Origin of the sequence: Bacterioplanoides sp., assembly GCF_965219715.1 — a bacterium.
GTDB lineage: Bacteria > Pseudomonadota > Gammaproteobacteria > Pseudomonadales > Oceanobacteraceae > Bacterioplanoides.
Genome location: NZ_OZ244785.1, coordinates 1 through 57671, shown reverse-complemented (window position 1 = coordinate 57671; position 57671 = coordinate 1). Strand labels below are relative to the sequence as shown.

General features: G+C 47.8%; 53 protein-coding genes (1 of these 53 running past the window's edge). 22 read left to right on the top strand and 31 right to left on the bottom strand.

From position 1 onward, the window contains the following. The 5 genes from ACOQOZ_RS00795 to ACOQOZ_RS00775 all read right to left on the bottom strand — a co-directional run. Nucleotides 1-700, bottom strand: the 5' portion of a protein-coding gene (locus ACOQOZ_RS00795; protein WP_420590385.1) for a hypothetical protein. Its footprint begins 11 nt before the window's first position; the window shows 700 of its 711 coding nt (coding positions 1-700); the start codon lies at nt 698-700; its stop codon lies off the left edge, out of view. 11 nt (nt 701-711) lie between these two features. Beyond that, on the bottom strand, nt 712-963 hold the full coding sequence (locus tag ACOQOZ_RS00790; protein ID WP_420590384.1) for a glutaredoxin family protein: 252 nt from the start codon (nt 961-963) through the stop codon (nt 712-714). A 74-nt stretch (nt 964-1037) separates the two neighbouring features. After that, the gene (locus tag ACOQOZ_RS00785) at nt 1038-2090 is read right to left on the bottom strand and encodes a DUF5610 domain-containing protein (RefSeq protein WP_420590383.1); all 1053 of its coding nucleotides are present in this window, start codon (nt 2088-2090) and stop codon (nt 1038-1040) included. Between the two features lie 113 nt (nt 2091-2203). Beyond that, nucleotides 2204-2488: a hypothetical protein gene (locus ACOQOZ_RS00780; protein WP_420590382.1), complete on the bottom strand. Its 285-nt coding sequence runs from the start codon at nt 2486-2488 to the stop codon at nt 2204-2206. Between the two features lie 121 nt (nt 2489-2609). After that, nucleotides 2610-3707, bottom strand: a complete 1098-nt coding sequence (locus tag ACOQOZ_RS00775) for an AraC family transcriptional regulator (protein WP_420590381.1) — start codon at nt 3705-3707, stop codon at nt 2610-2612. Nucleotides 3708-3806: 99 nt separating this feature from the next. On the opposite strand from ACOQOZ_RS00775, the gene ACOQOZ_RS00770 reads away from it, so the two are divergent. Beyond that, nucleotides 3807-4679 carry a MaoC family dehydratase gene (locus ACOQOZ_RS00770; protein ID WP_420590380.1) on the top strand — a complete coding sequence of 291 codons (873 nt, stop codon included), beginning with the start codon at nt 3807-3809 and terminating at the stop codon, nt 4677-4679. A gap of 66 nt (nt 4680-4745) precedes the next feature. Here the strand turns inward: ACOQOZ_RS00770 and ACOQOZ_RS00765 are convergent, their stop codons facing one another. After that, entirely contained in the window at nt 4746-5150 is a 405-nt protein-coding gene (locus ACOQOZ_RS00765; protein ID WP_420590379.1) for a hypothetical protein, read from the bottom strand. A gap of 209 nt (nt 5151-5359) precedes the next feature. Here ACOQOZ_RS00765 and ACOQOZ_RS00760 point away from each other — a divergent pair, with 209 nt between their 5' ends. Further along, nucleotides 5360-6115: an outer membrane beta-barrel protein gene (locus ACOQOZ_RS00760; RefSeq protein WP_420590378.1), complete on the top strand. Its 756-nt coding sequence runs from the start codon at nt 5360-5362 to the stop codon at nt 6113-6115. A 388-nt stretch (nt 6116-6503) separates the two neighbouring features. After that, nucleotides 6504-7547, top strand: a complete 1044-nt coding sequence (locus ACOQOZ_RS00755; RefSeq protein WP_420590377.1) for an AraC family transcriptional regulator ligand-binding domain-containing protein — start codon at nt 6504-6506, stop codon at nt 7545-7547. A 16-nt stretch (nt 7548-7563) separates the two neighbouring features. On the opposite strand, the gene ACOQOZ_RS00750 is transcribed toward ACOQOZ_RS00755, so the two are convergent. The 7 genes from ACOQOZ_RS00750 to lepB form a co-directional block, all read right to left on the bottom strand. Beyond that, a complete protein-coding gene (locus ACOQOZ_RS00750; RefSeq protein WP_420590376.1) occupies nt 7564-8109 on the bottom strand; it encodes an NUDIX domain-containing protein in 546 nt (181 codons plus the stop codon). Further along, nucleotides 8096-8704: a rhombosortase gene (gene rrtA / locus ACOQOZ_RS00745; protein ID WP_420590375.1), complete on the bottom strand. Its 609-nt coding sequence runs from the start codon at nt 8702-8704 to the stop codon at nt 8096-8098. The genes ACOQOZ_RS00750 and rrtA overlap by 14 nt, the downstream gene beginning before the upstream one ends. 32 nt (nt 8705-8736) lie before the next feature. Beyond that, entirely contained in the window at nt 8737-10899 is a 2163-nt protein-coding gene (locus ACOQOZ_RS00740; RefSeq protein ID WP_420590374.1) for a M6 family metalloprotease domain-containing protein, read from the bottom strand. 134 nt (nt 10900-11033) lie between these two features. Then, nucleotides 11034-12062, bottom strand: a complete 1029-nt coding sequence (locus tag ACOQOZ_RS00735; protein WP_420590373.1) for a YheT family hydrolase — start codon at nt 12060-12062, stop codon at nt 11034-11036. Between the two features lie 96 nt (nt 12063-12158). Then, nucleotides 12159-12515 carry a glutaredoxin family protein gene (locus ACOQOZ_RS00730; protein ID WP_420590372.1) on the bottom strand — a complete coding sequence of 119 codons (357 nt, stop codon included), beginning with the start codon at nt 12513-12515 and terminating at the stop codon, nt 12159-12161. Between the two features lie 107 nt (nt 12516-12622). Beyond that, on the bottom strand, nt 12623-12775 hold the full coding sequence (locus ACOQOZ_RS00725) for a hypothetical protein (protein ID WP_420590371.1): 153 nt from the start codon (nt 12773-12775) through the stop codon (nt 12623-12625). Nucleotides 12776-12807: 32 nt separating this feature from the next. Then, nucleotides 12808-13638, bottom strand: a complete 831-nt coding sequence (gene lepB / locus ACOQOZ_RS00720; protein ID WP_420590370.1) for a signal peptidase I — start codon at nt 13636-13638, stop codon at nt 12808-12810. Nucleotides 13639-13746: 108 nt separating this feature from the next. On the opposite strand from lepB, the gene ACOQOZ_RS00715 reads away from it, so the two are divergent. Then, nucleotides 13747-14730 (top strand): alpha/beta fold hydrolase, encoded by a 984-nt coding sequence (locus tag ACOQOZ_RS00715; RefSeq protein ID WP_420590369.1) that lies wholly within the window; start codon nt 13747-13749, stop codon nt 14728-14730. On the opposite strand, the gene ACOQOZ_RS00710 is transcribed toward ACOQOZ_RS00715, so the two are convergent. The 5 genes from ACOQOZ_RS00710 to ACOQOZ_RS00690 form a co-directional block, all read right to left on the bottom strand. Next, nucleotides 14718-16052 carry a deoxyguanosinetriphosphate triphosphohydrolase gene (locus ACOQOZ_RS00710; RefSeq protein WP_420590368.1) on the bottom strand — a complete coding sequence of 445 codons (1335 nt, stop codon included), beginning with the start codon at nt 16050-16052 and terminating at the stop codon, nt 14718-14720. The two genes, ACOQOZ_RS00715 and ACOQOZ_RS00710, sit on opposite strands and share 13 nt — an antisense overlap. Before the next feature lie 85 nt (nt 16053-16137). Further along, a complete protein-coding gene (locus tag ACOQOZ_RS00705; protein ID WP_420590367.1) occupies nt 16138-16647 on the bottom strand; it encodes a type II secretion system protein in 510 nt (169 codons plus the stop codon). 72 nt (nt 16648-16719) lie between these two features. Then, complete coding sequence (locus ACOQOZ_RS00700; RefSeq protein WP_420590366.1) at nt 16720-17757, bottom strand: aldo/keto reductase; 1038 nt, start codon at nt 17755-17757, stop codon at nt 16720-16722. Between the two features lie 88 nt (nt 17758-17845). Then, entirely contained in the window at nt 17846-18331 is a 486-nt protein-coding gene (locus ACOQOZ_RS00695; RefSeq protein ID WP_420590365.1) for a PaaI family thioesterase, read from the bottom strand. Continuing rightward, a complete protein-coding gene (locus ACOQOZ_RS00690) occupies nt 18328-18813 on the bottom strand; it encodes a PaaI family thioesterase (RefSeq protein WP_420590364.1) in 486 nt (161 codons plus the stop codon). The genes ACOQOZ_RS00695 and ACOQOZ_RS00690 overlap by 4 nt, the downstream gene beginning before the upstream one ends. Before the next feature lie 186 nt (nt 18814-18999). Between ACOQOZ_RS00690 and ACOQOZ_RS00685 the strand changes: the two genes are divergently transcribed. Continuing rightward, nucleotides 19000-19815, top strand: coding sequence for an acyl-CoA thioesterase (locus ACOQOZ_RS00685; RefSeq protein WP_420590363.1), 816 nt, complete (start codon nt 19000-19002; stop codon nt 19813-19815). A gap of 11 nt (nt 19816-19826) precedes the next feature. Here ACOQOZ_RS00685 and ACOQOZ_RS00680 read toward each other — a convergent pair whose 3' ends face one another. Beyond that, nucleotides 19827-20201 (bottom strand): hypothetical protein, encoded by a 375-nt coding sequence (locus ACOQOZ_RS00680; protein ID WP_420590362.1) that lies wholly within the window; start codon nt 20199-20201, stop codon nt 19827-19829. Nucleotides 20202-20318: 117 nt separating this feature from the next. Between ACOQOZ_RS00680 and ACOQOZ_RS00675 the strand changes: the two genes are divergently transcribed. The 5 genes from ACOQOZ_RS00675 (at nt 20319) to ACOQOZ_RS00655 (ending at nt 25068) form a co-directional block, all read left to right on the top strand. Next, nucleotides 20319-20696: a response regulator gene (locus ACOQOZ_RS00675; protein WP_420590361.1), complete on the top strand. Its 378-nt coding sequence runs from the start codon at nt 20319-20321 to the stop codon at nt 20694-20696. A gap of 1 nt (nt 20697) precedes the next feature. Then, nucleotides 20698-21306, top strand: coding sequence for a histidine kinase (locus ACOQOZ_RS00670; RefSeq protein ID WP_420590360.1), 609 nt, complete (start codon nt 20698-20700; stop codon nt 21304-21306). Between the two features lie 2 nt (nt 21307-21308). Next, nucleotides 21309-22280 carry a diguanylate cyclase gene (locus ACOQOZ_RS00665; protein ID WP_420590359.1) on the top strand — a complete coding sequence of 324 codons (972 nt, stop codon included), beginning with the start codon at nt 21309-21311 and terminating at the stop codon, nt 22278-22280. A gap of 81 nt (nt 22281-22361) precedes the next feature. Continuing rightward, the gene (locus tag ACOQOZ_RS00660) at nt 22362-23387 is read left to right on the top strand and encodes an AraC family transcriptional regulator (RefSeq protein WP_420590358.1); all 1026 of its coding nucleotides are present in this window, start codon (nt 22362-22364) and stop codon (nt 23385-23387) included. A gap of 49 nt (nt 23388-23436) precedes the next feature. After that, the gene (locus ACOQOZ_RS00655; RefSeq protein WP_420590357.1) at nt 23437-25068 is read left to right on the top strand and encodes an alpha-amylase family glycosyl hydrolase; all 1632 of its coding nucleotides are present in this window, start codon (nt 23437-23439) and stop codon (nt 25066-25068) included. 30 nt (nt 25069-25098) lie between these two features. On the opposite strand, the gene ACOQOZ_RS00650 is transcribed toward ACOQOZ_RS00655, so the two are convergent. Beyond that, nucleotides 25099-25974, bottom strand: a complete 876-nt coding sequence (locus ACOQOZ_RS00650; RefSeq protein WP_420590356.1) for a prephenate dehydratase — start codon at nt 25972-25974, stop codon at nt 25099-25101. Between the two features lie 275 nt (nt 25975-26249). Between ACOQOZ_RS00650 and ACOQOZ_RS00645 the strand changes: the two genes are divergently transcribed. The 3 genes from ACOQOZ_RS00645 (at nt 26250) to ACOQOZ_RS00635 (ending at nt 29348) form a co-directional block, all read left to right on the top strand. Continuing rightward, a complete protein-coding gene (locus ACOQOZ_RS00645; protein ID WP_420590355.1) occupies nt 26250-27239 on the top strand; it encodes a hypothetical protein in 990 nt (329 codons plus the stop codon). Then, nucleotides 27236-28075 carry an HAD-IIB family hydrolase gene (locus tag ACOQOZ_RS00640; RefSeq protein ID WP_420590354.1) on the top strand — a complete coding sequence of 280 codons (840 nt, stop codon included), beginning with the start codon at nt 27236-27238 and terminating at the stop codon, nt 28073-28075. The genes ACOQOZ_RS00645 and ACOQOZ_RS00640 overlap by 4 nt, the downstream gene beginning before the upstream one ends. 61 nt (nt 28076-28136) lie before the next feature. Further along, a complete protein-coding gene (locus ACOQOZ_RS00635) occupies nt 28137-29348 on the top strand; it encodes a glycosyl transferase (protein ID WP_420590353.1) in 1212 nt (403 codons plus the stop codon). 98 nt (nt 29349-29446) lie between these two features. Here the strand turns inward: ACOQOZ_RS00635 and ACOQOZ_RS00630 are convergent, their stop codons facing one another. Together ACOQOZ_RS00630 and ACOQOZ_RS00625 are read right to left on the bottom strand one after the other, a co-directional pair. Continuing rightward, nucleotides 29447-29935, bottom strand: coding sequence for a hypothetical protein (locus tag ACOQOZ_RS00630; protein ID WP_420590352.1), 489 nt, complete (start codon nt 29933-29935; stop codon nt 29447-29449). Between the two features lie 76 nt (nt 29936-30011). Beyond that, nucleotides 30012-31568: a hypothetical protein gene (locus tag ACOQOZ_RS00625; RefSeq protein ID WP_420590351.1), complete on the bottom strand. Its 1557-nt coding sequence runs from the start codon at nt 31566-31568 to the stop codon at nt 30012-30014. 384 nt (nt 31569-31952) lie between these two features. Here ACOQOZ_RS00625 and ACOQOZ_RS00620 point away from each other — a divergent pair, with 384 nt between their 5' ends. From ACOQOZ_RS00620 to ACOQOZ_RS00610, 3 genes are all read left to right on the top strand, one after another. Beyond that, nucleotides 31953-33101 carry a helix-turn-helix transcriptional regulator gene (locus tag ACOQOZ_RS00620; RefSeq protein WP_420590350.1) on the top strand — a complete coding sequence of 383 codons (1149 nt, stop codon included), beginning with the start codon at nt 31953-31955 and terminating at the stop codon, nt 33099-33101. 305 nt (nt 33102-33406) lie between these two features. Next, entirely contained in the window at nt 33407-34375 is a 969-nt protein-coding gene (locus ACOQOZ_RS00615) for a GlxA family transcriptional regulator (protein ID WP_420590349.1), read from the top strand. Between the two features lie 235 nt (nt 34376-34610). Continuing rightward, nucleotides 34611-35747: a helix-turn-helix transcriptional regulator gene (locus ACOQOZ_RS00610; RefSeq protein WP_420590348.1), complete on the top strand. Its 1137-nt coding sequence runs from the start codon at nt 34611-34613 to the stop codon at nt 35745-35747. Nucleotides 35748-35849: 102 nt separating this feature from the next. On the opposite strand, the gene ACOQOZ_RS00605 is transcribed toward ACOQOZ_RS00610, so the two are convergent. The 6 genes from ACOQOZ_RS00605 to ACOQOZ_RS00580 form a co-directional block, all read right to left on the bottom strand. Then, complete coding sequence (locus ACOQOZ_RS00605; RefSeq protein ID WP_420590347.1) at nt 35850-38657, bottom strand: hypothetical protein; 2808 nt, start codon at nt 38655-38657, stop codon at nt 35850-35852. Between the two features lie 233 nt (nt 38658-38890). Then, nucleotides 38891-42814 (bottom strand): hypothetical protein, encoded by a 3924-nt coding sequence (locus ACOQOZ_RS00600; protein WP_420590346.1) that lies wholly within the window; start codon nt 42812-42814, stop codon nt 38891-38893. Nucleotides 42815-42979: 165 nt separating this feature from the next. Next, nucleotides 42980-43594 (bottom strand): hypothetical protein, encoded by a 615-nt coding sequence (locus ACOQOZ_RS00595; protein ID WP_420590345.1) that lies wholly within the window; start codon nt 43592-43594, stop codon nt 42980-42982. A 155-nt stretch (nt 43595-43749) separates the two neighbouring features. Then, a complete protein-coding gene (locus ACOQOZ_RS00590) occupies nt 43750-44415 on the bottom strand; it encodes a hypothetical protein (RefSeq protein ID WP_420590344.1) in 666 nt (221 codons plus the stop codon). A 155-nt stretch (nt 44416-44570) separates the two neighbouring features. Further along, entirely contained in the window at nt 44571-47585 is a 3015-nt protein-coding gene (locus ACOQOZ_RS00585; RefSeq protein ID WP_420590343.1) for an Ig-like domain-containing protein, read from the bottom strand. 106 nt (nt 47586-47691) lie between these two features. Further along, nucleotides 47692-48729 (bottom strand): helix-turn-helix domain-containing protein, encoded by a 1038-nt coding sequence (locus ACOQOZ_RS00580; protein WP_420590342.1) that lies wholly within the window; start codon nt 48727-48729, stop codon nt 47692-47694. Nucleotides 48730-49021: 292 nt separating this feature from the next. Here ACOQOZ_RS00580 and ACOQOZ_RS00575 point away from each other — a divergent pair, with 292 nt between their 5' ends. Continuing rightward, nucleotides 49022-49984 carry a helix-turn-helix transcriptional regulator gene (locus ACOQOZ_RS00575; protein WP_420590341.1) on the top strand — a complete coding sequence of 321 codons (963 nt, stop codon included), beginning with the start codon at nt 49022-49024 and terminating at the stop codon, nt 49982-49984. A gap of 25 nt (nt 49985-50009) precedes the next feature. Next, nucleotides 50010-51116 carry a helix-turn-helix transcriptional regulator gene (locus ACOQOZ_RS00570; protein WP_420590340.1) on the top strand — a complete coding sequence of 369 codons (1107 nt, stop codon included), beginning with the start codon at nt 50010-50012 and terminating at the stop codon, nt 51114-51116. A 71-nt stretch (nt 51117-51187) separates the two neighbouring features. On the opposite strand, the gene ACOQOZ_RS00565 is transcribed toward ACOQOZ_RS00570, so the two are convergent. Next, nucleotides 51188-51478: a DUF6482 family protein gene (locus ACOQOZ_RS00565; protein ID WP_420590339.1), complete on the bottom strand. Its 291-nt coding sequence runs from the start codon at nt 51476-51478 to the stop codon at nt 51188-51190. Between the two features lie 108 nt (nt 51479-51586). Between ACOQOZ_RS00565 and ACOQOZ_RS00560 the strand changes: the two genes are divergently transcribed. The 3 genes from ACOQOZ_RS00560 to ACOQOZ_RS00550 all read left to right on the top strand — a co-directional run bounded on the left by ACOQOZ_RS00560 (nt 51587) and on the right by ACOQOZ_RS00550 (nt 55076). After that, the gene (locus tag ACOQOZ_RS00560; protein ID WP_420590338.1) at nt 51587-52276 is read left to right on the top strand and encodes a DNA-J related domain-containing protein; all 690 of its coding nucleotides are present in this window, start codon (nt 51587-51589) and stop codon (nt 52274-52276) included. 88 nt (nt 52277-52364) lie between these two features. Beyond that, nucleotides 52365-53438 carry a polysaccharide deacetylase family protein gene (locus ACOQOZ_RS00555; RefSeq protein ID WP_420590337.1) on the top strand — a complete coding sequence of 358 codons (1074 nt, stop codon included), beginning with the start codon at nt 52365-52367 and terminating at the stop codon, nt 53436-53438. Nucleotides 53439-53534: 96 nt separating this feature from the next. After that, nucleotides 53535-55076: an aldehyde dehydrogenase family protein gene (locus ACOQOZ_RS00550; protein WP_420590336.1), complete on the top strand. Its 1542-nt coding sequence runs from the start codon at nt 53535-53537 to the stop codon at nt 55074-55076. Here ACOQOZ_RS00550 and ACOQOZ_RS00545 read toward each other — a convergent pair. Both ACOQOZ_RS00545 and ACOQOZ_RS00540 read right to left on the bottom strand, forming a co-directional pair. Next, nucleotides 55048-56133 carry a cell envelope integrity protein TolA gene (locus ACOQOZ_RS00545; protein WP_420590335.1) on the bottom strand — a complete coding sequence of 362 codons (1086 nt, stop codon included), beginning with the start codon at nt 56131-56133 and terminating at the stop codon, nt 55048-55050. The two genes, ACOQOZ_RS00550 and ACOQOZ_RS00545, sit on opposite strands and share 29 nt — an antisense overlap. A gap of 153 nt (nt 56134-56286) precedes the next feature. Continuing rightward, nucleotides 56287-56991 carry a M48 family metallopeptidase gene (locus ACOQOZ_RS00540; protein ID WP_420590334.1) on the bottom strand — a complete coding sequence of 235 codons (705 nt, stop codon included), beginning with the start codon at nt 56989-56991 and terminating at the stop codon, nt 56287-56289. Nucleotides 56992-57029: 38 nt separating this feature from the next. On the opposite strand from ACOQOZ_RS00540, the gene ACOQOZ_RS00535 reads away from it, so the two are divergent. Further along, on the top strand, nt 57030-57605 hold the full coding sequence (locus ACOQOZ_RS00535) for a YecA family protein (RefSeq protein WP_420590333.1): 576 nt from the start codon (nt 57030-57032) through the stop codon (nt 57603-57605). Nucleotides 57606-57671 lie beyond the last annotated feature (66 nt).

The following is a 57671-nucleotide window of genomic DNA, read 5'->3' as shown; positions in this document are numbered from 1 at the left end:
TCAGGCAGTTCCCCCACTCACAACGAGCAAGAATATAACTGCCATCCGGGCAGCGGCCATCATACACCTCATGTGGCCAGTCATTTTTCAGCAGCTGAACCTGAGCCCCCGGACAACCATGTCGCTTCGCCAGTTTTTCTACAACATAGAATGAACGTCCATAAACCGTTTTGGTTCTTTTCTCGACTGACGCGCGCTTCATCGCCAGATCTTTGCCCTGACTCTGTGACCGACGCTGAAGTTTCACTAAGCCCTGATATAACTCTTCGTTGCCACGAAGATCCATTTCACCTTCGTTATAGCGTTCGAGTATTCGCAAACATAAATCTTCTTTATCCGAAGCGCCGGTCATTAATTCATTAACTTCCTGCTCAGCTGTTTCGACCACTTGCCAGGTTAACGCCATAGCCATTCTTGCGCCGGTTTCAGCACGGTCGTCAGTGACTTTAATAATGTCATACGCCAAACCAAAATCCGCACTTTCAACAAATGCTCCGTTACGCTTCCACCAGTTTCTCTGAGTGCGCAAAGCCTGCTGCTTGGTTTCACTGCTGACATCGTAACAAGCATCAACCCAGCTGCGCAGACTGGTATCAGTCTGCAACGCGTAATAAACAGCCTCGCCTGTTGGAGAAAGCGGGTTGGAAGAACAGCCGACCAGCCCGAGGCTGAGCAGCAACATTGAAATAACAGAACGCATGGGAATTCCCCTTAAGATAGTGTTTCCTTGTGATTTAACCAGACAAACAATTCATCGTGATTAAAAGGCCAATCTAGTTCACGGCCGGATTGTTCGTCCTTGAGAACGGGGATGCGAGTACCAAGGCTGGCAACCAGCTGTTCAGATTCTGCGATATCCTCAACATAAACCTCAATCGGGATATGAGCAGCTACCTCAACAATAACCTGCTGTGCTAATTCACACAGATGGCAGGCTTCAGTGCCATACAACACATACGCCATGAAAGTCCTCCGTTATCAACACTTTTATTATAGCGTTGATAACCAGAGACACTGAACAGAATACAGAAAGGAAATTAACTTTCATTACCTGAAAGCAGTCCGGATAACTTGCCTGCAGCTTCGAGACCCTGGTGGAACTGATTCCAAATAGGTAAACGCTCTTCTTCTGGCAACAGACTGTTCACCAGATCCTGAAGAGTCTTTTCAGGTTTTGCCAGAGCATCCGCTTGTTCAATTGCGCGAGTGTAGGCGTCAATATAAGAGGCAAGTGGCGCCTTCAGCGTTTCAAGCTGTTCCGTCGGCAGTTGCGGCTGAACCTGAGAGTAGGCCTTAGTGCTGGTAGCAACCGTTTGCTGGGTAAGGTTCAGACTCAGCGATGCCAGTTCGTTACCGTCGAATCCCAACGACATAGCCTGCTCCAATGCACCGCCCAGATCTCCCGAAAAGAAGCGTTCACTGAGATCCTGAACGGAGTTAAACAGGTTACCAAGAGCTTCCCGTTCAGCTTCATCGAGATTACCTTCCACCTCAAATTGCCAGGCCGAACTGCTGCTTGAACTCCCCTGGAAATAACCAGGGCCAGACTGTGAGCTGCGTTGCTCTGCCTGAGAAAAAGATACGGTAACGGTATCGCCATCACGCGTCACAACATCTAAGGTCAACGAATTAGCGACTTTGAGTGCGGAAGAAGAAGCAACAGCATTCAGCTGACCCGCACCAGTCGTATTTTGCTCGCCACGCTCAAGTTGATTGATTCCTTCCTCGACCAACTCACGCCCAGCCGCGATTTCCTGTCGGAGTTCGTCTGTCATTAACCCCCGTGCTTCAAGAATCTCTTCAGCCTCAGCATAACCACGCGCAACGCCTTCGCGTGCAGCAGCAATTCTGTCGGCGACACGCTGCTCACTGGCACCAGAAGCACGCAAACTTTCAACACCCCGACCAATAAAATCGAGCATGTTATCTGCAGTACGCTGAGGGGATTGCCGATCGGTTTTTAACAATTCCTGGGCAACCGGTTCCGTAGCTGCTTTATTGGTTGCAGGGGGTTGGCCAGATATTGCACCATCCGGCCTGCTTTGTGGTTGTAGAAAGCCGAATTGGCTTGGGTTAACGGTAATCGACATGAGAGGCCACCAAACAAACAGATCTGTATTGAAGGTTATCGGCCGGACAGGCTGACAATGAAGGGAAAAAGGAAAACTTTACAATTCGTCGAGCCCGCCCATCGAGAATCTGACTAGTAGCAAATAGCGCCTTGCTGGAAATCCTCAGAGAATTCGATATTCCAGGTAATCCGGTGCTGTTCCAGCTCCATCACGACCTCTTCAACCGATGACGACAGCAGCTGCATCATTTTCATGGCTTTAAATGCCGCACGGCAAGCCGTTTCATCCAGGCCCATCGTCTCTTCCAGAGACATAACCCCCTGCTCTGCCAGAGCGACGCGCCAGCTGTTAATGTCACCATTATTCAGCAGGTGATCGACGAGAGGTTTGATCAGGGAATGTTTTTCTGTAGCCATACGCCACCTCATTGTTTAATGAACTGAGAGTCAGTCGAACAATAAAGATGGCCCGTGATTGATCAGAAATCCAGTGCAAAAAATGAACAGTGCTATGACTCTAATTCATGAATGATAAAAATCAGGCTTGTTTACGCTGGTTTCGATACTCGACAGGTGTCTGATTTGTCCAGCGCTTGAATGCGCGGTAGAAAGTGCTGGGCTCGGAAAACCCGGTCAGGTAGACAATCTCATCAATGCTTTCGTCGGTGCCTGACAGCAGTCGCTTGGCCAGATTACAGCGGTAGTCGGCCAACAACTGATTAAAGTTGGTTCCGGCTTCCGTCAAACGAGTCCGCAACGTTCTTGGCTTGATATCCAGTCGTGCTGCCACATCATCCAGATTAACCTGGCCTGTTTCTAACACTTCACCAAAAACTTTATATACCTTGGAAACAACATCCTGACGCTCTAGTTTCGCGACGTGTTCGCTGGCCAGCTTTTCATGCAGCTGCAGCAACTCAGGCTCCGCATGAGACGAGGGCAAATCCAGGATTTTAACGTCAAAGTAAATACGAACTTCAGATTCTGAGAATTGCACAGGACATTGATAAATTCTCTCATGCTCACTGCTGTTTTCAGGAGCGGCATGGGAAAAATGAATACACGAAGGCTTAAACGCGCCATCGGTCACGTATTGAAAAAACTGAATCAGACCGAGCGCCATACACTCGGACAAGTGCCGCAATGCTGAGACTTTCTGACTGCTGCTATCAACACAAATGTAAGCCTGGCCGTTGTCCATACCAACACTGGCTTGTGATGCATCACTTAACAGTCGCTGGTAATTTAAGACCCGGTTTAGCCCTTCACCAAAGGTCGGGCTGGAAAGAAACAGGTACTGCAGCACCTGACCTTTAAACAAGGGCATTTTCTCGCCGAGGTGAAGGCCAATATTGCTGTCACCACTGATTTCTTCGAGAACATTCCAGAATACAACCTGTGCATCATGAGGCGTGCGTAAATGCCGGTCTTCGAGCAATTCCGGTGTAATTCCCAGGCGCGCGCACACAGCTTCGACGTCCAGGCCCATCTTAACCATAGCTTGGTACGCCAGTTGAATCATAATGCCTGAGTCGCGCAGTTCTGCCATTCCGCCGGACATAAGTGCTTGAATTTCCTCATGAGTGTGGGTGAATTTTGCCAGATATAACGCTTGCTGCAAGTCCTTATTGGCCAATCTGACGGCAAGCCTGCCATAACTTGCCAATGGGAGGATTCATAGCGCCCTCTACACTCGCGCTTTTGTAATGCGTTCTCCCCGTTCAAGGTTTTCAACATGACTCAAGCGACACGTCTGCAATTCAGCGAAACTCCTGGCACTCTGAGCCAATATGCCCGCGCTCTGATGGCCAAAGGCAGCAAACAAAAAGATCCTCAGCTGCCAGAGCTGGAGGCGATCCAGACTGGTGTTAAAGCCGATAAAAGCAAAGTAGCGGCTTATGCTGATGTTTGCGGTTTTAATAAAAACAGTTCTGTTCTGCCACTGACTTATCCTCATATCCTGGCTTTCCCATTACATATGGAACTGATGCTGCACAAGTCGTTCCCACTGGCATTAATGGGCCTGGTTCATATCCGCAACACCATTACCCAATTTCGCAGCATTAACGTTGATGAAAAGCTGGATGTTCGTTGCTTTATTTCTGGCAGCGAGCGCACTGATAAAGGTCTCGAGTTCGACATCAAGGCAGAAATTTCAGTGGCTGGTGAACTGGTTTGGGAATCGGTGAGCACCAATCTGGCACGTATCGGTGGCGGTGTGAAAAAGGCTAAGGAAAATAAAGCGCGTCCGGCATTACCAAGCTATGCAATGGCTGAGCGCTGGACACTGGCGAGTGACCTGGGTCGCCGCTATGCGCGAGTTTCCGGTGACTCCAACCCGATTCACCTGTACGCCATGTCAGCCAAACTGTTTGGTTTCAAAAGCCATATTGCCCACGGCATGTGGAGCAAGGCTCGCACGGCTGCTGCATTGCAGAAAAAGCTGGGAGTTGAAGCCTGCACAATCGTCACTGAGTTTAAGCTGCCAGTTCATTTACCAACAACGGTTGAACTGGATTACACCCAGGAAAACGGTGCAGTGGAATTTGACCTGCGCGATGTCAAAGGTGAAAAAGTGCATATGAAAGGTTCGATTAAAGCAATCTGATCATTAACAGGAATCTGCTGCGTCGCGGTAGATTCCTCCTTTCCGCCGACCTTCAATCCATTCAAACTAAATAACTTCCGAACTCTGCTGTCTTCCGGACAGCCACTCACAAGCGTCGCTCTGATTTTTAAACAACGCGACCGGATAATCCGGAGCATGATAACTGACAAAAACTGAAACGAAGTGTTTGAGCATAAAAGATTGCCCAACAATCGCCAGTGCGGTTGTCAGAAATTGCGTATCAGGCCGGGAGGCAAACAACTGCACTTCAAAATCGATCGTCAGTAAATCTTTCGCCAACAATAGCAGTGGCAGCTTTTCTTTACTGGCAAGACGGCGACGCTCACGATAAACAAACTGCACCAATTCCAGGCTCAAATGGCGAATACCGCGCAGATCTGCGTATACAATTTTGTCTTCACCCAGCCACACATCAGGCTTGGGAGGAAGGTCAACACCGCGAACTGTCATATTTCTTTCAGTTATAAGAATAAAGTTTTAGAAACAATATCAGAATTTTCATTAAAGAACAGTGACAAAGTATGCAGCGATGCACTGAATCAAACACCTCAGCGGTTAATGACGACAAAGCTCGCAGGGCTTAAGCGTGTACTCCGCTTGGCACAACATTTACACTCATCTCAACAACCCCACTTTAACTTCATCGCGGCGCTGGTATTATGTGGGGCAGAACCGTTCTGACGAACAAAAAACAACAAAAACGGACTCACCTAACTATGCGCTTTTCGTTAAGCCCTGCTTCCGCAATTTTTTCTCTTCTGGCTGCGATCATGTCGATCTCCGCACATGCTGAAGGTGGATTTGTCAGCATGCAGGCTGGTATCACAGACTCCCAGGACATGGATAAATTTGGCACCGCCTACAAAATCCACTTTGGCCCGAACATTCTCGACAACTTTGCACTGGAGTTTGGTCTGCTGGATATGGGAGAGGCCCGCTACAACGACCCTACTCCGACCTATGATGATGTCAGCGATACCCAACCACCCAGCTTCCGTAACAGCCGCCATGGCAACGTATCGCGAAGCAACGCCAGTGGCGATGAGCCATCCAAAGCCACCTTTTCCGGCTTATCGGCCGCTCACCCCCGCAGCTTTCTGATTGCATTCCGTTATAGCTTTGACCTTTCAGATTCTTTGCGTTTTTTCGTAAAAACCGGTGCCAATATTTGGCAGGCGGACCTGGAAGAAATTGAACTGATTGCAACCCAGAATAAAGGGCCGGTTCAACGTCGTGTTGTGAGTTCGAATAAAAAGGCATCGGCCGTCGATCAGATCTCCGGTGGCGGTTTCTTGTGGCAACCAATCAAAAACCTGGCATTACGTGCTGAGCTAGAGACCACGGCTCTCGACAGCCAACACTTCAATCGAGTTCGTTTTCAGATGATTACGCTCGGTGCTCAATACGAGTTTTGATGCATCAAACCGATCAGCACAGCAATCTGACCAAAGATTGTTGTGCTCCTCTACTTCTTTCCCCCCGTTTTTCCAACAAGCTCAAAATCATTCGCAGCCATCGCCTCTACTGTGCCGTTTATCCGTTTCTGCGACCTACAGCCTCAAGCTAATTGACAGATAACTTACAAAAGCCAGATACTCTGAACTGTCGTTTCCCAGTGAATGAGACCTGCATCACAGCTGCGGGTAGAAGCGTGTCACACCCATGTTACGGAAAGTAACAGTGAACAAATTTTGTCACATGGGTTTACGATAAAACCTGCCATTTTAGCAATTTGACCAATGGCATAACGATTGCTAAAGGGTAGAGTCTAACAATAAGAAATAATCGAGTGGGCACTCAATAATGGAACAAGGCTATCTTTCGACCGCGCTAATTAGACCACTTCTGGAATCTGCAGGTTCTGCTTTCTTCAATGAAATTCAGTCACAACCTGATGCCGTGCAACGAATCCTGAAGCAACTAAAAGACCCGGACAGCCGAGTTAGTGCCAACGATGCCGATCAGCTGGTGAACGAACTCATCAGTAGTACGCACGACGAGTCCTTGTGTGTTCAGCCTGCTCACAAATTTAATGCACACAGCAGCTGTCAGTTGCAGCATTTATTTTTATGCTGCAACACATTGCGCGAAGCTTTGTATTATCTGGAAAAATTCTCGCCATTGTTGGGCGATCAACTTGAAGTCCAGGTCACCCGTACCCGCGACAACATTATTAAAGTCAAACTGCCGGTTAACGAAAACTTTATTGTGGCAGCAGAAAGACGCCGCAGTGAAATGGTGATCAGCACACTGCTAAGCTGGCTGCGTCAGCTATGTGGACCCGAACTCCAAATTACCTCCGTACAACTGCCATTTCCGGCAACTCAATACAGCAGCCAATACCAGCGCGCCTGGAAAACTGAAACTGAATTTAATTGCGAAGAATGTAATATCCAGTTCCATAGCAAGTGGCTGGATGAAGGCTTACATAACACCAATCCACACATCCTGAAAATGATGAAACGCGAGGTTGAAGAACAATACCGCAAACTCGCCCGTTCAGGATCTCTTGCCGAAAGAATTCGCAAAGCACTAACACAAAATAAAGTTCGTCTGAATGCCAACCAGCAAGAAGTGGCCGACTACTTTCATATCAGCGCGCGCACCCTGAACCGTCATTTGCACAAAGAAGAAACGTCGCTCAAACAAATTGTCACGGACGTGCGCATCGAAACTGCAAAACGTTTACTCGTTACCAGTGACGACAGCATCGAGCAAATTGCTCTGCATATCGGGCTTTCAGGCCGCCGCACTCTGGATCGCATTTTTATCAAAGAAATCAATCAGAGCCCGGCACAATATCGCCAAAGCCAGCGCTCAACGCCACTGGTGGCGGTAGCAGGCTGACGCTTAACAGCGCGTATCAGGCAATACCCTCGAGCCTGATGCGCATTAATGCAGCAACACTGATCGCATCCGTGATCTCACCGTTTAATGCCATTTTCAGTGCATCATCAAAAGCTAACCGCCGAATACTGATCACTTCTGTTTCTTCAAACTCGGTTTCTCCCTGAGACAAATCACGGGCAACAAAAACTTCCGCCTCTTCATTGGTAATCGAATTGCTCAGATGCAGTTTGAATAAGGCAGCAACCTCGTTTGCGATTAATCCAGTTTCTTCTTTTAACTCACGAATTGCGCAGTCTTTACCCGGTTCACCATAAGGAGCGCCGCCCATCGGAATTTCCCAGTGGTATTGCTGCAATGGATAACGATATTGACCGACAAGCCAGGTATCACCATTTTCTGCAATAGGAACAATACCAATCGCCCGGTTTTTAAAACTGACGGTGCCATAAATACCCGGGTTACCCGCCGGATTTAATACATCATGGTGCTCAACCTCTATCCAAGGGTTTTGATAAACCGTTTCCTTACTTATCAACCGCCAGGGGTTATCCGTGCTCATGTTTTCTCCGTCTTTTTACGCCTGCGTAAATCATCAAAAATAAAATGCCCGATATGGTTCCGAGCAGGTGTGAGTTCGTTTCAACACGCCCACCAATGTAACCCTGCATGGCCATGTCATCGTACCAGGGTAACTGCTCCCAGATTGTTTTAGCGATAATGACAATCGCAAACAACCATGCCATGCGCTGGCTGTAATGATTAGAAATAAAAGGGGCAACCAATAACAAACCATGAAGGGCTCCCGACATACCAACGTACCGCTGCAGATAATCGGCATAAAAATAGAGGCCTGTGCCAACCCAGAGACAGCACCAGAAAAGCAATAAAACACCAACACGATTATTCAGATAACGGCCTGCAACATAAGCAAACAGCATCATACCCAGAGCATTTCCAAGCAGATGATTGGTTGATAGGTGCACCCAGTTAGCAGAGAAAACACGCCACCACTGCCCGGCATCAATTTGCATACGATCAAACTGTAGCCAGTGTGAGGAATAGGGTTGCCCGAGGCCTAAGCCCAACATAAGCAGAATAACAATCAGATAAAGCGCATAGCTTTGCCAGAATGGCTGAATGGTAGAAGCCAACACAGGAGACGTCCTGTCCGAAAAAAGAGCCGCTATTATACCCGGCGACGGCGTGGAACCAAGACGAAGAGTAACAGCAACGACAACATGCCCGCACCGGAGGAACTTTCACCTTCAGAGCGTGATACGTCACCACGATTCAGGAAAGGTGCTGCCGGAATGTCACGATTCATCACCAGCAAACGTGCCGCAACATCAAATTCCGCCGCCCCGAAGTTATCGCTTGTCCCCTCACGTACCCAGGTCTTTTCACTTAACCGCCCCTGAAGGTCGATCGCCAACGGTTGGTGATTGGCTTCCGCACGACTGGTCAATAATACAAACACCTGGCTGTAATTCTGATTTTGCAGTCGTTGTTTAAACATCAGACGGTTCCAACCGGATACCACCGGAAAACCCGCTTCCTTCCATAACGCGCCCTGATAACCTGAAAGTTGTGGATCATGAGGGAATATTTCGACATCAACCCGGCCTTCACCCAGTGCAAACCAATCGATACCATCCATCCAGACGACGTTATCATTCAAAGACAATTCGATCAGCACCTGTGCAACACCGTCATATTTCCCCCAGGCGGCATTAGGGCCAACATCGTCGTACCCAAGGTTATCGCCAAATACCGGATTGCTGACGTTCAGACTCACATCAGCAACAACGCCGGTTTCCATCTCCAGTAACTCAACAACATTAGGTAATTCATTAGCAGCAGGGCTCGGGCTGACTGCCGAAAACAATGTCTGACCGGAAGCCGAGCGAAACACGTCATTGGCATCACCACGATTACGATTCTGGTCGAGGTCCGAACCACCGTCCGCTTCCTCAACATTCACCAGCTGGCGACTAACATCATCATTTTGATTACCTAATGGACCATAGCCAACCCAATCATCAATTCGGGTCACTAATACGCCCTCACCTGGCAAACCGAGGTCGTAGTTATGCTGGCGACGGTGCTCCAACAGAATACGCTGCCCATGGCGGTAGCCGTCGAGATTTACTTCCAGCACATCCGGGCCATCAGTAACGGCACGCATGGTGATGTTGTTCATGCCCTCTTTTACCTGGCCTAATGAGATAAAGCCTGCCTGCTCTTTACTCCAGCCCAGCATATGCGCAGGGCTGTTGCCAGCAGTACCCGATGCAGAATTCCAGCCCCCAAGCCCCATCAGCCCCCAGCGGCCAATTCCCATGCTTTTACCGTATCGATCGTACAGGTCGGGCAGGTCGAACAACAGATGACCCAGCTCGTGACAAATGATTCCGATGGTGGCCTGCCGGGTTTGATGACGCTCACCAAACATCGCGTATTCGCCAATATTCAGGCCCTGATATTGACCACGATACAAGCTGCTTTTGTGTGCCCAGATACGTGGACGAGTAGTTCCCGCTCCGGCAAATGCCTGCTCATAACCTGACACCAGAAACACCACACCAAGCTCGTTAGGGTCCAGCCAGTTATCGCCGTTTTTATCGTATGCCGCCAGGTTTAAAGTTTCGGGCAAGCGTTCTAATGCTTCCCGGGCCAGGTTCTGGCTGGCACTGCCGTAAGCACTGCCAAAGTCAGGGTGTTTGCCCGGCAATGTAATTGAAACAATACCGTCGTTGGCAGTCCCCACGTTCTCATTGACGGGCTGAACGTCGAAGTTACCGTAAGAATTTTCGAGGAAGTAATGATTCACACTGTCGCTTTCGCCAAATAAGCTGCGTGCGACCTCAGCATCGGAATAACGGAATCCCTGATCGGCAAAGGCAACCCGTATCACCAGCAGATTCTGGCGAAAATATTGCCAGCCACCGGGATAGCGATAAGGTGTCCTTGTTTCGGTTTGTTGGTTTTGCGCAGTGACAACCGACAAAGCTTCACGGCTATGAACGGTAAATTCCCCAACCTCGTGCTGATGAAACTCAGTCATCTCGATGATATGGCTAACGTCGAGTCCATCGACCAGCGGCTGGTCAGTTGCCGTAACCACACCATGATTGTTGACGTCAGCAATAAACCAAACATCACCACGTTGCAGGATTTTTTTACCATCAGCAGTTTCCAGCCAATGATTATCGCGGTTACCGGCGGGTGTTACCTGGATTTGTGAACCGTCGGATAACGTCAGCGTAAAAGGTTGCTGCAATGGCAAGACATTGGCTGAAGCAGCCTCGGCCAGGAAGAAAATAACAATGTAGGAGATCAATCTGAACATGACTATGAATCAAGCAATTTCTTAACTTAACCATAGTCAACCCATGTTCATTGAAAGGGCGTTTTAACAAACCCCTACAGAGAAACATTTAATTGACAGTACCTATTAAAAATTCTGCCAATTTTTTACCAAACTCAGCCCTGGCTGGTTACCAAAGCCTCGCAGTTCTCCCCTTTCACTGCGCCGCTGCCCACCAGCGAATCAATAAACTGCATCGCCCTTTCTTCCATCCAATAGGTCTGATCGCGGTTTTTCTGAATAAAACCAACGTGTCCACCGGATTCCGGAATTTCGAGATACAAATGAGGATGGTCGCGAGCAATGTCATTTGGATAACAGGAGGCTGACAAAAACGGATCATTCCTGGCATTGACCAGCAATGCCGGCACATTGATGTCTTGTAAATACCCAAGGCAACTCGATTTTGACCAGTAATCCAGCGCATCATCAAAACCGTGTAACGGCGCGGTGTAACGGTCATCAAACTGGCGAAACGTACGAATTGCCCGATAGTTCTCTACCGACACCAGTTCCGGGAATTGCTCCGCCTTTTGCTCCATTTTTACTCGTAAATCGCACAGGAAGCGCCACATAAATATGCGGTTGGCCGGCTTAGCCAGCTGATCGGCACTGCCACGCAAATCACAAGGCACAGAAAACGCACAAACGCCTTTAACCTGCTGAGCCAGTGGCTGCTCGCGCCCGGCGTAAATCAGACTGAGGTTACCGCCCATTGAGTAACCCACCAGAAATATCTGCTGATACCCTTTGCCGATCGCATGTTGCACAACCCGGTGCAGATCTTCTGTCGCGCTACTGTGGTACATCCGTGGTAAGCGATTTGGTTCCGGGCTGCAATTACGAAAATTCCACGCCAGCGCATCATAACCATGACGATTGGCCTGGCGTAGCGTGCCGAGAATATAAGGGCGCCGGGAATGGCCTTCCAGACCATGGGAAGCAATAACCAGAGGTCGCATAGATGTGTCACTTGGCGATAGTTTTGCCCAATCGAGATCCAAAAAATCACCGTCATCCAGTTCAATGCGCTCTGCTTCTAAGTCAGGCATACCAAGATTACGAAACAAAGTTGGATAGATGCTCTGAACATAACCGTTGGCAAAGCCACGCGGTGCACGATAACGGGATTGGATAATTGGCATAACAGCTCTGCTAACAGTAAATCTGAGCAGGCATTGTAACCATCAGAGTTAAAAATTCAGCAGCGGAAAGTGCAATAAGCGGAGGCACTCAGGCCATCAGAAGCGTTGATTCAGGTACTCAAGAATTTTATCGCGGCTATACAGCCAATTTTCATCCTGCCCATCGGCAACCCGTAAACAAGGAACCCGGGGAGCACCACCGCCGTGGAGCAATTCATTACGATAGGCATTTACCCGTAATACGTCTTTTTCGACGACTTTGAGGCCTAGCTTCTGACAATGACGTTTTATTTCAATCGATGATGGGCAGGTACGGCAGAAATAGAGATGCATGCGCCGTGAGGCACGATTAAGGTGGTTTTGTTCAGTGACAGATCGTTCTATCGGTTTCACCGGTACAATGCGATCAATAAAATCCGCAGTAATACCTTTGAATTGTCGTGTCAGGCTCATCACAAACCACTCGTGCACAGGAAGGCGGCATTGTAAGCAGTTGGCGATAAATATCCAGTAGCGAATAGTCCAAATTGACCGGGATTTTACTCTTATTCCCCGAGCACTCAGGGGTTATTCAGCAAAGAAACGGAAGCCAGCACCACCAGAATGGTGATTGTCATCAGCCAGCGACTGCGCTGACAGAATTTACAGGGTTGTTTCACTGGCTGCTTTGTCGACGCAGATCGGCTGGCAGAGGCATGGCGGGTAGCAAACATAGTTAATCTCCAAGTCTGCTACCCAGTATAGATCAGTTAATCCACTTATTACGGCTGAAGCCCGGGATATCACTCCAGTTTTCCCAGTGCATCCAAACGGCAACGGCTTTACCAACGATGTTTTCTTCAGGCACAAATCCCCAACCACGACTGTCGTGACTGTTACCGCGATTGTCACCCATCATAAAGTAACTGCCCTCTGGCACCGTCCACTCACCTTCCGGACCCGCCCAAACGACTTTTTGGTTAGTTCGGCGATCAACACCAACAACCCATTGCACCTCTGCGTCTGCAGCGTCCATTTGCTCCTGCGCCAGATATTTGGTTGGGTTGTAAGGAGGCTCTCCACCCAATTCTTTCGTTGGTACTGCCTTACCATTAATCGTCAGCTGTTTATTGCGATAAACAATCTTGTCACCCGGCAAACCAATCACACGTTTGATGAAATAACGAGGGTCGTTTGGTGGGAAGAAGACCATCACATCGCCACGCTCAGGTTCGCCAACAGGCACCAGGGTGTTGCCAAAAACCGGCATTCTCAGGCCGTAATGGAATTTGCTTACCAGGATAAAATCGCCCTTAACCAGGCCAGGCTCCATCGAACCGGAAGGGATCTGGAAGGGTTCAGCAATAAAAGAGCGCAGCACAAACACAATGGCTAAAACCGGGAAGAAAGATTTGCCCTGCTCGATGATAAACGGTTCTTTGGCCGCCTCTTCAACTTCTTCGCTACTGGCTTGTTGCTGACGCAGCTCATCAATGCGGGCAAGCCTCTGTTTGGCGAACCACAACTTGTCTGCCAAAGCGATCAATCCGGTTACCGCAGTGGCAACCATGAGAATCAGGGGAAAATCGATATCCATAATAATTCTTATAACAGGCGATAATAAAAACTGGCATTCTAACCGCCTGACCAAGTTTACGCGAGCGGCTAAACTCTTTATTACGATTTTCATCAGCCACGTACAATAATGACTCAGATAACCACCAGCAGCGGCCTGAAACTGGCCTATGAAAGCTTTGGCGAACCGGAAAACCCAGCCGTCATCCTGATTATGGGCCTCGGAGCACAAATGAAAATCTGGCCCGACTCCCTCTGCGCCGCCATTGCCGCGGCAGGCTACTTTGTCATCCGCTTTGATAACCGCGACGTTGGCCGCTCCAGCCAGTTTGATCAACATGGAAACCCAAGCCTGATCAAAACCTGGTTACAACAAAAACTGCAGCAAAAACCTCAGGTGCCATACACATTACGCGATATGAGCCGCGACGTGCTGGCTCTGATGGATCAGCTTGAGCTGGACAACGTTCACCTCGTCGGCGCCTCGATGGGTGGTATGATTGCTCAGATCCTGGCAGCTAAACACAAAAAACGGGTACGCAGTCTGACGTCGATTATGTCTGCCGCCAGAGCTCCGGGGCTGCCTGACCCCAACCTTAAAGTGCTGTTGCAGCTGGCGAAACGCCCCTCTCCTTTTAACCGCGAAGCTGCAATTCGCTACACCATGCGTATGAACCGTCTGATTGGTTCACCGGCCTATCCAATGGATGAAGTTGAATTACGACAACTCGCTGAAACCAGTTTTGAACGCAGCGGCACACCTGGTGGTTTTAAACGTCAGCTGGTTGCCATTACTGCCGCCGGAGATCGCAGTCAGCTACTGCAGAAAATTAAAGTGCCGACTCTGGTCATCCATGGCTCGGATGATCCTCTGATACCGGCACGCTTGGGTGAAGATACCGCTGCGGGCATCCGCAAAGCCAAGCTAAAAATCATTCAGGGAATGGGGCACGACCTGCCTCCGGCACTGGTGCCGAAATTAAGCCGCATGTTAATTAAACACCTGCACAAATCGGAAAAAAAATGGCAGCGTAAAATAATCAGAAAAGAGCAGAAAAATACGCTTACCCACGCTGAAACATCACATACTGAGCGGCGCATTCAAACCGGCTGATAACCCGAGAACTGTTGTGCCAGGTCCGCGGCATAGTTGTCAGTCATACCGGAAATATAATCCAGTGCACGCATATAGGCCTGATACAAACTCCAGTCACTTTGTGGCGCTGACTTACCCATTAATTCCAGCACCCGCTCATTGCGAAACGTCGCCTGACCTTCACAAATACGCTGACGCACGGCCGTAAGAAAAGCTTCCAGTAAAATTCCCAGCGTTGAATAAGAACCAATTTCCACCGCCAGCTTACGACCGTCTTTAAAAATTCGCTGACGGGCTAAATCTTTCGCCGCATAAATCACCTGTGCCACCGGACCTTCACAATAATCAACCAGATCGCCTTTTAACGTGCCCGACAGCAATGCCGTTTGTTGTTGCACAAATGCTTTACTGACCCCACTGACCATGGCCTCCATTACCTGGCCGCGCAACATTTGTAAGCGCCGGCGATCGTTATCAGCCTGTTCCAGATCGAGACTGGAATCCTGCCACTGTTGCGCCAATAACGGTCGCAATAAATCTTCCACTTCCTGATAACGCAGCAGCCCCATTTCAATGCCGTCTTCGAGATCGATCAGGCCATAACAAATATCATCAGCAGCTTCTAATAAGTACACCAGAGGATGACGACACCATGCGTCCTCGCTGGTTTGTATCAAACCCAGGGTACTGGCCACTTCGCGCAAAATAGGCATCTCAGTCTGGTAACAACCAAACTTTTTACGTTCGCCACGACTGACATAATCAACACTCCACGGGTATTTCAGAAAAGCCCCCAAGGTGCCATAAGTCAGCCGCATTCCTCCCTGAAATCGGTGATATTCAACCTGAGTGACAATGCGTAAGCCCTGAGCATTGCCTTCAAACGTTTTCAGGTCGGCTTTTTCCAGCTCACTCAAACCCTCGAGAAAATGTTGGTTCTGCGGATCACGAAACCAATGACGAATGGCATCTTCGCCTGTGTGACCATAAGGAGGGTTACCAATATCGTGTGCCAGGCACGCAGCCTGAACCATGGCGCCGAGGTCCTGCGGAGTAATTGCATCAGGCAGTTCATTCTGCAGCGCTTCACCTACCCGGGTACCCAGTGAACGGCCAACACAGCCCACTTCCAGGCTGTGTGTCAGACGGCTATGGATATGATCATTTTCAGATAACGGATGAACCTGGGTTTTACGATCCAGACGACGAAATGCGGAAGAGAAAATAATGCGGTCATAATCTTTATGAAATGGCGAGCGCCCCAGTTCTACGGCCAGAGTTCCTTGTGGTTCGCCAAACCGTATTGGTGACAATAATTGCTGCCAGTTCATCATATCCATATTACTTCCTTATTTTGATAACGCGACCATATCACACCACCATGACTTTACGATGAAGTGCTTGCTGGGTCATGAAGGGTAACCATTAACAATCTGTGGTGATGATATTAACGCTGCAATTGGGATCGCCAAATGAGTCGTAGGTGACATAACAACCATCGGCTGTCACCGGGCCACTGCCACGAATATCATAACCAACACGGGTATATTGATTACCGGTAACTACATTCAGCTCAGGTGTTGTTTGTAATCCGATGTGATCTCGCATTTCCAGCGAATCAGCCAATTCAGCCCGACTCTCCGGGCACAAATTTCGCCAGTCGACTTCTGATCGCCCAGCTTCGGTTTCAACAATATAAGCAGCCTGATTTCCCGGATTGGAAGCTGCAATCGACAAGCCCTGGGAATACGCAACGGAACGTACTATCGCAATACTTGAACGCATTGATGCTGCCACACCTTCGAGAGTAGCAATGCGCGCATTACGATCAATGGTCGCAAATCTCGGAATGACCAAAGCCGCCAATACTCCGATAATCACAACCACAGCGATCAATTCAACTATGGAAAAGCCTGCTTGTTTTTTTAACGACATAACATCTGCTTAACAACGCCCAGACTATCAGTCTAGACGCCGTTAAAGCGATGAACCAGCTAACGACACCGGTCAGAATACAGCGGGATACTCGCGGCGGATCGCTTCAATGCCTGCCAATACATCCTGCGACAAAGTAACATCAATCGCATCAATATTGGTTTTCAACTGCTCCATACTGGTCGCACCAATTAAGGTTGAGCTGACAAATGGCTTGCTGTTAACAAAAGCAATAGCCATCTGGCACGGATCAAGACCATGCTCTTTGGCCAGATTAATATACTGTTCTGCAGCCGCATCAACGGCGGCACCGGTGCGATGCTCAGGCCGGGTCTCAATAGTTAAACGTGCACCTTCAGGCTTGGCGCCATTCAGATATTTGCCACTGAGAATGCCACGGGTTAATGGTGACCAGGCCAGCAGGCCGCAATCTTCTGCCAATGCAATTTCTGCCAGGTCAGGCTCAAAATAACGGCATAACAGAGAATATTCGTTTTGAATACTGGCCATACGGGGCAGATTATTTTCTTCTGCCAAACGCAACCACTGCTGGATTCCCCAGGCCGTTTCATTGGACAAACCAACGTGGCGGATTTTTCCCTGCTCAATTAAATCCTGATAGGTATTTAATACTTCGAGGAAATTATCCTGCTCTTTATTGGCATCAAATTGCGGAGCAAATCCCCAGGTTTTACCAAAATGGTAAGAGCCACGATTTGGCCAGTGCATCTGATATAAATCGATATAATCCGTTTGCAAACGCGTCAGGCTGTCTTCAACGGCTTTAATAATGTTGTCGCGATTAATGATGTCACCGTCGCGAATCCATGCCAGCCCAGGTCCGGTAATTTTACTGGCAAGAATAACCTTGTCGCGCTGGCCACGCTCTTTAAACCATTGGCCAATAATGGTTTCAGTCGTGCCATAAGTTTCCGGAGACGGTGGAATTGCGTACATTTCCGCGGTATCAAAAAAATTAATACCTCGTTCCAACGCATAGTCCATTTGCTCAAAGCCTTCTGCCTGGGTGTTTTGTTTCCCCCAGGTCATGGTGCCTAAGCCGATTAAACTGATATCCAGGCCGGTACGACCTAATTTGCGGTATTCCACGTAAAAGCTCCTGTCACTAACAGAAGCCGGAGTTTATCAAGTTATTGGCAAGGCCGCTCTCTAGACGGCGACCTATTTGGGCGGCAACTTATTTTGTCAGCAGGAAATGAGCGCGGGCGGTTGCAATCGGGCTGGAACGCTCAGTCTGCCAAGCGTTGATTGCAACGTTAGCAACCCGGGTACCCTGACGCCAGACCTGACACTCAGCATAGGTATCCTGGTGACGACCGGCGCGTAAATAATCGAGTGAAAAGTCGATCATTTTAGGCAGCGTTGCACAATCCATATTCATAATCAGATGCAGCGATGCAGACAACTCCATAAAGCCGCCAATAACCCCGCCGTGAATAGCCGGTAAAATAGGATTACCGATGTTGTCGTCGTTTTTTGGCAGTTGAAACAAAACGTCTTTGCCCAGCCGCTGAAATTGCAGGCCAATCAGGTTGGCGTAAGGAATGCTATCGACCAGCGGCTGAAAATTTCCGCTCTGTTGTGCCTGGCGCAGTACATCTTCAAAACTGGCGGTACTCTCGACCAATGTCTGATCCGGAGTCACAATTGGTGAATCACTCATGCGTCGTCTCCGAATTCAATTTTGGCGCGGAATTCCGGTGGTGTCATATTGGCACCAATTCTCATAAAGGTAGCGGCACACTTAGCAATCAGGTCTCCCAGTTCACCCTCTTCTTCCTGGTAAACTTCACATTCGGTAAACACCACACTACTGGCTATACGGGTTGCTTTCGCCACCGCCACCAGATCAAGGCCAGGGGTTGCCGCCTTCATATAATCCATGCGCAGATCCAGCGTTGGACATAATTCGAAATCGGGCAATATCGAAAACACAGCGGTGCCACAAGCCGTATCCATAAGCGTTGTCAGACTGCCACCATGAACGGTGCCCAGAACCGGGTTGCCCACGATTTGCTGAGCATAAGGCAGACGCATGGTCACACTGTCTTCACTGGCACAATCAACCGTCAGACCTAATACCTGACAATGGCGTAAAGTCGCAAGGAAGCGTTTCGCTCGGGTTTCGATGGAAAGTGATGTCATAAAACTTACCTAACTGCAGAGGGCGCGGTTATACCGGAATTAATAGAATAGGCAATGATCATTTTGTCGCACACAATTGGCATAAATGCCAACGAACACACGGTAAACTGGTCGTTTTAGCCAAGACATTGCAGGCCAAAAGTTTACACCGTAAACTTCGAGTTAAGATTCCAGGAAATACGGGCAATGACAGATTCACTGAACAATATCGATTTTTACCTGAACCAGGTTGGCCAAAATGACATTGAGCTGGACTCAAGCTGGGGTCAGGGACGGACTACCTTTGGCGGCATGTCAGCAGCATTGATTCTAAAACAACTGAATGAGCAGGCGACAGAAGATGGCCTGTTACGCTCGTTAAACATTGCCTTCTGTGGTCCGTTGTTTACCGAGCAAGCCTGCTCTCTGCAATCTCAGGTTATTCGTCGCGGTAAATCCATCAGCCATTTGCAGGGCCAGATTCTGCAGGACAACAAAGTCGCCACTCTGCTTAATGCCTGTTATGGCCGCGAGCGCGAATCGGATGTGCATGTCAGCCATGCTCCGGTAAACATTCTGAAAGCAGAAGATGGCCAGAAACTCCCCTATCTGAAAGGCATCACACCCGAGTTTGTGCGCCATATCGATTTTATTTATCACGATGGCCAGTTTCCGTTTACCAACAGCCGAGTGAATCATATCCACGGCATGATGCGTTTCTCTGACCACCCGGAAGAAATTCGCGATGAGCATCTGGTTGCCCTGATCGACGCCTGGCCACCAACCGTACTTCAAAAGCTGAAGTCTCCGGCACCCTGTGCCAGTGTCACCTGGAGCCTGGAAATGGTTACTCCGATCAGCCAACTGGCCCAGCCGATCCGTGGTGATGACTATCTGATTTACGAAGCGGAGATTCGTCAGGCGCATGACGGTTACGCCCACACAGAAGCACGTATCGCCACCCAGGACGGTATCCTGCTGGCCCTCAGCCGTCAGCTGATTGCGGTTTACGACAAGCGCTGATCAACACTGAGTTAATGAACTGCGACCTCACGCAGTTTTAAAACCACATAAGCCGTGCGCGCAGGCTTCCGGAAATGTCCGGAAATTGTGCGCTGGCTATCCGCCGTCATAAAAACCTGCTGATCCGGAACTTCAATCGTCTTTTTATTAATCAGACTGAATATCTGGCCCTGATCCTGATTCACCTGGTGGGCAATCCACACCAGCTGTATCGCCTGCAGTTCGCCGGGATTGTGTAATTGCAGCTCATAACGACAGCTGAGCGCCTGACAAAATACACTCAGATTCTGATGATAAATTTTCTCGCTCTGTAACCACCAGTGCCCTGCCAGCGCGGCGGTTGCCAACAGCGCAAGAAGCATCAGAATACGTTGTCGCGAAAACACGATAAAAACACCTTTCTATCAATGACTGCAGCGTTGCGGAAGTCGGGGTTTTAAGTTGCCGAATCGCCTGGGGCCAACTATTACTTAAGTGTATTTATTGACTGGCCCAGAGACATTATGGCGACAAAGGTTCTTATTTGCGACGACTCCAGCTTTGCACGAAAGCAAATGGCGCGCGCCCTTCCTCCGGAATGGGACGTTGAAGTTCATTTTGCCAGTGATGGGGTGGAAGGCGTTGAACAGATTCGTCAGGGCAATGGCGAAGTAGTCTTCCTCGATCTGACCATGCCGAATATGGATGGTTACGGCGTGCTGGAAACCATCAAACGCGAAGATCTTCCAGCGATGGTGCTGGTAGTATCCGGCGACATTCAGCCCGACGCCCAGGAAAGAGTTCGAAAACTGGGCGCCATGGCGTTTATCAAAAAGCCCATCGATGCCGACAAAGCACGCACCGTGCTGGCTGAATACGGCATTCTGACGATGGAGGCCTGATATGAGCGAGGTAACTCTGAGCGAAGATCAGCGCGACTGTTATCAGGAGCTGACCAACGTCGCCATGGGTCAGGCAGCTGACCGCTTAGCAAGACTGCTCGACGCCTACGTCGTATTGCCCATTCCGCGGGTCAATCTGATTGAAAACAGCGAACTGCACATGGCCATTCAGGACGCTGAAAAAGACGCTGCGATTTCCGCCGTTTGCCAGGGCTTTATTGGCTCGGGGATTGCCGGTGAAGCCTTGCTGCTGTTTAACGATACCAGCTTCCAGGATTTATCCTCACTGATGAATTACACCGGGCCGCTGGATCGTCATGCTGAGCTGGAATTATTGATGGATGTCAGCTCGGTATTAATCGGCGCCTGTATTCAGGGCATTGGTGAGCAACTGGAAATTCACTTTAATCAGGGCCACCCGGTTGTGCTCGGACAACATTGTCAGGTCGACGACATTCTTAAAAGTGGCAATCATCAGTGGAGTAAAACGCTGGCGATTGAAATCCATTACACCATTGAACACGTCAATATCGACTGTGATTTATTACTGCTGTTTACCGAAGACTCGGTACACAAACTCAATAATGTTATCGACTTTTTGCTGGATTAATCATGAGTGATTCAAATTTTGATATCGGCGACATTCACTGGTTAATGGATATTTTGCAAAATATCGACGTTGGCCTTGTGGTGCTTGATCGCAATTACGAAATACACCTGTGGAATGGCTTTATGGAAAGCCACAGTGGTATCAGCCCACAAAATGCCAAAGGGCAGAATTTATTCGAGCTGTTTGATGAAATTCCACGAGACTGGTTTACCCAGAAGTCAGAAGCAGTTTTCCAGTTAAAAACCCGCACGTTTACCATCTGGGAACAACGGCCGTACTTATTTAAATTTAAAAACTACCGTCCGATTACCGGCCGGGCCGCCACCATGTATCAGAACACCAGCATTATTCCGCTGGAGTCGATTAATAAAACCGTCGACCATATCTGCATTATTATTTACGACGTCACCGATGTGGCGGTTAACCGTGAAGACGCATTAAATGCTAACCGCTCGCTGGGCCAACTGAGCCGCGAAGACCACCTCACCGAACTGCCTAACCGGGTTGTTTGGGAGCAAGAGGTTCAGCGCGAATACAGCCGTTGCTGCCGCAGCCAGAATCCGTCCACTCTGGTGGTGTTTGATGTTGATAACCTGACTGAAATTAATGCGCAGCATGGCCATAAAACCGGTGATGAAGTGCTGAAGATTGTTTCTGACTCGTTACGTCAGACAATGCGCCAGACCGATTTGCCCTGCCGCTTTGGTGGCGATTTGTTTGCTGTGTTACTGGTTGATACCAACGAAGAAAACGCCAGTCGTTTTGCCGAACGTATTCGCAAAACCATTGAGGTACTGGACGTACAAACTCAGGAACAACAGTTGAAAGTCACCGCCAGCATCGGTGTTGCTGAATTTTCGAACACATTTGCTAATGAAACCGACTGGATTCACGCAGCCAACAAGGCTTTACTGCATGCAAAGCAACAAGGTGGCAATAAAACAACCCTTTACCACCCTAAAGCTCATCAATAGTCGGAATCCAACCGCCAACTATTGCCATAATTGACCTATTCGCTCACACTGCCTGCGTGTTTTTGAACTAAACCGCAGGCCATGACTTCACATCGCGCTCAAATCCCTTACGAATTTATTGATGCTCCTTTAAGAGGAGCCGAGTCTCTGGGTGTCTCACGTCAACAAATCTGGCAAACAGCCGGACTCGACAGCAGCCTGTTGCAGCAACAGGCGCTTACCATTAGCCATGAAGATTACGCTCAGCTGATGGGGACTTTATGGCGCGAGTGCGATGACGAGTTTATGGGCCTGGCTAAGGTTCGCTCCCACTTTGGTACCTTCAGCATGATGTGCAAAGCCATTATCAGCTGCACCTCGCTGGAGCATGCGCTGCAGCGTGCCCGCCAGTTCTATGCACTGTTCGACCATGCTCCGAATATTCGCCTGGAAAAAGACAAACGTTTAAGCAAGATTATTATTGAGCATCAAACTCAATACGATCCAGATTTCTTTCTCGCCGAATCGTTACTGGCCATCTGGCATCGTCTCAGCAGCTGGTTGGTTGGCGAGGGCATTCCGCTGTTATCGGTCAGCTGTGCTTATCCACCGCCGCAGCATCATCAGTTGTACCAGGTATTGTTCGCTACACCGGTAAAATTTTCTCAGAACGAAACCTTTTTGCTGATACCCACCCGCATGCTGTCGTTGCCTGTCAGTCAGACTCCGGCTTCACTGCGTGCTTTTCTGGCAACCTCACCGGCCGATTTCCTGGCCCGGCCAAACCCACATGAGAGCATGACCGGTAAGTTGCGCCAACTATTCCGCCAGTACCCTCTGGAAGAGCTGCCAGCGCTGAACGAAACCGCCGATATTCTGAAAGTTTCCGGTGCCACGTTACGTCGCCGCCTGAGTGAAGAGCAGACGTCGTATCAGAAATTAAAAGACGAGTGCCGATTGGAAGAAGCCAGCCTGATGTTGACACAGGCCGATGCCAATATTCGCGACATCGCCGAACGCCTGGGCTTTACCGAAGCCAGTACCTTTCATCGTGCCTTTAAAAAGTGGCAAGGGTTAACACCTGGCGAATACCGCGCACGAAAACTGGCTGAAAAGAATTTGTCATAACCTGTCTTTACTCTCGGACAACTAACTAAGGATGTTCGGGAGACAGATTGTGTGGTGGAAGCAAGGCGTTATTTATCAGATTTATCCACGCAGTTTTCAGGACGATTTAAATACCCCGGATGGAATTGGCGACCTGCGCGGTTTAATTCAACGCCTGGATTACCTTAACGATGGTACAGAGCAATCATTAGGAATTGATGCCATCTGGCTGTCGCCTTTTTTCCCGTCTCCCATGGCGGATTTTGGTTACGATATTCAGAATTACTGCGATATCGATCCGGTATTTGGTTCCATGGCCGACTTTGAAGAGCTGCTGAGCGAAGCCCATCAACGTGGCATTCGCATCATCCTCGATCTGGTGGTGAATCACAGCTCAGATCAACATCCCTGGTTTATTGAAAGCTGCAATCCCACCTCGGAAAAAGCAGACTGGTATATCTGGCAGGAAGGACCGGCCAATCGCCCACCAAACAACTGGTTGGGGTGTTTTGGGGGCAAAGGCTGGACCTACCACAACGATCGGAAAGCCTGGTATTACCACTCATTTTTACCACAACAACCGGATCTCAACTGGCGAAACCACGAAGTTAAATCAGCAATAAAGCAGGTGATGGAGTTCTGGCTGGATAAAGGGGTTGATGGCTTTCGCCTGGATGTTGTTAATCTCTATTTTAAAGACCAGCAACTGCAAAATAACCCAACACACCGATTTAAAATTGGCCGCGCTTACGATCGTCAACAGCATATATTTGATCGCGACCAGCCGGAGATGCATCCGCTATTACAACAGATGCGCCAATGGGTTGATGCCTATCCGGATCGCATGATGGTTGGCGAAGTGATGTTGGCGGATGAATCCAACAGCGATCTGCCTGCCAGTTATTACGGTAACAACGACGAATTACACCAGGCATTTAATTTCGAATTTTTGCGCTGCCCATTTAAAGCAGACGCTTTCCGTAGCGTGATACAGAAATGGACAGAATTATTAGGCGAACATAACTGGCCCAACTACACCCTCAGCAATCATGATTTTGTTCGTCATGCCAGTCGCTACCAACAGGGGAAGGACACGCAGGCACGATTAAAATTACTGGCTTTATTGCTGCTGACCTTACGTGGCACACCCTATCTCTATTACGGCGAGGAAATTGGCATGCCCGAGCAAACCGTAAAGCGCCGGGATATTCAGGATCCGGTTGGTAAACGCTACTGGCCGCTTTATTCTGGCCGTGACGGCTGTCGTAAACCCATGATGTGGAACCACAAACGACGGTCACGAAGTGGCTTTAGCCGCGAACGCAGCTGGTTGCCGCAAACACCGGTGGCAGGCATCAGTGTGATGGAACAACATTCCGATCCGAACAGTTTATTAAGCTGGTATCGACAATTAATCTGGTTACGCAAACGTACCCCGGCGTTGCATTCCGGTTCGTTAACCTTGCTTGAAAGTGATAAAGATATTCTGGCGTATCAGCGTGAGCTGGATGGCGAGCGATTCTTAGTTATTCTGAATTTCTCCTCGAAAAAGAAATTTTTTGACAAACACATTCACGACTCAGACAGCCATAACAACACAAACGTCATTATTAATTCGCACCAAACTTCGCTAAGCAATAAGGGAGTGCGTCAGTCACTCCCAAACTTATTGCCGTATCAGGGGCTTGTCGTTAAATATTAAACGGAAATTTTTAAGAACTCGTGGAAAGCATTAAACGAAAGCACTGCGCTTACGATATTCGTGTGCCGGATAAGCACCTAAAATCCGCAAATCCCGGGAAAAATGTTCAAGCTCCTCAAGCGCGTGAATCATCGCGGGCTGCTCAGGGTGGCCCAGTACATCCAGATGAAAATGGCTGGCTTCCATTGTGCCACCATCCATGTAACTTTCGAGTTTGATCATATTGATGCCATTGGTTGCAAAGCCGCCCAACGCCTTATACAAAGCCGCCGGAATGTTACGTACCGCAAACAACATACTGGTGATATAGGTTGTATCTGGCTGATATTCTTTATGTTCAGGCTCTCGGCTGAAGACCAGAAAACGCGTGGTATTACCCATCACATCCTGAAAGTTATCGTGCAGAATTTCCAGGCCGTACAACTCGGCCGCCAGCTCCGAGGCAATGGCGCCGCGTTTCAGATCCTGAGTCTGACTCAACTTCTCAGCTTCCATCGCCGTATCCAGCATGGCGACCGGCTTCATCCCCAGATTAATAATACGCTGATGACATTGCGCCAGCGCCTGCGGGTGAGAAGCAACCTCTTCAATATCCGTCAATTTTACCCCCGGCACAGCCAGCAAGCAGTGGTTCACCGGCTCAAAGTGCTCTCCAATCACGTGCAATTGGGTGCGTGGAATCAGACGATAAATCTCTTCAACCCGCCCAGCCGTAGAGTTTTCCAACGGGATCATGGCACGGTCGGCAAAGCCATTGGAAACCAGATCCAGCGCTGACAAAAAGTCTTCACACGCTACCGCCTCCCACTCCGGAAATACCTTACGGCAGGACAAATGCGAATAGGCACCTGCGGTGCCCTGATAGGCAACACGAAAAGTTTTGGATGAAGAATCTTGCTGAGTCATGCTGTTTTCCCTTCACGCCCCAAAAACGGGCACTTCTACCGACTGACATTGATGACACTTCTTTCTAAGCTCTTTTTTGGTGCACGAAAAACACAAAACTAACTCAGAAATAAGTACTCAAAAAAGAAGATTGTACGTTATTCCGTAACGATAACCTTGTACTAAAACAACATCACACGCAGTTTTCTGCGCTGAATCGCCCGATTTCAGCGGGCAATTAAGGGTATGGCACAGAGTCTGCACTATTAATATTAATCACAGGATTCGAGGTGAATATGGCAAAGGTATGGCCTGACGCTTTAACAAACCACAACCAGATGCTGGCGCAACAGGCGCAACAGGCGCAACAGGCGGAACGAGTCTGGCAAGCGATGCCTGAGGCATGGAAAGAACAACTCCACACATGCTGGTTACCACTGGCAAGCCATCTGGCCGAATTCAGCGAACAATACAAAGCAACGCATCACCAACCTGCCATCGTTGGTATTCACGGCGGCCAGGGGTCGGGCAAATCAACTCTGTGCCGGGCTCTGGCCGACCTCTATCAGCAAGCATTCAACTGGAAAGTTGCGGTTATTTCGATCGATGACTTGTACCTCACCAAACATGAGCGCCAGAATCTGGCCAGCGAAATCCATCCTTTATTAGCAACCCGCGGCGTTCCGGGTACTCACGACGTGGTAACCGGCAGCGAATTGTTTCAGCAGTTACGAACGCTCGGCAGTAATAAATATCTGAATTATCCGGCCTTCGATAAAATCTCCGATGACCGTTGCCCGCAGGATGAGTGGCATGGAATCAGTGGCCCGGTGGATCTGATTTTGTTCGAAGGCTGGTGTGTTGGCTGCCAGGCTGCTGACAACACCGAACTGCAGCAGCCGGTTAACGACCTGGAACAACAGGAAGACAGTAACGGCCTCTGGCGCCAGTGGGTTAACGATCAGCTAAAAGACCATTATCAACCCTGGTTTGCGCAAATTGATTATCTGCTGATGCTGAAAGTTCCGGATATTGAAAGTGTTAATCAATGGCGCAGCCAGCAAGAACGCGACAATGAAAAACTGAGCAGTAATAGCCAGGCTGCATCCGGTATGACCGATGCTCAGATTCGCCGTTTTGTGCAGCATTATCAGCGTTTAACCGAACGCGCATTAAGAGATATGCCGGGTTATGCCGATCTGATATTAGAACTCAATAATCAGCATCAGGTCAGTGCCGTACACTACAATCAAACACAGGTGATCTCTGTGGAGGAAAGTGTATGACGGCGTTTACTCACTGGATTGTTCTGACCGACCTTGATGGCACTCTGCTCGACCATCACAGCTACAGCGCAGAGCCAGCCCGTGATGCCTTATCCCGCTTAGCACAGCTGGATATTCCCTGTATTTTTAATACCAGCAAGACCTTTGCTGAAGTTGTTCAGCTACGCCGCGATATGCATATCACAAGCCCGTTTGTGTGTGAAAACGGTAGCGCATTATTTATTGCAAAAAATAACGGTCAGTTTAATCCGCTCAGCACTCAACAGCAGGACTACAACAGCGAAATTCTGGCAACACCGTATGCAGACCTGCTCAAAGTGCTGTATCAGGCACGCCAGCAAGGATTTAACTTCCGTGGCTTCAACGATATGCCTGCCAGTGAAGTCGCTGCTGTCACCGGATTAAACGAAGATAAAGCCTGGCTGGCGAAACAACGCAGCGCATCAGAGCCATTACTGTGGCGTGGCAATAAAGAAGATTTGCCAAGATTCCGGAGCTTTATCGAATCGCATAAATTGCAATTAATCCAAGGTGGCCGTTTTTATCATGTTATGGGCGCCAGTGATAAAGCCAACGCCAATGAATTCTTCCGCAATTATTACGCCCACCAACATAACGTCGCGGCAGAGAACATTGGTGTTATCGCATTGGGCGACGGCGAGAATGATCGCAACATGCTTGAGCAAGCGGATTATCCGATTGTGATACCTGCAGCAGCAAACACCACGCTGCAATTAAGCAACCCAAACACCATTACCGCACAACACTCTGGTCCGGTTGGCTGGAACCAGGAAACTCTGAAACTGATTGAACAATTCAGCGTCTCCTCCGCATAACCGTTGGTAATCTAAAACGGATCGGACTGGCGCATTACTGGCTGTATTAAGGAGCATCACAGTGGCTGATTTTTATCAAAACGGCATTATTACCAACCTGCACAACCTGACGGACAGACCGTTAGAAGATCTGGAAAAGGAGTTAATGAGCTTTTCCCGGGTGCGCCCAATGTCACTGGTTTTACCGTCACTCTACTCCGAGCTGGAAGGCCCGGCTCTGGATAATATTATTCAGGAAATCTGTCAGGTACCCTACCTGAACGAAATTGTGATTGGCCTTGATCGCGCCAGCGAACAACAATATCACCATGCTCAGGAGTTTTTTGGTCGCCTGCCACAGCATCATCGTATTTTATGGAATGATGGCCCCCGCCTGAAAAAACTCGACTCGTTATTGCAGGAAGAAGGCCTGGCTCCTAAAGAACTCGGTAAAGGCCGTAACGTCTGGTATTGCTATGGTTATGTATTGGCATCCGGCAGAGCCGAATCCGTTGCATTACACGATTGCGATATCGTTACCTACGATCGCAGCCTGCTGGCACGATTGATATATCCGGTTGCCAATCCCGGATTTAACTACGAATTCGCCAAAGGTTATTACGCCCGTATCGCCCAGCAAAAAATGAATGGCCGGGTGAGCCGCCTGTTAGTTACTCCGCTGCTGCGCGCGCTGAAAAAAGTATATGGCTCTCTCGATTTCCTCGAATACCTCGACAGCTTCCGCTACCCGCTATCGGGTGAATTTTCCATGCGTGCGGATGTACTGAACGATATCCGTATTCCAAGCGACTGGGGCCTGGAAATAGGCGTGCTTTCAGAGATGAAGCGCAACTACTCCACCAATCGTATTTGTCAGGTGGATATTGCCGACGTTTACGACCACAAACATCAGCCACTGTCAGAAGAAGATGCCAACGCTGGCCTGTCGAAAATGAGCATTGATATCTGCAAAGCCATTTTCCGCAAACTCGCGACCCAGGGTGAAGTATTTACCAACGAAACCTTCCGCTCTTTAAAAGCAACCTATTTCCGCATCGCGCTGGACTTTATTGAAACCTACTACAACGATGCGCGAATGAACGGCCTTAATCTTGACCGTCATGCTGAAGAAAAAGCCGTTGAATTGTTTGCAGAGAATATTATGCGTGCTGGCGAACACTTCCTGGCAAACCCGATGGAAACGCCATTTATTCCGAGCTGGAACCGGGTTATCTCGGCCATGCCAGATGTTCTGGACCGTTTATATGAAGCGGTGGAAGAAGATAATAGTTAACACCATAGGGCAATAAATTAATAAAAAGAAAAGGGGCTGGGTGTACTAATATTCACGCCCCTTGCCATGTATACATTTCAGCGCTAAGAGCCAGAAACTTAGTTTTTGTCTTTGTCACCATGATCAGGTAATGAGCGAAGTGGTTCGTTGTTCTTCTGTAGTGGGCTCAGTTGATTAATCTGCTGGGATGGCTCGTCATGGGTAATTTCTGGATTAAGGTCAACAATCTGATTATCCGATGTGTTTGGCGTATTACGCTCTCGTATCCAGGGTTCTGGTGCATCTTTACGATATACATACCGATTCAATAGTGCCTCTATCAAATACCCCATTCTATAACGCAACGCCCAGCTCAGATGGATACTCAGGAATGCCATCACTACGCCAAGAGTTTTGTATGAATCCCCCCAACGCAAGGAAACAAAAATCCCTCTTAAAAACCGAGTAAATCGACTGTTCTGAGGGTCAATAAAGAAATCTGAGAACGAGACCTGACTATTCCAGAAAAAATACAGTGATATTAAATAACAGATGGCAAGGCCAACTGTTCCTGAAACAGTTTTTGCATTAATGACGATTGTCTTCATAAGTTTACCTACCTAAAAAAAGCCACACCATCCGTGGCGTAGCAAAGCCCTCAAGGGGAGAGATCAAAAGGAGTGCTTATTTAATTGCCAGCAGATAACCACCATGTTCTTCAGGAAAGTCGATGTCAGCTAACGGCTGATCAATCCCGACCTTCTGAATTTCTGGTTGCCCAGAATCAGTAATATTCAGATTAATCCAATCAACAACTTCGCCATTAACATCGATTTCAATGGTAAATTCACCTTTGGCAGCTTGCTTGCGCTCACCATAGGTTGGATGATCACCACAAGGAATGCTCAGCTTCAATCGTTGGTCAGCCCAGGCTGGTTTATCCCGTACCACCTGATCGTAGGTCATGCCTCCTTTCTCATATTCATTCCATTCATATCCTTGCCAAACCTTGCAGTCTTTCAGGGCTCTTACCGTGAGATCAAATTTTTCAAGGCTGCCACACTTATCCAGTAAACGTACCGCAGGATAGTAAATATCCAGGTCCCAGGATTCCGTATTCATTTCAACAGCAGCGTACTCATCTTTAGGAGTGCGAATATTAAAATAGTGGCCAAAAGCGTTTTGTTTATCTTCCGACGTCGTTTTAATGACTTCAAATGGATAGCAGAAAACCTCGTCGTCATATATTGAAACCTGGAGCTGATATTGACCTGGTTCCAGTGCACCAATATAGCCACCATCCGACAACAGCATATTCGTTCGCTGGGATCGAATGACTTCGTGTCCCTTCTCCGCACTCCAGCACACAAAGCGTTTAATCAACTGATCATCCTGCATAATCCGAACACGCAGTGCATCCCAGTTATATTGAACCTGGCGGCCTGCTTTCGTGTATCGCGGCAGAAACCACGCCGCAATGCCATACAAAGTAACTTCGCCATTTTTGCAGTTAAGGTTGAATCTGGGTTCAGAAAACCTAATTTTTTCCTGATCGCGGCTGGAATTAAAATCAATATCAAACCATTCCTGGCGCACTTGTTCGACAGAACTCTCTGCTGACGCAGCTGCCGCCCGATCTTTATCTTTACTCAGGTAATGAACCCGCATTTTGTGGAGACGATCATCTTCACGTCGCCAGTTCTCATTGCTTGGCCCCTGAACAATTTCTAATGGGTTGTGCTTTTCGGCATATTCGTAAGAAGGAAAAGAAAAGCTGACTTCACGTAACAAACCATCTTCCATGCGCTGCAGAACGCCATAACTGGATTGGGTACGAAACTGGAAGTATTCCAGGTCATTATCTTTGTTATCCAGCGCCCGGACTGATTCGTAACGAACTTCCGAGGCATCATCTAAAGCAAATGCATTAACAGGATCCATAGGGTCTTTGTATGCTGCCTGATTCTTTCTGGCCAGTTTTTCACGTTCATCCATATTCATTTCTGTAATGAACTTTTTTGCCAGGCCAAAAGCAGCTTTTAAACCACCTTTTTTTACTTCCTCAATGCCATCTTTTACTGCCTTTTTCGCAGCATCGACTTCATTCAATTGTTCAGGTTGATTTGATGAGCTGCGTACCGATCTGAGAGGGTATTCGCCTTCTCCAATACTCATATCTACTTCGTAGGATTCATCGGATCCAACGGCGATGGCATAGTACTTACCACTTTCAATAGTCATTATTTTACCTGCATAAAATTTGCTAAAGGCGGATCTTTATTCCATTCACCGGAAGCATGGGGGTGTATACAATCCGCTTTAATTTTTGTTCAAAATATCTGAGAGCGGACAATTCTAAGAACCCCAAAGCAACAAACCACCCTGCAATTGCACTAACCTCACCCTGAAGACTGCTGACTAAGTCTGTTTTTATGACATTAATCACATAAATAGCGATGAATCCGTTGCCGACAGTAAGACGTACAGCATCAGAGAAAATAAGCAACATCGGCAAAATACCCTACAGTTGTACTATGCCCACCCAGTATGTCGTTGATAAAATACGACACTCCGGTCAGCCGCCGGGTGAGAACAAGACCGAACAGTTTGTATGGATAAATATCGATGAAATTACCTAAGTCAGAGGATGCCTTTCTACTAGGAATGCTACTGGACCTGAATCAGAGCACCCAGGCCTGGGAGCATTTTATGCAGGTATATCTGCAACATTTTAACCTCAGGTCGTGCCACCTGATGGTAGTCAGCTCGCGAACACAGGCGATGCGGTTTCATGTTGAGGCAGGCGAGCCCACCTCTCCGGAGTTTATGAAAATATATCTGGAGAAATACATTCAGCATGATCAGGTTCTGAATAAGATTAACCGTTCTCCAACCGGCCATTTCTATGCAACAAATGAAATTCATGAAGAAGAAAACGTTTACGACTCTGATTATTTCCTGAACTTTGCTCAACCACAGGGAATGGCTGAAGGCGCTGCAGCCTGCGCGTTTACCGAGGGAGAATGGCGATGCATTATTGGCACTAACCGTAACGCTCAACAGGGGAAATATTCGCGCGATGAACTGGAGCGTATGGACACCCTGCTGCCGTACATCGAAAAAGCCATCAAAACTACATTTCAGGTTGCCGAACACAGTAAGAGTGATATGCGCTCCCGAGCGCTTGTAAATACCTTCCGCATTCCTGTGGCGGCATTAACCGAGTATGGCGAAATCTGGGCGATGAATGACCAGATGAAAAACCTGATCGAAAATGACAAAACTCTTTATATACAGAATAACTCTCTGCATTCAAGCAATAAGGATCACGAACGAATGCTGTCTAACGGGCCGATCCAGATACACAAACGTGTCAATGGCCTGGGTATGGATAGCGATGACTCAGAATGTTTCAGACTGAATGATAAAGCCCAATTAGCCTTTCAGGAACTCACTGAGGAAAAGGATGGTCAGACGGTTTTTCTCGGGGTACTCGTGTATGCCGTTTCGGAACAATGGATTACCTCAACATCGATACAGCAACTGATGGATTTATTTTCACTATCTCCGGCAGAAGCTCAGGTGTGCAAGCGCTTGAGCCAGGGCTGTAGCCTGAAGGAAATCGCTAAAGTAGAGCAAAAATCGGTTAATACTGTCCGCGAACAACTGTATCGCTCCTTCGAAAAAACAGGCTGCAACAGCCAGGTTTCACTAATGAACCTGATGGCAACACTGCCTTATTATCAGGAACCTGAAATCGGACTTTTGTCCTGATCGATAAAAACCGGGAAACTGGAATCCCTTCCATTTCCCGGCAGGGTGCGGCTGACTAATGCTGGCCATCCTATCAGCCCAGCCGCTCCCGGCAACCCTGAGATCGTACTATTCCCGCCCTATTTGAAATCCTTTAGATTTCCCCATCCGAAGTGCCTACTGCCGATAGCCATATCATCCAATTGCGTCCGTTTTGATGAAGTGAAGTCTTTTTACTGAACCGGTTATATCGATTCCGACTTACGCTGGTTATCTGTGGCAAGTAGCGCTGTACTAATATACGTAGCCTACAGGTAATTTTTGCCATGCCTAAAACCGTCGTCTTTGCTATGTTCGATAATGTTCAGTTACTGGATGTCAGCGGCCCAGCAGCAGTTCTGGCAATGGTTAACACTCTTATGGGCGAGACGGTCTACGACCTGCACTATGTGAGCGGCAATAAAGACAGGAAAGTCATAACAAGTAGCCAAATGAGCATCAATACCGGGAGTTTTTCAGACGTCCAGTGTATCGATATGTTGATTGTTCCGGGCGCACTGGAAGACGCCGTCGACCAGGCGCTGGAAGACCCGGTATTGATGAGCTGGCTGGGCTCTCTCTCAAATAAAGTAGAAGTGAAGATCAGCGTATGTATGGGTACCTTCTTCTTCGCGAAACTAGGCTGGCTCGACAATAAAAAAGCAACGACGCACTGGGCAGGTATCAACAAGTTACAAAATGACTATCCCAGGGTTCGCGTTACCGGCGAATCACTGTTTCAGAACGATGGTGACGTATGGAGTTCAGGTGGTGTCACTTCTGGTATTGATATGATGCTGGCACTGATTACACGGGATTTTGGTGTTGAAATAGCCATTAAAACCGCGAAATTACTGGTCGTTTATCTATTGCGGGATGGCAGACAATCGCAGTTTTCGATTCCTCTGGAGTTCCAGACACAATCTAATGATAAAAACGTTATTTCGTTAATCGCCTGGCTGGAAGAGAGGCTGGACAAAGCAACTTCAGTTCAGGATATGGCGGCTTATACCAATGTATCCGTCAGAAAACTCCATAACCTATGCCAAAGTATGTTTAATTTCGGGCCTGCTCAGCTGTTGTCGGAGATGCGAATGGAAAAAGCCAGAATGTTGCTGCTACAGGACGAGCGCCCGATCAAGGAAATTGCCTTCTCCCTAGGGTTCAGCCAATCAGCTGCGTTATCAAAGGCATTCAACCGCCGTTATGGCATATCACCAGCGAAGTATCGCGAAGCCTATAGTGCCCCCGAGTAAACGTCTTTCGTAGCTACAACCGCCTCGTATTGCGAACACCCCATCAATACTGTCATCTTTCTGTAACAGCTTTGCAGTTTCAGACACCCTTCCTGCATTTCCGGATACCAAAACACGTCAAAGGCCATGATAGCGTGTGGCCTTTCAACATGGTGGCGCAAACGGCGCACCATTTTGTCTCGGAGGCGATAGCCCCCAAGCCCGAGAATACCCGGATTAATCAGGAGGCAATGCTTTGTTAAATCATGCTGTATCAGCCCCCCAGCGCTACTGGTCGTCAACCGATTATTTGGCACAATTACTTTGCAACACATCCCGGGAAGCGGATACCTGGCCACAATTTCTCGAACAGTTTCGGCAGCACTTCAACCTCAATGCTTGTCATTTGATTTTGGTGAATAATGCGACAAATGCCATTTTGACGCATTTACATGCAGGAAAACTCGCCACCAAAAAATACGCCGATGCTTACCATGAGAAGTACAGATCTCAGGATATGGTGATACACGAAGCAAGAACATCCGCTAGCCGGAAATTTTTTGCAACGAATCTCTGGGACAAAAAAGAGTTGTACTACAACTCATCGTTTTATCAAAACTGGGCCTTGCCTCAAGGTTTAATTGAAAGCGGAGCTGCTTGCATATTCGCAGAAAATGACTGGCGTTGCATTTTAGTACACAACCGTACAAAAGCTCAGGGGAAATACGACCTAGACGATATCGCCGGAATGAACGATTTGGTTCCTCATTTGGAACGAGCGATTAAAGCATGTTACATGCGGGATCAACTGAATCAACACAATACCCGAACGCGCACGATTCTTGAGGGCTATCGTACTCCTGTCGCAATTATTACTGAATTTGGCAAAGTCTGGGGCACAAACCGCTTGATGGAAGAGCTGCTTCAGGACGAAAACTCTCTGTATATTCGTGATGGTATTCTTCGGGCTCAAATCCCCGGAACTGATCGCGCTATCACTACCGCGATTATGAACAGCGCCAATAAAGATGCATTACCGGCACCAATGTTTGTTGATGTCAGCGAGGATATTCGCCTCCATTTCTGCGGAATCCGTGGAAAGCACAACAATCTGAAAACCAACAAAGGCGTTTTATTGTTCGCCATAAGCAGAAATTATCGAACGCATGTCTCTGTAGAAACCTTAATGGGAATGTTTTCTTTAACACCTTCAGAGGCCGCCGTCTGCAAATACATATTAGAAGGCAAAGAGTTGAGGGAAATTGCGGAAATCAGAAGTAAATCGGTAAATACCATTCGTGAACAACTCTATCAGTCATTCAAAAAAACCGGTTGTAGCAGCCAGACCGCTCTGGTCAATATGCTGACATCAATTCCGGTACTTGACTGCTGATTCTCCTCTCTAACACCTTAGATTGACTTAATTTTTCTGAATAAACTCATAAAAAAACGCCCGGTTAACCGGGCGTTTTTGACTCTGATTGTTATGACGCAGTTACTCTCGGGCGTCGATCAGAGTGGTTGGCAATTGCAGATTCGGCTGATGCTTGGCCTCGGTGCTGCCATTATTAGTATTTAATATCAGCTGAGGAACATTGCTCTCTTTTTCATCCAGGAAGTAAACACCACGACTGTTGTTCTCCTGCCCATTAGCAGTAAACACAATGCGGTCATTTAACAGAGTTAACTGTCTCGGCTCATCATTATCGCCTAACGGGAAAGATACCGGAGTATTAAGGTCTGTATTCACCGACTTCGCCAGGTGGTAGTTACCCTCACTGTTTTTCAGGGCGTAAAAGATTTCTTTTCCTTTAACCAGAGGTTTTTCCAATGGGTCTTTGATACTACTCAGACGTGTTGGGTTGTAGCTATTACCTTGCGGTTTCAGCTCCCATAAATACGCTACACCATCCTCAGTGGCCGTGGCTTTATACAGCACCGAGCCATTAGCAGGAAATTCTGTTAAGTGACTGATATCACCGTGTGTACCGGAAAATTTTAATTCAGTAGCATTTGTGGTACCAAAACCAACATACAAACGCCCAGAATCTTGAGAACCTGTTTCGTTTGACATAAAAAAGATTCGGTTACTGTCGACAGACGCGAAGTTCGACGGGTAACTGTGTTTCCCGGTATCAAGATCAGTGACGCTAACCGTTCCTGATTCACTGCCATCAGATACCCATAAAGTACGTCCGGTTCCAGCATAACCTGGACCAGTCGGCTTTCCATCCCAGGCACTGAAATACAGCTTTCCATTAATCCAGCTGAGGTTCAGTGGAACGGATCCCATACGTGTACGATCCTCATCGCCCGGAGCGCGAATATCTTTTACCAGACTAACGGAAATATCGTCGCCGGTATCAGGGATACGTGCTTTAAATAACTCACGACCCAGTGACTGACCATTTTCGTAGGAAATTGCGGTAAAGAATAAAGTATCAATCTCCGGGGCATATACAAAGCTGCTGGGATTGCTACTACTCCCCGGTGCCAGTTCAATTTGTTTGAACTCAAGCGTGCCGTCGATATTACGAACGACCCACAATTCTGTCCCTTTATCCTGAGCATCGCCAGACAGCACCATTTTATTAGCAAATGCATACAGGTTATTCGGTTTAGTCAAACCATTTAGCTGATCAGGCTGGATATATCTCTGGCTTGTACCATCGATCTCAATCTCACGAATAAGACCTGATGAGCGGTATGTCCGCAAGATGGAGTATAAACTAGCGCCTAATCTCACCGCCTTGGTTATTTCGCCCTCTTGAGGGTTATCGCCATTAACCTGGCCCAAAGATATAGCTACACCATTTTTTCGTTCAGAACTACCATCGGTATAGTACCCGAACTTATTAAGCTGGTCGCTGTAGCGGCCAACGCTGGTGTACAACATTGCCTCAACATCAACAATGATGGAGGTGCTTTGTACGGAACCGGAAACAACACCGGTTTTAGCATACGGCTTAACATATAGCTTCAGAGCTTTTCCACGGGCAGAGAAAGGTACAGCCAAAGCAGCGGTTGTTCCTAATTCCGTTTCTGTTCTGTCTGCATTAATCTGAACCCAACGATAAGTCGTTTTATCCCCGTCCTGAGCATCGTTATCGTCATCAAGGTAAAAATAACAAGCGTTGACCTGGTCACCCACTTTTAATAGTCCTAATGGACGGGCGTCACAGTCTTTACTTATATGCAATTTGCTAATACTGGGGGCAGAATTGTCTGAAACCTGTCCACCACCGCCAGCAGTAACACTTTGGCCAGGAGAGGCACCTGTTTGAGCAGACGGTTTAAATACAACGGTTATAATGTGGCCGATATCGTCAGTGGTTACCCGATAACTGGTACCAGTAGCACCGTCTATTTTCACCGTTGACTGCCCTGCAACCGGAAGTCGACGGTACCATTGAATATCAACAGGCCCAGCAGAAGCATCCGATTCCAGATCACGATGGGTGTAGTCGATTGTCAACGTCGTACCAACGTAGATATCGCTACCCGCTGATGAGATAATTTTTTGATCCTCAGCATACGGTATCGAGTTTGCAACAGACAGCTCGTCTGATAAAACGGGAACGCCTTCTTCAGTCCCGGTGCGGGCCATTGGCGTTATGCGTGCAGAGATCTTTTTGCCAAGTTGATCTCTGCCTATGCCAAACTCGAATCCGACTATGTTAATTGGCTCACCATCAGCCAGCCACTCAATAAAATGTTCGCCCGCCTTATCACCTTCAGCATCAAAATAGGTGAAGGAAACGCTGACATCATCGCCAAGCAATAGCAGACCGCCGTTATTATCAATAATCGAGAAATCACGAGCTTCCGGCGCCAGGTTTTTTGGTGCGATTTTTTGTTCAACCGTAACTTTATCTGACGCAACAGGCGTACCGGTTAATTCGCCGGATACCGCGACAGGAGTCACTTCAAAGCTGATTTGTTTACCGACATCTGCAGTAGCAAGCGTGTAGCTTTTTCCGTTTTCTCCAGATATTGCTTCACCATCACGCAACCAGCGAATCAATGATGCGCCCTCTGCATCATTGTCATTGTCCGAGTATGTGTAAGACAGTGTTAACGTATCGCCAACCCGCGCCTGCTCACCGTTATTATCTGTTATAGCGAGATTACTGACGGTAGGAGCCGCATTAGTGACGCCACCAGAACCACCATCCTGGCCTCCGCCAGAGCCACCGTCCGGACCACCACTTGAACCACCATCAGAACTGCTGCCACCTGAACCACCACAGCCCGAAAGCACAGCAACGGCCAAAGCACTGACCATATATTTTGAAAGAGACATTGAGATTTACCTTAAGATAAAAATGTCGCTCAATGTTAAAGATTGGCCTTTTTCAAGCCACCCTGCAATTGTACTAAAACCACCTGAAATCCTTTGAAGTAACGTAATTTTCAGAACAATTTAGAGCATTTGTGATTGATTTCACACAAGGAGAAAAAGAGGTAAAAATTAAAAATCAGAAGAAAAAAAATACGGGCGAAATCGCCCGTATTACATCCAACGAAAACTATGATTTACAAAGGGTTTACGGGGTTCGGATCAAATTCAATCTGAGCCTCAACCGCCTTACCCCAGTTTATACCATCCGTTGACGACCAGATTTCACCGAAGCGCTCCTGATTCTCACCGAGACCACCAATAATGATTAACCGATCGTCTTTTGCAACCATTGCAGGATAAAATCGCATTGGGAATCCGGTATTGTCGGTCACTTTAGTCCAATCAGTGCCATTTCCGGATTTCCAGACATTATTGAAATTATCGCCACTGTTACCAACACCACTGTACATCCAAAGCTCACCAGCCAATTCAACAACCCGTGCATCCGCACGAGGTTCAAATGCTGCATCCGACTCACTCCAGGTTTTGCCATTGTCGGTTGATTGCCAGACTTTTCCATGATACTGCGTAGAACCATAACCACCAATAACCCATAACGACCCATTAAAGCTTAATGCGGCGAATCCCCACTCCGCATCAAAGGAAGAATCATTTGCGGTAGTGATAGCGGTCCAATCACTACCATTTTCAGAGGTAAAGACACGATTACGATAAATGTTGCTCGATCCACTTTCCCGCTCAGTCGCAATTAAAACAAGTTTATTGTCATGAACAACTAAACGAGCAAAGCGTAACACGGGAAAATCACCATCTGCGGTGCTGGCTGTTACTTGCCAATTGCCCGAGTCACTGCTCTCATTTAAACGGGCAACGGTGCCGTTATCCTGCAACACCCACAACTGATCGTTATAATTCACAGCCGATAGCGTGTTCTTACTGATAAGCCCTCCTGAAGTCTGGCGTTTTTGCCAATCAAACCCTTCCGCAGATTGCCAGGTATCCGTGACAAATGAGGACACAATGCCGCCAATAACATTAATTTTATTGTTACTTACAACAGCCACTGAATTGTATCGGCCAGGTAATTTTTGACTGCCTTTAGCCCAGGAGAATCCGTCAGTTGAACTTTGCGCACGAATACGATTTGAATACGCTCCAATCACCCAGATTTTATCAGCAAACGACATCACATCTGCATTTCCCGCAGGCACTAAGTTACGGGGATCCGAGCCTGCATCATACTGACTCCAGCTACCGCTATTCGCCCCATAGCCAAAAATCAGTGCTCTGACAGGATCGACCAGAAATAACTTATCCTTAATCTGAACAAAACGAGAATAGCTACCGGTTTGTACGTTTCCACCAACGCTGGAAATTGAAGCAACCAACGTCCAGGAAGAATTATTAAACTGATATACCTTCCCTTTTACGTGACATATCAGTTTATCCGCTTCATCACCGCTGCCTTTAACAACTCCCAGCTCAAAACGATCATACAAACCGCCGCAAGATTGATTGGTACTTTGTTTACTCCAGTTGATACCATCACTTGAGGCCCATAAGTCATGTTTATTGGTGGAATTACCTCCGGACAGCCATAACTTGCCATTTGCTTCTACAACGGAATGGTCACTGTAACGACTAAAATCAGCAAATGTGGTGTTCTGAGTCCAATCAATACCGTCATAAGAAGACCAAATATCTTGCTGAACAATAGCACGACCATCAACAACCTGAGTTCCGCCGGTTAACCACAAGCGACCTTTGAACTCGACTACATGATGATCAAAACGCGGGGTAAACACCCGATTGCTTGCGGTAACTTCTTTTTGCCATACGCGCCCGTCAACAGAAGACCAGACCTCATTGCTTCCACCGTTAGCGGGATCACCGCCAAAACGCCACAGTTTTCCTTTAAACTCAACAAAATGCGCTCCGGTAAACAGACTGAAATCCGGCTCTGCACTGAGCTGCCCGCGCGCCTGGTAGTTACCATAACTCATACGATAAGCGGCATCGCGCTGCAGAGTTAAGGCAGTAATATCTACATTTTCAGGAGTGGTCTGATAATCTTGCAGTTCAGCAGTTTGATAATCCTGACAGCCGGAAGGGTTCGCTAAATCGCAGTTTAAATCAGAACTACTGGTCAGCTGGACACCCGATAGATTATCGCTGAATTTTAACGTGGAGCTATCTTTGCCAACCCAGGTTTTCACATTCATGCTGGCTGCACGCACTTCCACATCATAACTGGCAGAAGCAGCCGGATAATCACCAAATGCCGCAATTTCTGCGGTAATTGTTGCGTGTCCCGGCTTTAACGGAAACACAGTTCCCGCCGCAATTTTAGGCCCGTCCTCTGCAACAACAAAAGCGATGCCGTCATCTGAACTGGAGTAGCTGATTGCGCCACGTCCCAGGCCTGTTGCGCGGTTGGTGAATTGCGCACGAACAATTGCCTTTAAATTACCAGACTGGGCAAACGTAAGGTTTTGTTGTGGTGTTTCATCAACGGTAACCGGCGCCGATATATACGTTGAACCAGGTTCGTTAGCGTCTGACCCCGGACGCACATGTACTTTAATATTGTTGCCAGCATCTTTTTGGCCAACGATATAAACTTTTCCGCGTTGATCCGAAACCAGATTGCCATTACTGAACCAGGAATAACCGGTTCCGGCTTCGGCATCACCATCCTTATCAAGGTAGGTATACTGAGCGACCAGACGATCACCAACAACAACCGTTCCACCATTTTCATCAACAACGGTCAGACCACTCACCTGTGGCCTGTGAGATATCATTACCCGCGATGACGTTAACGTATTACCTTCTTTATTACCGGTCTTGGCTTTACCCGTGACAACTGCCCAGATTTCAGCCCCTTCGTACGCTGAGCTGATAACATACTCTTTATTTCCGGCGGAATCCGGAATGTCGGCGACGGTACTGTCTTTTGAGAACTTCCAGATAATATGTGAATCGTCAGCGTCGTTCTCGCTATCACTATATTGGTAATTCACTGTTAAGGTGTCGCCGTATAAGGTACGCCCACCATTTTTGTCTTCAACCGTTACATTACTGATCACCGGCGCATCGTTAAGCACAGCAACAGAAACTGCACTACCAGCAGAAACATTCTGAATCGCTCCTTGCTTATTGCCTGAGGTCGCAACAGCGGTTGCCCTGGCAGTCAGCTGTTTACCAGCATCGTCACTTGTTACGGTATAGGTCGCGTCATTCGCACCTTCAATCTCAACCGTGTCGCGATACCAGCGGAAAATATGCGTACCGGCCGTATCACCTTCGGCATCCTTGTATTCAAATTTGATGGTAACCTGATCACCAACATTTACGTCAGTTTTATCAAAAACTAAATTTGAAAATGATGGAGCTTCATTGGGCGCAATCGCTGCGACAGCTCCTTCAACAGACTGCTCACTGCCTTGTGGCATACCTGATGTGGCAACCGCTGTGACTTTGGCGGTTATTTCATTACCGATATCGTCACCGGTAATAGTGTAAGTTGCTGCATCTGCACCACTTATTTTACTGCCATTGCGGAACCAGCTGAAAATATGACTCCCCGCCGGGTCATTATCTGCGTCTGAATAGCTAAACTGGATTACAATCTCTTCGCCAAGCTGCGCTGAGGATTTGTTAAATGTCAGAGCGGTAAAAGAAGGAGCAGAATTACCGGGAACACTGATTTGTGCGGAGCGTGCCGCGCTTCCTTGCAATGCCCCTGTTACAGATACCGGTGTGACTTCGAACATCAGATTTGTTGCCAGATCATCTGAACTAAGGGTATAGGTTTTCCCTGTTGCACCTGAAATTGCTTCGCCATTTCGTAACCAACGAAACAGTGAGGTGCCTTCCTTATCACCTTCCTTATCCAAAAACTGGTAATCGCCCACCAACTTATCACCTGGAATAAGCTGACCTCCGTTCTCATCGACAACGGTAATAGCAGAAGCTGTTGGGGGTGTATTATTCCCAGGTGTTGGATCAGAAGAGTCACTACCACTGCTTCCGGATCCACCACACGCCGATAAAAAAAGCGGCACTAATGTTGCCGCAAGTATTGTCCGATTCATTTCTTTACCCTTAAAAGATATTCAGCGCGGAATGGTAAAGAAGCGGCGTTTTCCGGGAACCCTGCAATTGTACTAGGCAACCTAAAATTGCTAAGTTAGTCACACAACGGCAACTCGTTGTACTTAAAATTCTTCCTGTTGTTACCCTACAGCCACCGGGCGATATCATCGTTCGCCATGTTTAAAGTAGTACCGATAAGTACTACCACGAGTAACACCCGTCTTAGCTCTGGGAGTCACTTCAACCCATAGCCTGTCAGCAAGATCGTCCTTTTTTACCCGATATTCACGATGAGCTCCGGCCTGAAGTACTTTTTTATTCGTACGGAATACGTACTCGGCAGGCGCTTGTGGGTCATTCTCCTGATCATGGTAGCGAAAGCTTACATTCAGAATATCACCCGGCTCTATTGGCATATAGGAACTGGAACTGCCATTAACACTGCTTTGTAACCCCATTAATACTACTGGCGCAGTGTTGTCATAGACCATTTCACTATACGATCGATAGACTCTTTTCTCCTGAATTTTATTACCGGCGAGAATGACGCCCGCTGAAATTCGCTGCCCGGCATGCTGAGGCAGCAAGCGGAAAGTATCAGAAGATCCACGAGATACCTCCAGGCCATTCAGGTACCAGATATATATGGCGCTATCGAACTGATCTGCGTTCTTTTCACCAATAATAATATTTACCTTTGCAACCTGGCCGGAAAAAATCTGTAGTTTATTGGTTGTTTGGTTGATCAAATCAATAATCAAAGTTGCATCTTTGGCCATCGTCCTTTGCGTTAACAAAAATAAGGAAAATACCAATAGAAAAGCGACAGCAGTCTTCATTGTGATGGTCCCGGTTATCATTCACCGGGAACCATATAAACTTTATATCTTCCGACAACCCTACAGCTGTACTAAATACGGCAGATAAGCAGCAACTAACGGTCTTGCTGCGATATCTGGTACTTGTAATTTCTGCCAGACTTCACCCCGGTCTCTGCAACCGGGGTAACTTCAACCCATAATCGCAGCCCCATATATTCAGGTTGCACAGAATATTCTCGACTGCTGCCCTGTTGCAGAATTTTAGTATCCGTTCTGAAGATAATATTATCTATTCCCTGCTTATCACCTTCGTAATCGAAGTAGTCGAAATCCACCGTTATTTTATCGCCAACCGTCAGATTCGTTAAATGACTGTAATTTCCATTCACACTTGCCCGAATACCCAGCAGAATCCTGGGAGGTGAGTTTCGATGAATCAGTTCACGGTGAGATCGGAACTCCTTTTTATGCAACTGATTAGCCAGAACAACCCCAACCGATAATCGTTGTCCGATATAGGCATCCGATAATTTAAGTTGGTCCAGCGGTCCACGTTTAATTTCAGTTCCGTCCAGATACCAGATAAATTCAGCAACATCCTGAGTATCGAGAGTCTGGCTGTTGCGCAAAATTTTTACGCCTGCTGTTTGGCCACTGTAGAGCATGTGTTTGTTTGTCGTTTGGTTAACAATGGCAATATACAGGTTTCCGGTACCAGGCAATTGTGCAAGTGCACAGCCGCTAACAAAAAGCGTCAGAATTAAAAAAATGGTTTTCAAGAGAAGGATTCCAGTAGACAGGTGTAGTGACCGAATGATTCAGGACCACTATATAAAGCGGAATAAGTTCACCAACCCCAATATGGGGGAATTTATAAGTAAAAGGCGCCACTTTTTTTATAAGGGGCGCCTTTTTATTTTCGGGAAGTTGTCAGTTACTCGGCGATTCTTAAAAGCGCACGACGTTTACCAACCCGCTTCCAGTTCTCACCATCATCCGACACCCAAATGCTTTTGCTTGAATAAGAATGGTCAAAACGATCATCGCCACCCGTTAACCAGATGCGGTTGTTAAAGTGATGAACCGCCATTCCTGAGCGCGGAGGATGTTCTAACGTTACCTTTGTTGCCGTTTGCATTGGGTTTAAGCCACTGATGCTGGTGAAGTAACTGGCACCGCTGTTACTGGTCAGAATTGCCAGTGCTGAACCGTCAAGTGTGATGTCATAACCACTTTCAAGCTCGATATTGCCATTGTTATTGGCATCCTTAGTAGACACGGTGAACCATTGGCTACCATCACTGGTATAGCGTATTTGCAGGTTACCGCGACTGCCTGAGTTAGTTGAGCCCGTTACCACAAGGCGCTCACTATTTGCCACAGCGCGCAGATGATAGATAGCCTCACCGAAACCAAAATCTGCCGTAGCCTGTGTCCAGCTGGTGCCATCGCTGCTCGACCAGACATCCTCTAATCCAGCAAACGGACTTTCATACTGGCGACCGCCAATCACCCACAACTGATCTTTGAAGCTCACTAACTGCTGGTCTCTGCGAGCCGGAATATCAGCTACCTCATGACGACTCCACTCGAGTGTGCCATTAACCAACTCTCCTTTGGCGATATATGATTTTTTATCGGTATAAGAAACAAAATACATCCATAACGCACCATTTAGCTCGGCAACTGACGCTTTACCCAGCGATTGTGGTAACAGTTTACTGTCATCAGCAGGTCGATTCGGCTGCCAATGAATACCGTCATCACTCACCCACACTTCATTAGAGGCAGCATTATTCTCGTTACTGGCGCCACCGATAATCCATAAGCGATTGTTAAAGCTGACCATCTCGTGACTTTGCAGACCTGGGAACTCCCCTTCACTTTCTTCCCTTGTCCAGTTGGTTAAATCATTCGATACCCAGGTATCCAGTGAAGTATCAACGATCTTATGTTTAGGAACATTAATCAGATCCCGGCTGCGACCACCGCCAATCCAGAAGCGGTTTTTGAATGCCATAGCAAAGTCAAAGCTTTGTCGGGTGGAATAACCAGCAGTATCCGTTTCCTTTTCCCAGCTATTTCCGTCAGCAGAAGAATAAATACTATTTTTACTACCGATTACCCACACTCGCCCATCAAAAGCCAGTGCCTTGTGACCACCAATCTGGTTGGCATCGATCGTACTGACTCGCGCTGCAGTCCAGCTTTGTGCATCAGTTGAATAGTAAACATCACCTGTTGGATTCGTGATAACCAAACGACCCGTCAGCTTTGATAATTGCGAGTCACCATAAAGGGAGTTACGGCTACTAAAACCCGTGACCTTATCCCAGTCTGTGCCATCGGTCGTGGAATATAAGCCGCTGATGTTATAAATCGATAAGCCACCAGCAAATACTTGCAGCTTGTTGTTATAGCTTGTGATTAAAGTACGGTGCATGCGGTAGCTGCGATCCGTAACCGGCAGATTGGCTGCAACCTGCGTCCAGTTAATACCATCACTGCTTTTCCAGACGGTATCAACAAACGCTTCCTGAGTCAGAGTATTCTCACGGTATAAGCCACCAGCAATCCAAAGTTCTCCATTATGCTCCGCGACATCGTGGAGACGACGAGCGGTAAATGGTGACGCAGTTCGTAGCCCTTCCCACAAAATGCCGTCTTTACTTCTCCAGATACCATTGGTTGCCAGGTTAGAGTTGGCTGGCTGACCACCGAAGATCCACCAATAACCACCAAATTCAATATGCGCAGCACCACGAATTTGTGGGCGTGGGCCAAACCCTAGCGTCAGATCGGCGGTTTCCAGAAGGCTGGTCGATAAACGTAATCGCGAAGGATTTGCCAGTGTTGTTACGGTTTGGTCTACATTGCCATCTGCGGTAAGGGTCCCGTTTTGCGGATTGACGCAAATTCCGATACACGACAAATCTGAAACCGTCCAATTTAAAGGATACTGGCTGCTCTTAATGGATAAACGGCTACCGCTTTGTCCTACTTCAGCAATTACCTCCATCGAACCATCAACAACATTAACGGTGTAACTCGATTGCGCAGCAGAATAGTTGTCATCGGCTGCAACCGAAGCAGTTATGGTTGCACTACCAAATCTCACGCCAACCACAGAGCCATTATTGGTCACCTGCGCAACTTCGCTATTGCTGCTGGCGTAGCTCACCTGACCAATGCCCTGAACCTGCAAAGGCCGACTGATGGTGCTGTTTTTCACCAGAGTCACGGCGCTGGATTCTGCAAAAGAAACCTGCTGTTCAGCACGAACCTTTAATACGATATCAATCTGCCCCTGCTCATAAGTGTCGCTGCCAGCCGCAACAACCGAAACCGTGGCGCTGCCCGCTCCTGCCGTCATAAAGTTAAAAGACTGAGAACTCTGCTGAACAATACGAATGACCGATTCATCACTGCTGGTCACGGTGAAACTGTCGTTACCACGATTGCCAAACACACGCATCGACAGGTTGTTATTGGTCAGGTCAAACACCTTACTGACACCATCCTGCAGTGTTAACGGCTGCGGACGCTTGGACACCACCACATCAACCGACAAAGACGCGGCATTGTATTTGGCGGTTGCTGCGACACGAATGGTGATGGTTGCACTACCAACTGTTAATGCTCCGCCACCTTCGCCGATTTTTACTACCGATTCATCACTGCTGGAATAACTGACAGTAGCATCGGAATCGGTTGTAACCGGTAAAGCCAGCTCATCACCCACTTTCAGCTGTAACTTGCCATCCGTCAGCACAACCTGATTGCTCAGCGCCAGCTTCGGATCCAGCAGCGTGTTACCACTACCGCCGTCACCACCATTGCCTCCGGAACCACCGGAAGAATCATTACCACCCGATGAGCCACTGCCACCACAGGCTATCAGCAACAGCGACATCAGTGTCACCAGCTTTATTCGTATCAGAAAAGTCATTATCCGCTCCTGTCGAGATAAGGAAAATTTCCCGACAGGCTATAGGCAGATAAAAAACCAACAATAGTGCAATTTAGGGCTATCTGATCAGAGGAGGAACTGGGTCTCAGTTGAGTGTTTTATTATTTTTTCGGTACTCACTGGGCGTACAGCCATAGGCCTTTTTAAAGTAACCGTAGAAGGTGGATTTGCTGGTAAAACCTGCCTCGATATAAATATCCGTTACCGATAGCGCTGGCATCTCCAGCATTCGCGCGGCCGCATAATGCACCCGGAAATCGTTAATGAACTCATAGAACGACAGGTTGAATTGCTGATTAATCAATTCCGATAACTTATGCGTGGTCATGCCCAGCTGGTTAGCAAGACTGGCTAGCGACAGGTCATCGTTGAGATACAATTGTTCCTGCTCAACCCGGTTACGAACCTGTTGAGCCAAAGGATCGGGGTCAGCAGCAGAATCGTCTTTGGCATCATCCGGCTTAACCTCCAAATCTTCCGGCTCCTGAGCCACCACCTCGGTTGTCTGTAAAATTGGCGCCTCTTCCAATTCGTAACCTTTAAAGTTACGCCATGCCGTTTCCACAGACATCCAGGTAAAAAACAGCACCAGTACAATAAATCCGATATCGCCGAGTGACAGGTCATTACCCGACGGATTCAGAAACGCACTGGCAACCTGAGTAATGGTGGTGATCAGAATAACGAGAATAGCCAGCATCATACGAAACCACGATCTGGGTAACGTCTTACTCTGGTAGCTTGCCCAATCAGAACGCAAACGCATCATCAAACGGAACGAGGCAAACACATAGGCACTGGTTTGTAACCCGGCCATCATAGTGATCAGGCTGAACAAACTGATGTAACTGTCTTGTTGGTAATCGAGCTGAGTGGCCGGTTGCCACAAGCCGACATCACTGACCTGATTACCCGCCGCCAACACAATCATCAGGGGCAATAAACACAACACGAAATCCTTCGTGCCAACATAATTACGGGTCGATATATGACTGATGTAACCCAACAGCAATGGGCCAGGCAAAAACACAATGGGCAGGAAACAAAAATATAACCTAGGGGAAATATAGAAATCCTGAGCATCCAGCAAAATAAGGCCGAGGTAGCCCACTACAAACGCCATATAACCACTCAGCCACAAGCGCGAACGGCAGCGAATCGAAAAAACCACGAGGCATAAACACGCCGACGTTGCCAACAGGCACCAATAAAACCACTGCAACGAAAAACTCCCTGTTGTCTTAAATCTGAAACAATTGGTAAAAATTAAACATGATTGTCTGCTAAAGCTGCAACAGGTTCGTTTAAATCAGCCAAAAAAACCGTGTTTGGACGTTCAGCTGGATCGAAACGGACTCTTTTATCCGGCGGTTTCCTTAGCATGACTGGCAGATGTCACAACCAAAACAGCAACAATGACAAACGCTTTGCATTCTTCCCAGCAGCTCAGCAATCAGTTTCAGCAACTGATGCGAGCATTCAATATTCAGCCAGGTCAGTGGCCTGATTGGCAGTCCTGGCGTCTGCAATTACTCGATTTTATTGCGGTTGATGACCTGATAGTCAGCGGCCCAGCCGAATATCAGATCGGTGTACCCGCCACTCAGATGTCAGCCAAAAGTGCCGATTCCATAAAACACACCATCGGTGATGTCACAATCGAGTGGTACTTCGACACCAAAGTGGACAGCAAAGTGTCGCTTCAGTTGCAACAAATAATCACAGATTCGCTTCCCGTCCTGACCAGCCAGATCCGGATTGCCAGCAAACATTGTCGTAATCTGGCACAAAAGGCATTGACCGATACCACTCTGAACCAACTGGGTTACCAATATTTTGCCGTCAGTCGTAATGGCAAGTTAACCGAGCCGGACAATCAGAGCAGACCAGCATTCAGCGTTTATCAACCAAAACTGCTCGACAGCGTTAAGCACTGGTTAGCTGCTATTCAGCCCGGCAAACTGCCAACAACACACCCGATTCGCCACAAGGTGATGACCGTAAACGAACAGCGTTGGTTGGCAACCCTGATCTTTCCCATGCCACCTGATAAACGGCCATCCGATTCGCGGCCAGCCAATCAGGCACTGTCTCTGACCATGGCAACAGAACACAGAGAGGATGTCATCGCTTCGCTCGTTCTTGTTCAACTGGATAACCAAACCACACCGGAATGGCTGACCCAGGCTTTTGCTGTCAGCAGTTCAGAAGCCAGGGTAATGATGTTGTTTGCCAGCGGCAAAAGCGCCGAGTCGGTGGCAGATCATACCGGCTACAGCATTAACACCGTTTATTCCTACATCAAAAAAATGTATGCCGCCCTTGGCATCAACAAGCAGGGGCAGCTAACCGCCTGCCTGGCACCGCGTCTGATTTAACATTACCGGGTTAATTACAATGAACATGAATCAGACACACATTTCTGACTACATCGACCGTATCTATCAGGCCGTACTCACACCGGAAGACATCCCCACCATCATGGATGATCTGCGCACTCTGGTGGATGCACCGTACAGCTCATTTCAGGTGGAAGGAATACATAACCACAGTCTGGACCAGATGCACCTGGTGAATTACGACCCAACGTCGATTAACAGTTACTCGGACTATTTCGTCAGCCGCGATCCGTGGACCCAAACCATCATCAATCGCGGCATGATTAATACCCCCTTCCAATGTTCGGAACGACTGGTAAGCGACAAAGACTATTGTCGCAGCGAGTTTTATCAGGATTGGGGCAGGCATTGGGGCGTTCGTTACGCCATGGGCAGCGGCTTTCAGATCGACCAGCAACACATACTGAAACTGGCATTCCAGCGTCACTGCGATCACACGCCTTTTACAATTGCAGAGGAGCAAACCTTAAACCTGCTCCACGGCCACTTTGAGCAATGGGTCCGTTTACACGGCATTTTCAGCGATCAACAACAGGAGATAAGCAGCAGTCTGCCACTGGATTCAATTAACCGTCCGGTTTGGGTGCTGGACCGCAACATGGTGCTGTATTACAGCAACCACTATGGCCAACAACAGCTGGCGGACAATAAGGCGTTCAGCCTCAGCAATAACCAACTGCGCCTGAAAGTACATCATCAACACACACAGCTGGAAAAACGTATCCAACTACTCACCCACAGCGATCACTTATTGCAACACGCGATTCAACGTGAGCCGGTTTTCCTCACCGTCGACCAGCAGACTGAAACCTTTTGGTTAATTCCGTTTACCCAGCACAACCAGCGCCGGGTCATACTAGTTGGACAGAAAGTCATTGCCGATGAACAGGACATAGAAAATCAGCTGGGTATCACCCGCCGACAAGCCCAGGCAGCCATGCTGCTGACTAAAGGGCACAATCTGGCCGATATCGCTCAGGACATGAATATTTCGGTGAATACCGTGCGCAACCAGTTATCCAGTTGTTACCGTGAGCTGAACGTGGCCAACCAGTCCGAGCTCATTGAGCTGGTCAGCCATACCTGGAAAGGTGTTCCCGATCCGGACTGACCGAACTGAAGCGGGCCTGGATTCAGGAACAGCAATAGGAAAATTGATATATGAGTCGAACGTTCCCACACTCAGTGGAAATGCATCCGCTGTCGTTCGCTGTGGGCTACCGAGTCGGTACTGTTGACCATTTCATCGTACGGCATACTCTGAATCATATAGCCGTGATGCACACCTAACATCGCGAGTTGATGGGAGCACTCAGACAAACTTCGAAAGCGCTTTGGCTGATCATTTTCGGTCAACAAACTTTGCATACCGTCGTGAAAAATCTGGACCAGATATAAGTCACCCTCATTCGCCAGCACATGGACTTCAGGACGGGAATAATGGGCGCAACGCTTTAACTCTTTCAACGTCATAACAGACTCCAAAGCTGTACATTACTTGTACAGATTGCGCCAAAGCCATTTTCCCCACCAGTAAAGATTTGCTAACCCGGAATCGAATCACTCTGTTACAGTCAAGCTATGAAATCATTTGAACCCACTGATGATCAGAACAACCCAACAGCGAATCAGGAGCAACAGCAGGCACTGGGCGACCTGGATGTTGTTCGTCAGCTGCTGGCCAGCTATTTGTCCGATGGTAAGCGCAGCTCGCTTTACGAACTGATCAAATGGTTACAACAACCTGAACAGGCTATTTTTAATGAAGATGCCCTGAAAGATTCCTTACTGCTGTTCCGCTGCAATTTCTTCATCATGCATGCGCTTTATCAATTGAGAAATCAATGGCGAAGCGAAGAAGCTGGGGAATTATTAATTTCGGCATTACATATCCAGTTTTTACCTGGCTCTTCACACCAGCGGCAACCTGATCAGCACTCAGCAACAACCAGCGATTCACTTGAGCTGGATAATGCTGACCCGCTGCAGGCGTACTACCTCGACCTTACCAACCTGTCGACCAGCCGCGAAGAGGTTGAGCTGTTAATGGAGCAGTTCTGGAAAAAAATGGCACGCCCGGATTACAGCAGCCACCAAGATGAAGATCTCGCGACTCTGGAATTGAAACCACCAGTTTCCGCGCGCGAAATACGCCAGCAATATCGGCGCCTGGCCATGAAGCATCACCCGGATCGGGGTGGTGATAGCCTGAAGTTCCGCCAGATCAACGCCGCATTCCAGCGGTTAAAACAAGCTCCGTTTTATCATTAACCTTTGACTGGCCAACCGACAACAGAAAAACGAAATCATTTTTCTTCTGTTATTATTCGCCTCAGAACAAATACTAACAGAGAGAGTTATGCGCTTTTCCCATCACCTTGGCTTACTTTTATTTTCCCTGCTGTTTGCTCCTTTATCTCAGGCACTGGTGATTCTTCAATATCATCATATTGATGCCACTACCCCGCCGGTAACCAGTATTTCGCCAGAAAAATTCGAACAACATATGCAGTTGCTGGAAAGTGAAGGCATGCAGGTGGTCGACCTGAAATCTGCTTTGCAAACACTACAGAATGGCGGGGAGTTACCGCATAAAGCCGTCGCTATTACCTTTGATGACGCCTGGGAGTCGATTTACCTGAATGCATTTCCACTGATGAAACAGCGCAACTGGCCGTTTACCATTTTTGTAAACACTCAGGCGGTGGATGAAAAGCACAAAAAAGTCGCCAGCTGGGAGCAATTAGCCGAGATGCAAGAGCACGGTGGCACCATGGCAAACCACTCCCACAGCCATCCGTATTTAATCGAAAAACCGGCGGATCTGTCTCTGGATCAATGGTTAACCAAAGAAGTTACCGGGCCGGAACAGCGAATCCAAAAAAAGCTGGGCGTTAGCCATAAAATGCTGGCCTACCCTTATGGTGAATTTGATTCTGATATTGCCAATTGGTTAAAAGTAAAAGGCTATATCGCATTTGGTCAGCAATCAGGACCAGTTGGTAAACACTCACATTTCCAGGCGTTACCACGCTTTCCGGCGGCTGGCATTTACGCCAATCCAAAAACATTAAAAACCAAGTTAAAAACACTGGCATTTCCGATTCCTCCCGAGCAACTGATTGATCCGATCCTGGCGGAAAACAATCCTCCGGAATTAACCCTGAGTTTTGTTTCCAACGATTTATATCGATCTCAGATTCAGTGTTTTGCCAGCGGCGAAGGTGCAATTAAAACCGAAGCTAAAGCCAAAAAGATTTTAAATCCGGAAACAAATAAAAAAGATCAGCACATCAGTATCGTCACCCAGGCTGAAAAGCCGATAACGGCCGGCCGCGGTCGTTACAACTGCACCGCCGCCAGTAAAAAGCACAAAGGCTTTTATTACTGGTATTCCCAGGTGTGGATTAACACCGACGTTAAAAAACGCTGATTACGCGCTTCATGGTTGCGGATAGTACAAATCTTGTACTGTTCGCCATCAAAACATAGTGGTACATTGGTTCTAAAAAGAACAATAGGTATCACCATGTCCATTTCTGCTCTTTCCGCTGCCACCAGTGATGAAAACCATGCTACTTCACTAATGTCACGAGCCCGCCAGGCGGAAAAACAACTGGCCGCATCCAGTCTGAAGCAACGACTGAAGATTCTGGCTCAGGTACAGCAGAATATCCTGGCGCTGCGTGAAGAGATTGTCGCCAGCCTGGTTGATGAGTGTGGCAAAACCAAAACCGACGCCAATATCGAAATCATTGGTGTTCTGGACTGGCTGAAATGGCTACAGGACCACGCCGAAAAATTCCTCAACGATAAGAAAGTACCCACCCCCATTACACTGCTGGGAAAACAATCGCGTATCTGGCATCAACCACTTGGCACCGTATTAATTATTGCCCCCTGGAATTACCCGTTTCATATCGGAATTACCCAGATTTTTACCGCCTTCGCCTGTGCCAACGCAGTGTTATACAAGCCGTCTGAAATTACGCCGATGCGAGGCATTTACGAACGCGTGCTGGCTGTTGATTCATTGCTGCAAGAATCCGTTGTTATTGCTTATGGAAACGGACAATTAGGTGCCGATTTAATTGATCAGCGACCGGATAAAATCTTTTTTACCGGTTCAACCCGCACAGGCAAAGCCATTTCACGCCAGGCGGCTGATTATCTGGTTCCGGTGGATCTGGAACTGGGTGGCAAAGACCCGATGATTGTAATGGACAGTGCCGATATAAAACGTGCCGCTGCTGCGGCAGTATGGGGTGCGAATACTCACAACGGTCAGTCTTGTTCTGCGGTGGAGCGTTTATACGTTCAATCCGGTATTTATAAGAAATTGCTGGCTGAAATTAAACACCAGACCCAACAGCTTATTCAGAAAGAACAAGATAAAAACGGTGATACTGATTTAAGTCGGGTCACCGTCGATTTTCAGTTCGACATTATCCGCGATCATATCGAAGACGCCGTCAATAAAGGCGCAACGCTAGTTTGTGGTGGTGACATAGTTGATGCTGAAAAACTCATGCTACAACCAACGGTATTAACCGACGTTTCGGATCAGATGAAGTGTATCAGCCAAGAAACGTTCGGGCCGCTGCTCCCTGTTATTCCTTTCGATACTGAACAACAAGTCATAGAACTGGCTAATAATAATGAATTTGGCCTTCAGGCCAGTGTATTCAGTGCCGACATCAACCAGGCACAACGTATTGCCCGTCAACTACAGGTAGGCGGCGTATCCATTAATAACGTTAATATGGTGGAAGGTAATCCCTGGTTGTCATTTGGGGGGCGAAAAAACTCTGGTACAGGACGCGCCCGTGGCGTCGAAGGTTTATTGGCTTTCAGCCAGAGCAAACACGTTTTAATTGATAAAAACAGCAGTCAGATAGAAGCCAACTGGTATCCCTACACTCAGGAAAAATACCAGTTGGTGATTCAATTTTTTAACGCTCTGTTTGAGAAAAGTCCACTGCGTTTAACAAAGGCAGCGATGGCCGGATTAAAACTGGAAAAGATCTCCCAGAATCAACGAACTAAGGCGAGGAAATATAACGCCCGTTAACGAAACGACAGCGAGCTTCACCGTCTGGATAAATCTCGTTCCTCTTTATCCAGACCTGTCCAATTACAGACTGGACCATTACTACCTTACTTTTTACTTCTACTACAAGCCCGCAATGAGATTCATCACCTTCCTGAAGCTGTTCTCTGAAAGCAATGGCTCGTTTGCGTTTAGCAGCTAAAGCCTCTGCTTTTACTCTGGCCAGGCGTTTTCTTTCATTTTCTTGCCTGGCGTATTCAACTCTCTTCTTTTCGGCAAGCTGTTTTTCTCTTTTCAACTCGGCCTTTTTCTCTTCTCTGAGTTGGATTTCATAGCGGGCAATATCGATTTTTTCCTGCTTTTTCGCTGAGAAAAATTTCTGAACATCTTTTTTCTCACGCTGATGTAATGATGCCTGGTTTCTTATTGCAATGAAGAGATCTCCCTTACCATCATATTCCAATTGGTTAGTCAGAAATGACCAGGAAAAAATCAAACTCGCATTGCGCTTCTTTATATTCGCACAATAGCCGCTCAAATCTTCCCAGTAAGGTCGTCGTGGAGCCATCTGCCCCGATCCAATTAACTTATGTACACGCGAGTATTGAGCAAAAAAGCCCGGAATGTATGATATTTTCATATCACCGAAAGCGGGCTTCTTATACCCTTTCATTTCGTAACTGCTCAGGTACTTAATCTCATTACCGAACTCTTTAATGTCATTCACAGAGATATCATAATCATTAATCAGCTCCGATTCGGAATAAGTCGCTACCGGAGATTCAGCGTCCAGGTCGAACACGTTTCCTTGATTTGCATGACATAACTCCTGAAATTTATTTTTGATCGCTTCAACTTGAGCATCACTTCCATAGCCAGGTAAGCGTAAATAATAAGCTCCCACAATGTTACCTTCCCAGAGCTTGTTCTTAGACCCCGAGCTGACCGTTATTAATCGATCTGAGAAGCTGTCAATGGAGTCATTATCAGTCAGGTCAGGAGTACTTTTGCCAGAAAGACTACTGCAGGCCGACGTTAAGATAAGAAGCAATATCGCCAGTGATTTATATACTTTCATTGTTTTTTAAAATTCCCTGTTAATCACAAAAAGGCCAGCAATGACCAGTAAGCGTTGGCCATATTTAAATGTCATTTTGGATTCATATCAATAGCGTGATTTTTTCAAGACAGATGTATGACGAGTAACTCTAAAGATGAATAAGAATTTCAGCTAAAGAACTTTCGCCGACGCCTGCTGCAGAGTCTTTTCGCGCTGACGCCAGTCCGGCAGCGCGTCACTCATTAATGCTTTAAATCCCGGGCCATGATCGAAGTGTTTTAAATGACAAAGTTCATGTACCACCACCAGCTCAATCAGCTCAGGTGGCAATTGCATCAACCCCAGATTAAGGTTGATATAACCACGCTGGGACAAACTGCCCCAGCGGGTTTTCATCTTCTTCACCCTCAGTGTCGGTTGCTGTTTAGCAAAACGGCTGAAAAACGGCCACCAATGATCGATTTGTTGCTGAAAGTAGGCGCGCGCCTGGGGCCTTAGCCACTTATCCATGGCGTCGCGCACATCGCTGAAGTTCCACCCCTGCGGCACCCACACCTGATTATCGGTTACCAGAAACTCATCCAATGCGCTGGTCTGGATGGGATATTCCTTTCCCAAAATCGAAAAACTCTCTAGTGCCTGCTGCTGGCGCTGTAACGCTCCGGCTCGTTGCTGTTTCAGCCAGGCTTCATTCGCTTTTACAAATGCCAGTACATCATTTTTCGCGCAGCCCAGAGGAATACGCAGATCCACTTCACCCTGCTCGTTAATTTGCAGTCGCATACTTTTGCGTTGCATGGCACTGATGAGTAGTTTTACTGACTCACCATCAATATCCAGCCACATTTGTTGTTGATACGATTTCCGCGCGCCCATAAGCCTGTTAGGATTGCCTGCAAATTCAGGAGTATTGTATGTCTGACCTCAACAGTATCCCAGCTTTAACTGAAGATGAGCTGGAAATCCTGGGTGTTTTGCTGGAAACCGAAGCAGAACGCCAGGACAGTTTTGACTTTTTTGCCGTTCATGGCCTGATCACCGCCCTGCTGTCTGGCCCAAATGAGTTTGATATCCGCCAGGTGTGGGATTGTGCCTTTGACGAGCAACTGGGCTTCAGCAAAGAACAAAAAGCTCAGGTGAACGAGCTGATGCTGAAACTCAGCAAAGAGATTCAGGCCTGGTTGGATTCCGGCCAGGACTTCCCGGTGCCGGCTGATCTGACCCTTGTCGACGACGAAGAGGAAGAGCCACCGCTGGAAAGCTGGGCCATCGGTTATATGACGGCAGTGATGCTGCAGGAAGAAGACTGGTACGCCGAGCACGAAGAAAAAGTGGCTGAGTGCCTGTTCCCGATCATGTACGCCTCCGGTCTGTTTGCAGATGAACCAGAAATGGCTGACATCGACGAAGATGTAGAGCTGTCTGATCAGATGTGTGGCAATATCCCGGCCGCCGTGATTCAGGTGTATCTGCAGCTACACAGCAAGTAAGCCAGACAAGCGCATCATTCATAAAAAAGCCCCTGGCAGCCATGCTGCCAGGGGCTTTTTTATGCT

Bases quoted from the DNA above. Each gene is read 5' to 3' on its own strand.
- ACOQOZ_RS00640 (WP_420590354.1), top strand. From the start codon at position 27,236: ATGACGGCGTTTACTCACTGGATTGTTCTGACCGACCTTGATGGCACT.
- ACOQOZ_RS00705 (WP_420590367.1), bottom strand. From the start codon at position 16,647: ATGTCGTTAAAAAAACAAGCAGGCTTTTCCATAGTTGAATTGATCGCT.
- ACOQOZ_RS00770 (WP_420590380.1), top strand. From the start codon at position 3,807: ATGACTCAAGCGACACGTCTGCAATTCAGCGAAACTCCTGGCACTCTG.
- ACOQOZ_RS00710 (WP_420590368.1), bottom strand. From the start codon at position 16,052: ATGGATATGATGAACTGGCAGCAATTATTGTCACCAATACGGTTTGGC.
- ACOQOZ_RS00560 (WP_420590338.1), top strand. From the start codon at position 51,587: ATGAAATCATTTGAACCCACTGATGATCAGAACAACCCAACAGCGAAT.
- ACOQOZ_RS00570 (WP_420590340.1), top strand. From the start codon at position 50,010: ATGAATCAGACACACATTTCTGACTACATCGACCGTATCTATCAGGCC.
- ACOQOZ_RS00605 (WP_420590347.1), bottom strand. From the start codon at position 38,657: ATGTCTCTTTCAAAATATATGGTCAGTGCTTTGGCCGTTGCTGTGCTT.
- ACOQOZ_RS00665 (WP_420590359.1), top strand. From the start codon at position 21,309: ATGAGTGATTCAAATTTTGATATCGGCGACATTCACTGGTTAATGGAT.
- ACOQOZ_RS00545 (WP_420590335.1), bottom strand. From the start codon at position 56,133: ATGAAAGTATATAAATCACTGGCGATATTGCTTCTTATCTTAACGTCG.
- ACOQOZ_RS00585 (WP_420590343.1), bottom strand. From the start codon at position 47,585: ATGACTTTTCTGATACGAATAAAGCTGGTGACACTGATGTCGCTGTTG.
- ACOQOZ_RS00660 (WP_420590358.1), top strand. From the start codon at position 22,362: ATGACTTCACATCGCGCTCAAATCCCTTACGAATTTATTGATGCTCCT.
- ACOQOZ_RS00625 (WP_420590351.1), bottom strand. From the start codon at position 31,568: ATGACTATTGAAAGTGGTAAGTACTATGCCATCGCCGTTGGATCCGAT.
- ACOQOZ_RS00575 (WP_420590341.1), top strand. From the start codon at position 49,022: ATGACAAACGCTTTGCATTCTTCCCAGCAGCTCAGCAATCAGTTTCAG.
- ACOQOZ_RS00580 (WP_420590342.1), bottom strand. From the start codon at position 48,729: ATGGCGTTTGTAGTGGGCTACCTCGGCCTTATTTTGCTGGATGCTCAG.
- ACOQOZ_RS00565 (WP_420590339.1), bottom strand. From the start codon at position 51,478: ATGACGTTGAAAGAGTTAAAGCGTTGCGCCCATTATTCCCGTCCTGAA.
- ACOQOZ_RS00685 (WP_420590363.1), top strand. From the start codon at position 19,000: ATGACAGATTCACTGAACAATATCGATTTTTACCTGAACCAGGTTGGC.
- ACOQOZ_RS00670 (WP_420590360.1), top strand. From the start codon at position 20,698: ATGAGCGAGGTAACTCTGAGCGAAGATCAGCGCGACTGTTATCAGGAG.
- ACOQOZ_RS00730 (WP_420590372.1), bottom strand. From the start codon at position 12,515: ATGAGCCTGACACGACAATTCAAAGGTATTACTGCGGATTTTATTGAT.
- ACOQOZ_RS00765 (WP_420590379.1), bottom strand. From the start codon at position 5,150: ATGACAGTTCGCGGTGTTGACCTTCCTCCCAAGCCTGATGTGTGGCTG.
- ACOQOZ_RS00620 (WP_420590350.1), top strand. From the start codon at position 31,953: ATGAAATTACCTAAGTCAGAGGATGCCTTTCTACTAGGAATGCTACTG.
- ACOQOZ_RS00755 (WP_420590377.1), top strand. From the start codon at position 6,504: ATGGAACAAGGCTATCTTTCGACCGCGCTAATTAGACCACTTCTGGAA.
- ACOQOZ_RS00725 (WP_420590371.1), bottom strand. From the start codon at position 12,775: ATGTTTGCTACCCGCCATGCCTCTGCCAGCCGATCTGCGTCGACAAAG.
- ACOQOZ_RS00785 (WP_420590383.1), bottom strand. From the start codon at position 2,090: ATGTCGATTACCGTTAACCCAAGCCAATTCGGCTTTCTACAACCACAA.
- ACOQOZ_RS00645 (WP_420590355.1), top strand. From the start codon at position 26,250: ATGGCAAAGGTATGGCCTGACGCTTTAACAAACCACAACCAGATGCTG.
- ACOQOZ_RS00675 (WP_420590361.1), top strand. From the start codon at position 20,319: ATGGCGACAAAGGTTCTTATTTGCGACGACTCCAGCTTTGCACGAAAG.
- ACOQOZ_RS00595 (WP_420590345.1), bottom strand. From the start codon at position 43,594: ATGGCCAAAGATGCAACTTTGATTATTGATTTGATCAACCAAACAACC.
- ACOQOZ_RS00715 (WP_420590369.1), top strand. From the start codon at position 13,747: ATGACTCAGATAACCACCAGCAGCGGCCTGAAACTGGCCTATGAAAGC.
- ACOQOZ_RS00780 (WP_420590382.1), bottom strand. From the start codon at position 2,488: ATGGCTACAGAAAAACATTCCCTGATCAAACCTCTCGTCGATCACCTG.
- ACOQOZ_RS00555 (WP_420590337.1), top strand. From the start codon at position 52,365: ATGCGCTTTTCCCATCACCTTGGCTTACTTTTATTTTCCCTGCTGTTT.
- ACOQOZ_RS00690 (WP_420590364.1), bottom strand. From the start codon at position 18,813: ATGACATCACTTTCCATCGAAACCCGAGCGAAACGCTTCCTTGCGACT.
- ACOQOZ_RS00695 (WP_420590365.1), bottom strand. From the start codon at position 18,331: ATGAGTGATTCACCAATTGTGACTCCGGATCAGACATTGGTCGAGAGT.
- ACOQOZ_RS00760 (WP_420590378.1), top strand. From the start codon at position 5,360: ATGTGGGGCAGAACCGTTCTGACGAACAAAAAACAACAAAAACGGACT.
- ACOQOZ_RS00540 (WP_420590334.1), bottom strand. From the start codon at position 56,991: ATGGGCGCGCGGAAATCGTATCAACAACAAATGTGGCTGGATATTGAT.
- ACOQOZ_RS00790 (WP_420590384.1), bottom strand. From the start codon at position 963: ATGGCGTATGTGTTGTATGGCACTGAAGCCTGCCATCTGTGTGAATTA.
- ACOQOZ_RS00750 (WP_420590376.1), bottom strand. From the start codon at position 8,109: ATGAGCACGGATAACCCCTGGCGGTTGATAAGTAAGGAAACGGTTTAT.
- ACOQOZ_RS00600 (WP_420590346.1), bottom strand. From the start codon at position 42,814: ATGAATCGGACAATACTTGCGGCAACATTAGTGCCGCTTTTTTTATCG.
- ACOQOZ_RS00615 (WP_420590349.1), top strand. From the start codon at position 33,407: ATGCCTAAAACCGTCGTCTTTGCTATGTTCGATAATGTTCAGTTACTG.
- ACOQOZ_RS00535 (WP_420590333.1), top strand. From the start codon at position 57,030: ATGTCTGACCTCAACAGTATCCCAGCTTTAACTGAAGATGAGCTGGAA.
- ACOQOZ_RS00550 (WP_420590336.1), top strand. From the start codon at position 53,535: ATGTCCATTTCTGCTCTTTCCGCTGCCACCAGTGATGAAAACCATGCT.
- ACOQOZ_RS00740 (WP_420590374.1), bottom strand. From the start codon at position 10,899: ATGTTCAGATTGATCTCCTACATTGTTATTTTCTTCCTGGCCGAGGCT.
- ACOQOZ_RS00735 (WP_420590373.1), bottom strand. From the start codon at position 12,062: ATGCCAATTATCCAATCCCGTTATCGTGCACCGCGTGGCTTTGCCAAC.
- ACOQOZ_RS00650 (WP_420590356.1), bottom strand. From the start codon at position 25,974: ATGACTCAGCAAGATTCTTCATCCAAAACTTTTCGTGTTGCCTATCAG.
- ACOQOZ_RS00630 (WP_420590352.1), bottom strand. From the start codon at position 29,935: ATGAAGACAATCGTCATTAATGCAAAAACTGTTTCAGGAACAGTTGGC.
- lepB (WP_420590370.1), bottom strand. From the start codon at position 13,638: ATGGATATCGATTTTCCCCTGATTCTCATGGTTGCCACTGCGGTAACC.